Raw genomic sequence first — 57,671 nt, forward strand, 5'->3', positions numbered from 1 at the left:
GGTCAGACTCCCCGCCGTAAAACCGCCCACGCTCATGACTCCCGAAACGCTGATGCTGTTCACAGGAAACAGCATCAGTATGCGCCTTGCCGTCTGGCTTCCCGGATTTAAAAACATGGGGGCCAGATAGGTGACGGCCGCCAGGATAATGGATACAAAGGAGGTCGGACAAAGGACTGAAAACAGCAGGGTAAGCCCGGTCACCGTGATGGTGGACATCATCGCCAGAAACGCCGTCAGGAGCGCCGCCTCATAGCATTTGAGCGGCTGCGCAATCCTCGAAAATACCATAAGCTCGCTCAGCTGGATATCTGTATTCCATCCCTCCAGTCCGCGTCCGGCGGCAAACAGCAAAAATCCCACCAGCAGAATTACCGCTTCCATCGTGATGCTGAAGCAGAACGCAGATATCACCTTTGCCAGGACGCACCGTTTCTTCCCATACCGCGAGGTCAGAATCAAAGCATCCATCCCGCTGGTATACTCATCGGAAAAGACAGGGGAAACGATAATGACCACCAGAATTCCGGACATCAGAACGATATACATCATGCTGTATAAGAAGGATTCCCATCGGCTGGACATACCGATCACCGGCGGCTCATCAAATTCCGGAAATACCTCCTGCACCGTTTTGCCGTTCCACGTGCCATCCCGCTCCGCAAACAGATTCGCAACCGGATAATACGTATTGTTGGACACGTCCCCCGTCGTCATCCCATCCGTTCTCGGAAACGCGGCCAGAATCTCCTGCACCTTCTCATCGGTCAGGGGACCGGCAAAACGGTTTGCAATCTCCGTGTTGTACCGCTCCGCCTCAGTTCCGTAAATCTGCTCCCCCTCCTGCGTAACAGCCCATTCATTTCCAAAGATCCACGACCAGAGCATGGTAGCGTAAATAAGGGCAAACGCCCCCAGCGCGATGAAAACAAGCTTCTTTTTTAATAATTTAGAAAATTCGAATTTTATTAATTGTTTCATCAGCTATTCTCCTCCTCAAAATAGTACAGGTATAAATCTTCCAGAACTGGTTTCACCGGAACGGCATTTCCGGCAGGCTTACGCTCGGAAATCACCCGCAGGATAGAAAAATCGCCTTCATTTCTCAGATTTCCAATGGTATACTTCTCATTCCAGCGATCCGCTTCACTGGCCGGTACTCTGCATTCCCAGACAAATCCCGTGATCTCCTTCGTCACTTCTTCCGGTTTTCCCTGATGAACCAGTTTTCCCGCTTTCATGACGAGAATCTCATTGGCAATGTATTCAATATCGGAGACAATGTGGGTGGACAGCAGCACAATCTTATCCTTGGAAAAAGAGCTGATCAGGTTTCGAAACCGCACCCGCTCCTTCGGATCCAGCCCTGCGGTCGGCTCATCGAGAACGAGGATCTCCGGATCATTAAGCATGGCCTGTGCGATTCCCAGCCTCTGTTTCATTCCGCCGGAAAATGTCTTGATCTTCTTGTTTTTCACCTCGGACAGCCCTACCAGCTCCAGAAGTTCCAGTGTCTTTGCCGCTGCGGCGCTCTTCCCCAGACCCTTCAGCGCCGCCATATACATCATGAATTTATTCGCTGTAAATTCCGGATAATAGCCGAACTGCTGGGGCAGATAGCCGAGAACCATCCGGTAGGCGTCCCCCTGTTCCGAGATGGGCCGCCCGTCGTAGAGCACCTCCCCTGAGGTCGGTCTCAAAATATCACAGATCATACGCATCAGCGTAGTCTTCCCCGCCCCATTGGCGCCCAAAAGTCCATACACCCCCGCTTTCAGGGTGAAATCCATGCGGTCCACCGCAATTTTCGCTCCATACTGTTTCGTCAGTCTGTCTATCCGAAGTTCCATATGACTGTCTCCTCTCTATCCATCTGTTTTATTACCCCGTACCCGCTCACAAGCAGGAGTACGAAGCCCGCTATTCCGATACCTGCCGCCATTCCCGCCGAAACCGTAACGGGCAGCTCCGGAAGATACTGCCTGAGCATCAGGATTCCTCCCGCCATAAAAATCCCCGCCGTGGTGAGTACATACCCGCTGCAGTGGCGTTTCAGCACTTGAAACAGCCCCAGATATACCGCGTTCGACACCTGAAACGGCAGAAGCAGGGCGAGGACAGCCTCCGTAAATCCGGTTCCCCGGCTTCCCACGGCCGCCATCAGAAAAATCAGGAACACGCCGTCCACCGTACCCAGGACCGCCATTTTGGCAGCCATCAGCTTTCTTAAATTGAAACAGCAGCTCTGTTCCAGTTCCCACATTCCAAGGCTGAAGCTCTTTGTAAGCTCCGGCACACAGATCACGCCCAGAAACGGAATCATGGCCGACAAATTCCAGAGATACCATTCCTCCGTCTGCCTGCCCGAAACCCATATGGCCAGAAGCAGAAATACTGCCTGTAAAATCCAGACCGACGGCGATATAAACCGGGCCAGCCGCCACATATGCCTCCACATGCCCGGAGCCGGTGTCAGGCGCTTCTTATCCAGCTCCTCACTTAAAAGAACCCGTAATTTCTGCTCCTGAAGGGCTGTCATATCCGGCGCCTCATGCTGCCTCAGCACGCTTCTCATCGCTTTCTCCTCATCGGAGACTCCAAACACCCGTTTCATATCTGTAAATCACCGTCCTTTCCTAAGAACTGCTTCATCTTGTCCATTCCCTGTTTCAATCTGGATTTCACGGTGGGGATTCCCGCCCCCACGACCGCGGCAATTTCCTTCAGCTTCATATCATAATAGAATCTCAGAATAATCACATCTTTCTGCATCTCCGGAAGCCTGTTTAATGCCGCCTGTACGCTGTCCCGCATTTCCGCCCGGCGGTATCCCTCCTCTTCCTCCTGTACGCCTTCCAGCGCCTCCTCTTCCATGGTTACGAATTTCCTGCTGCGGAAGAAATCGCTGCACACGTTCCGCGCAATTCCAAAAATCCAGGCCCGGAAATGATTCCGCTCCGTATACCCATCCAGAAACCGGATCACATGGAGGAACGTCTCCTGGGTGCAGTCATAAGCGCTCTCCGCATCTCCCGTCTTATAGAAACAGAAATGGTAGATTTCCTGATAGTATTCTTTTACCAGGGTCTCAAACAGCGCCTTTTCGCCCTGTTTAATCCTCCTGATTATCTCTTTCTCATTCACTCCCCGTCACCGCCCTTTTTCTGATTTCTGCCCGGTTTTGTCTGGCTTCCTTTGTGTTACATATAATATAACGCGGAAAACTTAAGAAAGGATTTAAATAAAATGGAAAATTTAACAGATGGAAAATTTCTCAGAAAAACAGAAAAGGCGAAAGCATCTTCTGCTTTCGCCCTACCGACTGTTTATAAGCGGAGCCGGCCGCTTTCTCATTGCTGTCACATGATGATCCGGCGGCAGACAACTGCGAACCGCTCAGAACAATCATCTGCATTTTTCAGCAGTGAGTATATAAGACAACGGAAATCCCTTTCCGTCATACACTTCAGTTAAGCCGATATCATAATCAAACTCCTTCAGCCTGACGATCCTCATCTGTGAATCGCTGACCGCGTTGATTATGGCCGACATGGTATGGGAGAAACTGGTGAATGTCTTTGACTCATACGGTTCAGACATATATCCCATCCCCTCATTTTCAATCCATGGTTCCTTTCTGAAATAAGAATAGGCAACTCTGTTTAAATGCTCCCCATCAAATTCAGGCTCGCCCGGCATGGGCAGCATGTTCATGACTGGATGAAAATCATGGATCAATAAGATACCGCCTGGCTTTAAGCAGTCCGATACCTTCTGAAACAGCGGCTTCAAATCCTCAAACCATGTAATCGCTCCGATTGTAAACAGAATAAAATCAAAGCTGTTGTGATACTTCTCATCAATATCCAGAATATTGCACGAGACAAACCGGCAGTTCGAAATGCCTGCCTTTTCAGCGGTTTCAGACGCCTGTGCGATGATATTTTCCGCAATATCAAATCCGTTTCCGCTCTCCGCGCCAAGCTGCATGAGAGACAGCAGCTCCCGCCCGTTATTACAGCAGAACTGTGCGGCGCTCTTTCCTTTAAAATCCATGGACCGCAGCTCCGCCGCCATGTCCTTACAAAAAAACGGGAGATCCTCGTTCAGTAAACGCTTATCGTTCTCTTCTCCCCAACCCTCCTGTTTATGGTCAAATGCCTCTTCCCAGGCTGCTTTATTATTTCCTATATAATCCATCTTCTGCTCCTTTGGGAGAGCTACCCTAACAAAGCCCTCCGCTTAATTAAATTTTTCAGTTCCATACCGTTACCTCCTTTCACATTTATTATTACAATACCAGCATGGTATTCTAACCTGGTTACTGCTAAAAAACAGCCGCGGTCATCAAGCGCCGCGGCTGTTTCCAGACAATTTTCATTTTATCATATCTTTTAGGGGATTTCTATATATTTATGAAACTCATTACACGTTCTCCGGCTCTGCCTTATTCACCTTTTTACTGCCGGCCGCACTGCTGACCGCATGATACACGAGACAGATGCCAATTGTAACCGCCATATCCGGCAGTGTATTTCCCACCGGAGTGTCCACATGCATCAGAATTCGGTAGAGGACAAACCCGCATGCCCAGATCACCAGGTTGGGGACGTGGAACCGTACAGTTCGAAAATCATTTTTCAGAATAAACGTATCGGCGATCTGGATCGCAATCATCGGTGCGAACACGGAACCAATGAGATACAGGAAATTGGTAATATTGTCCATGGGGTACACGATGGCTGCGATCGTACCGATCACCGTAACCGCGATGGCCGCCCATTTCTCCTTAACTGCCCTGGATATTACCGTGCTGGATACACCGGCGGAAAAAGCGTCCAGAAACGTGGTGGTAACCGTGGAGAGAACGATAATGAACAGCCCGGCAGCACCCAGCCCTGCTTTGACCATAATCACTGCGATATCGTATGTACCGGTAAAAAGTGCCGCTCCCATTCCGATGATATACATAAAGCAGCTGACCACACCGTAGACCAGTGTGCTCGTAAGCGTTGCCTGAAACGGCTTTTTCGCCTCTCTCGTATAATCGCTGATTAACGGAAGCCAGGACAGCGGCATGGCCACAGACAGTTCCACCGCTGCACCGAAGCTCATACCCTCTTCCGATACGAGGCCGCTTCCGCCGTAGCCGGAAAATATCACCTTTCCAAGAATCAGCGTTAAAATAAACAGAAGCGCCATGGCCACCGTGTTGAGTTTCCCCAGATTTTTAAGTCCGATCAGGATCCAGACAATGATCAGGCCCCCGATCACGAGACACCAGATCCAGGCGCCGGTGCCGTAAATGCTGTTAGCCGCCAGCGCACCGTCATAGATCATGATCGCGGTCCAACCCACCAGCTGCAGAACATTTAACACGGCAAACAGGAGGCAGCCCTTACCGCCGAAGCTGAGCTTCACCGTCTCCATGGCGCTGAGCCGTTTCATGCCTCCGATAAGGCCGGCGAAAAACAGCATGGTGCAGCCGATTAAATGTCCCAGCAAAATGGCTGCCAGCCCTTTTTCAAATCCCAGAGGCGCCAGATACGTTCCGGTCAGAATCTCCGCGATGGAGACACCGGCTCCAAACCAGATCAGGCCGTTGTTTAAAGTGCTCGTCCCTTTATTTTCCATCGCAGTTTCCTCCGCTGCAGTTTCCTCCGCTGCAGTTTCCGCTGCTGTTTCCTCCATCGCCTGCGCCACCGGACATACCGGCGTCATCGCCATACTCTCCCGCGATGGCAAATGCATGGTTCATGGGGCCGCTTCCCTTTCCCAAATCCAGCATATCTCCGAGTGCACCGGATAAATACGCCTTCGCCCTGCGCACAGATTCCGCAAGTCCGCGGCCCTTTGCCAGGTTAGAAGCGATGGCGCTGGACAGCGTGCATCCGGTACCGTGAGTATTGGAAGTGGCAATCCGTTTTCCATAGAACCAGAGATTCTCCCCATCCGCATACAGGAGATCATTGGCATCGTTAAGCTGATGGCCGCCTTTGCAGAGAACGGCACAGTGGCAGGTATCCCCTGCGAACTTCGCAGCAGCCCGTTCCATATCGCGGTCTGACCGAATTGTCATACCGGACAACACTTCCATCTCCGGAATATTGGGTGTGATCACATCCGCCAGCGGAATCAGCACTTCCTTCAGCGTGGATATGGCTTCGTCGCTGATCAGCTTCGATCCCGCCGTCGCTACCATGACAGGGTCGAGGACGATATTCTTCGCGTGGTACTGTTTCAGTTTTTCTGCAATCACTCTGATCAGAGCGCTGGACGAAACCATACCGATCTTCACCGCATCCGGGAAAATATCCGTAAATACATCGTCAAGCTGCTCTGCCAAAAATTCCGGAGTTACCTCCATGATACCTGTTACGCCGGTAGTATTCTGGGCTACGACGGCCGTGATGGCGCTCATACCGTAGACCCTGTGGGCGGTCATTGTCTTCAAATCTGCCTGAATTCCGGCGCCTCCGCTGGGATCTGTCCCGGCGATTGTTAATGCTGTTCTCATTTTTCTTTCTCCTCTTCGCATTAATTTTGTGTAATGATTCAGCCGCACAGCTGAATCGTTACATTTTGTTAAGCGACAGAAGGTGGTGCCCCCAATCTGCCGCTGGTCTGCGGGGCGGTGCTGCCATGGTGGATTTACAGCAGTTCACCGCCTCAATCTATTTCATTTTCATTCACCTGCCCCGGAAGCAATCCGGTAAAAAGCGGGGAAATCATTGAAATCCTTTAAATAGTAATCAGAAATCTTCTTTAACGCTTCCTGATCCATTCCGCTGGCCTCATCATATACTCCTGCAACCGCAAATCCTGCATGTTTCGCGGTTACTGCCGCATGGAGGGCGTCCTCAAACACCCATGTCCGCGTTTTTTCTGTTCCCAGGCAGGAGAGAGCCTCGTAATAGATATCCGGCCGGTCCTTTCCAGCCCCGACCTCCGTGCAGGTAAATATCTGCCGGAAGAACGCCTTAAGGCCGCATCGGGAAAGCGCCGCCTCCACTTCCTTCCGGCTGCTGGAGGTCGCCGCAGCCATCACAAAACCGTGTTTTCCAAGCTGGGTAAGAAACTCCGGAACCCCTGCTTTCGGAAGAACTTCCTCCCTGTAATACCGGCTTACGGTTTCTTCCACGCCGCTTACAATTTCCGCTTCGGTCTGTGCCAGGCAGTACTGCTCCCTCATATATCCGGCCGCCTGCTCCATACTCATGGGAAGCAGACGTCTTCCAAGCCCCGGTTCGGACTTGATGCCGAGGCGGTCTAAATACCACTCTCCGGCATGATCCCACATGGACATGGAATCCAGAAGTGTTCCGTCGATATCAAATATGGCTCCCTTCATCGGTCGTTCCTTTCTCTGACTATGTGATGCCGGTTTTTATTCCTTTTCTGTTACAGCCGCGGCCACGCATTTCAACCTCCTGGCGGCCTCCTCGATATCGTCCTCAGCGAAGATGGCGCTCACGACAGCTACGCCGCAGATACCGCTTCCTGCCAAATGCTTCATATTTTCCGCTGTAATTCCGCCGATCGCCACGACCGGGATATGTACCGCCGCGCAGATGTCCTTTAACGTCTGACCACTCACATCGCTGGCATCTTTTTTCGTACCCGTGTGGAATACGGCTCCTACTCCCAGGTAATCGGCTCCGTGCTTCTCCGCCAGAAGCGCCTGTTCCACGGTCTGCGCCGATACGCCGATGATCTTTCCTTCTCCAAGTCTCCGGCGGACATCTCCGGCCTCCATATCACTCTGCCCTACATGAACGCCATCTGCGTCCACGGCTGCTGCGATCTCTACGCTGTCGTTGATTAAAAACGGCACCCCGTAACGCCCGCACAGCTCCTTGATGGACCTGGCTTCATCCAGAAATGCCTCTTCCGACAGATCCTTTTCTCTCAACTGAATCATTGTGGCGCCGCCCTTCAGCGCCTTTTCCACCTGACTGTACAGAGTCTCCTCTCCCAGCCAGCTTCTGTCTGTTACTGCATACAGCAGAAGGCTGCTGCTGTTAAGCAGGCTGTCACTGTCTAATTTCATACCTGGCTCCTTTCTCCAGTGTATCGCCATCCATCCGGTAAATCGCGTCAATAATCCGGTTCCGGTATGTGGCATTTCCCTCATAGCTTTCCAGATGGCTCCATCCGATCTCACCCGCAAGTCCCATGGCGCAGACAGCTGCTGCTGCCGCTTCCAGACGATTGTCCGGGTTTGCTGTCAGATATGCGGTCATAAGCCCGGAAAGCTGACAACCGGTTCCGGTAATCTGACCCATTTCCGGCCGGCCGTTGCGGATCACGTAAGTGCTGTTTCCGTCAGATACCAGATCGATCGCACCGGTAACCGCGATGATGCAGCCAAGGCCAGCCGCCATTTCCTTCACAAATGTGACAGCCCCGGAAAGATTGTCCTCCGTTACAGCGTCTGCCGCATCCGCATCGACGCCTTTCGTGCGTCCGAAGCCTCTGGCCAGTGTCTTGATCTCGGAAATATTTCCGCGGATCACATCGAAGCGCACTTCCCTCATCAGATTTAAAGCCGTCTCGGTCCGAAATGTACCCGCTCCCGCTCCAACCGGATCCAGCAGGACCTGATGGCCCAGCTCATTGGCTTTTTTTCCGGCCAGCAGCATGGACGGAACCGTATTTTGATTCAGCGTGCCGATATTAATGTTTAAACCGCAGCAGATTGTGGTGATGTCCTCCACATCGTTCCTGTCATCCGCCATAATCGGACTCGCTCCGCAGGCCAGCAGGATGTTGGCTACGTCGTTTACCGTGACGTAATTTGTGATGTTATGTACCAGCGGCGACTTCTTTCTGACATTTTCCAGACATTCTTTTAACATGATATTCTCCTTTTCTTCTTTGGTAAGGACTAAAAAAAAGCTGCAATAACACCCACAGGTATCATTGCAGCATAAAATACATGCTTTTTTATGTTCCCTACGTTGGCATTATCCAAATCAGGTTAATGGGTCAAGGCAAAACAGCCTACTCTCAGCCCGCTTTCAGCGAGCACCCCGTTTTTGATTACAGGTACATTATACTACGATTATAGATTAATTCAAGTATTTTGTCTTCTATATTTTGCTTCACTCTTTAATATATTCAGGGCAGACGTATCGTTCCAGCCCCCTGCTGTGTTCTCCGTACTCGATCGCCTTACTGGGACAGCGGCAGATACAGGCCATACAGTGGGTACAGTTCTTTCCCCAGACAGGCTTCCCATTTTCAAGACGGATATTGTTCAGCGGACAGACCCTGACGCATTTTCCACAGGAAATGCAGGTATCGGCGGCACAGAACTTTTCTGCATGTACAAACAGTATGTAAAACAGGTCGTTTGCAATGCCGCTGCTCATCTTATCCGTAAATGTCACGGTTGGCTCCGGTAATGGTTCGCCGCTCCTGATTGCCAGAGCCGCCTTGCCGATCACAGGCTCTGACTGCCGGATAATTTCCAACGCCTCCTCCCTGGTCGGTGTGGTCAGCATCGCTATGTAGTTTTTCGGCATCGTAATTGCGGTATATCCCATGTAACTGAGGCTCTTTGCGGTACATAATTTTTTTAGATATTTTCCCGGATTTCCTGCACTTCCACCGCAGGTTATGACAAAATAAATCTTCTTGTTTCCAATCAGCCTGGTGTTCATCAGCCATTCCTGTACGATCCGCGGTATTCTCCGCGCATAGTTGGGAACGACCACCACCCATGGATTGTCTGAACTCATTTCCGAAAAATCATGACTGCGGATTTTCTCAAACAAACTGACTGCTTCGTCATGAATCTCCTTGCCGATTCGCTTTGCAGCGTATTCGCTGTTTCCTGTCCCTGAAAAATATAAGATCATAGTGATTGTCTCCTATTATGTTTCGGTGCTTATGAATGGATTCTTATTGTTAATACTCTTGTTCATCTAACTTTAAATTCAAATGATGGAGTTGTCAAGTTATCCTGTTGTTTCGGATTGTTATGGATTGGTTTTTGTGCCAGGCCCTGGTTCTATATAGATATGAAGCAGACAACCGCGTCATCCCTCCGCCTGGCAATTTGGAAGATATTATACTTAAAGAAGGCCAATTTGTTAATTATATTCTGTGCGACACCATGGATTATCGAAAAAAGCACCGCAGCAAGGCCGTTAAGAAGACGCTGACGATTCCCGAATGGCTGAATGAAGCGGCATCGAATGCCGGTCTTAATTTCTCACAGATTCTTCAGGAGGCTTTATTAAAAAGGCTTCAGGCAAAGTGAAATTTGCCTGAAGCCATGACAAAACATTTATTTTTTTAGTATATATCTGGTAGCTCTTGCATTGCCAATTACCTCAATTTTATTCTGATTGAGCAGGGATTTAAGGACCTTTCTCGCAGGAAATCCAGAACAATTCAGTAGTTCTTCCACATCCTTTCGGTTTATTTCTTTTTTCTCACGCAGCAGCCTCAACACTTTATCTTCCGCCCCCATATCACTTATGGTTTGTACACTGTAATTTTGATTCGGAAGGATTGTTACAAAAGAAGACGCCTCCGTCAAAAAACTGGGGGAAGAATTCCCGCTATAGCTTTGCATAATTCTCTGTATCCCAGTACCATAGCTCTCAACCAGTTTCAGCCGGTAAAAAATATTTGCCAGCACCATATTTCTCGATTGGGATACGCCGTGCAGAATATCCGCCAGTGTAATTCCCTTTACCAGGCCTCCAATTGATACAAATTCAATCCTGTCATCAAAAATATTAATAATAATACTGCCAGAATAATCATAGTCCCGGTGCACAATCGCATTCAGCAGCGCTTCGCGAATGGCATATTCAGGATAATCAAAGTGCTCCACCCGTTCCAATCCGATAAAATCAGCATGGACATTATTAATTAAACTAATATATTCATAAACATTTTCCAGTTGTTTAAATACAGAGCCGTAAAATTCTCTTCGTGTTTTAAATCGGGTTTTATCCGTCCCTTCAAATACCGCGCATTTTATACTGTGTTCACACTGATCCGATAACAGCAACGCCGTGTTGGTATAATATCCGTCAGAGTCTGTCAGACCCAAAGTACGTTTATTCTCCTCTGTAAAAGATACTTTTTTTTCTTTAAAATAATATTCTGCAAATTGAAAGGTTAAATCCTGATTCATGGAACGCACGCGGTCATATGTAAGCCCATCACTCTGACGTATCATATCGCGTATCATTTCTTCACTCGCCGGTACAGAGACTACGCCATGCCTGACATAAACGCCACTGGGCTTCAAACCTTTGTCGGTAAGGTGATACGGAGGTCTTCCACCTCGTGAAACAGTAACATGGATCAATTGTTTCGCGTCAATTTTTATCGTTTCTATCGTTGTAAACGGAATAAGATCCGGATGAATGCCATCATGGATCATGCTGCTGATTCGTTCCATATCTCTCTCACTGTTTTCTACTCCAACGACAGTTCCATCTTTCGCCACTCCTACATATATTTCTCCTCCATCCGTATTAGCAAAAGCGATGATCTCTTTTTTGAAATCATTATTTATTATTTCCTTCAATTCCAATCGACTGCTTTCTGAAAAATCCATCATACACCTTCCATGTTTTTTTCTTATTATATCACGATGAAATCGCGATTTCAATCGCGATAAATCGCGATAATTATCATAATTCGTCTACTTTTCGTATTTAATCATAATATAATCGTTTCTTCATCATGTGCTATTTAAAAAGGCCTCAGGCAAAGTGAAACTCTGCCTGAAGCCCTAACTGCTCCACTCTATTTGTTCTTCTCTCTTAACTCCGCCTCATAAGTGACATATTTCTTATCTCTCTCGATCCAGTCCTCCATTTCGAACGGCGTAAAGATATGGCCCATATCATAGAACTCGTCGTTTTCCGTATAAACTGTATTTTTATTTTTAAAGTTCTCACTGAAGTATTCCATCATCCCCTTTGTCGCACCCTTCATGGCAGCATGATTAGATACAAGCTGGAATCCCCATTCCTCCATCTGTTCCAGCGTTGCGTCCGGAACTCCGTCTGTAGCGTGTACATCCGGATAGAAATGGTAGCCCGGAACTTCTCTGGCGATTCTCCTGCACTCTTCTTCACAGCCAGCATGGCAGATATTCTGGATCATGGTAATTTCTGCTCCTGCTTCCACCCCCATCTTCGCACGAAGAATCGCTTCTTCCAGTCCCAGGCAGAATGGATTGTCAGCGATCGCCCCCGTCTGTGCGGCACCACCGCCCTTGCAGTCCGTACGGGCAATAATCATGCAGTCGGTTCCTTTAACCGCATCTACCGCGGCATGAACATTAGCGGCCCAAAGCTCTCTATCCATATACCCACGGCCATGTCCATAAAAATAGTCAACCGCTACCGCACCGGAAAGTGTATCCTCAATCGAGATTGCCATGGCTCCGGCCTCCGCCAGGCGCTTGCAGTTGCGATAGACCGCCAGTGGTGTTCCACCGCCGTTTTCTCCATCCACGATGACCGGAAGTGTCGTAGAACCGGCAATACGCTCCGTAGCCCAGATATACTCTTCCCAATTGTACAGCCCGGCAGGAATACCATTCATGGCAAATTCTAACTCACAGCTGCTGATCAGGCACGCATTGTAGCCGCACTTCTCCACCACACGGGCAGAAACGCAGTCATAAATACACGGTGCCCAGATAAATTCCTTTGCTTCCAACAGCTGTCTGATTGATTTTTTAGCTGACATAATCCTTCTCCTTTTTCTTCTGTTAATTTATAGTTTTCGAATTCAGTTTTTATCCACATGATAACATGCCACATAGTGACCGTTCCCCAGGTCCTTGAGTTCAGGAGGTGCTGTCCTGCACTTTTCAGAGGCATAAGGGCATCTCGGATGGAACGGGCAGCCGGAAGGTGCGTGAATCGGACTCGGTACCTCTCCCTTCAGCAGAATACGTTCCCTCTTCTGTTCCTCATAGTAATCCACGATTGGAATCGCGGACAAAAGCGCCTGCGAATATGGATGCATTGGATTTTTATAGAGTTCAACAGCTTCCATCATTTCCATAATCCGCCCCAGATACATAACCGCAATCACGTCAGCGATATGGCGGACCACAGCCAGATCGTGGGCAACGAAAATATACGTCAATCCCATTTCCCGCTGTAATTCCTTAAACAGGTTGATAATCTGCGCCTGAATGGAGACGTCCAAAGCCGAAACCGGCTCATCGCAGATAATAATTTTAGGATCACAGGCCAATGCCCTCGCTATACCCAAACGCTGTCTCTGCCCGCCGCTCATCTCGTGAGGATACCGCTCCCCCATCTCCTCTGACAGTCCAACCTTTACCAGAAGTTCATTCACCTTATTTTTGACTTCATCGGCTCCGTGATAGTCATCCTCTTCCACCAGCACCTCTCGTATAATGGAAAATGCCTTCTGCCGTGGATCCAGCGAGCCAAACGGATCCTGAAATATCATTTGAATATCTCTTCTGCAATCCTTTAGACGACTCCTGTCCATAGTGATTAAATCCTGTCCCTCATAAAGAATTTTTCCCTCTGTGGGCTTGTTAATCTGTAAAATGCATTTGCCGGTAGTCGTCTTTCCACATCCCGACTCTCCCACAATTCCCAGGGTTTTTCCCTTTTCCACAGAAAAGGAGATATCATCAACGGCTTTTACCACGCCGCCTGTTTTTTTCATAAAACCTTTCGTAAGCGGGAAATACATCTTCAAATGTTCTACTTTAAGGATCGGCTCTTTTTTCATCTCTTTACTCACTCCCCGCCCTCCTTTATATCCAGATGGCATGCTGCAAAATGTCCCCGCTCCCCCACTTCCTTAAATTCCGGATAGCTTGAATTTTTGCATTTATCACATGCATAGGGGCATCGCGGCATAAAATAGCAGCCATCCGGCAGCTTTGCAAGGTTGGGCGGCGCACCGTGAATCGGTATCAGATCCTGCTCCTTGTCATCGTCCAGCCTTGGAACTGCCTGCAGAAGCCCCATGGTATACGGATGCTTCGGCCTGGTTAGCAAGTCCTCCGTTGTTCCGCATTCCACAACCCGTCCCGCGTACATAACGTAAATTCGCTTCGCATAGCGGGACACCAGTCCCAGATTATGGGTAACAACAATCAAAGACGTCTTATACTGCTTTACAACATTAAGCAGCAGTTCCATTACCTGAGCCTGTGTCGTCACATCCAGAGCAGTCGTCGGTTCATCCGCGATGATCAGCTTGGACCGGCATGCCACTGCAATCGCAATCAGCACTCGCTGGCGCATTCCTCCGCTCATCTCAAACGGATAGTTTTTCATTCGTTCTTCAGGGTCCGGGATTCCTACGGCTTCCAGAGACTGTATCCCGATCTTCCATGCTTCTTTTTTACTGACCTTCATATGAGTACGGATCACCTCTGAAAGCTGGTTTCCAACTGTAAAAACAGGGTTCAGCGCGGTCATTGGTTCCTGAAAGATCATGGATATCTGTGCCCCACGGACCGATCGCATATCTTTTGATTTTGATTTGTACTTCAGCAGATTCTTGCCTTCAAACCATACCTCTCCTCCCAGGATTTTTCCCGGCGGATCAGGAATCATCTGCATTACGGACATCTGCGTAACGGATTTTCCGCATCCGGACTCTCCTACGATAGCAATGACCTCTTCTCTGTCCACATGGTACGATACGCCCCCGACCGCTTTGACCTCACCGGAAGGAGTAAAAAAAGATACTTTTAAATCTTTTACATCCAATAATCTGTTCTCTTCCATCACAGTTTCCCCCTTAATCTAGGATCCAGCGCATCTCTTAAGCCGTCACCAATAATGTTAAAGGCCACCACGATCAGCGTGATACAGACACCGGGAAGCAGTGCCAGCATAGGGTTGGTGAACAGGTAAGAGTATCCATCCGACACCATGTTTCCCCAGGAAGCCGTCGGCATCTGAATGCCGATACCCAGAAAGCTCAGCGTAGATTCCAGCATGATGGCAGAGCCTAAATTTGTGGCAAACATAACAATCATGGAAGGAAAACTGTTTGGCAGCAAATGCTTTAATATAATCTTGTAACTCTTTATATCGGCCAGCCGAAGCGCTACGATGTAATCACTTTCCTTAATAGAAAGCACGATTCCATACATAAGCCTTGTAAATCCCGGAATCAGACCAAAACTGATAGCAAATATCAGGCCCCCCAATCCATGGCCGGCGACCAGGCCGATGACAATAGTAAACAGAAGTGGTGGAATAGAAAGCTGAATATCCACATACCTCATAATAATAAGCGCCGCCGCCTTTTCATAATAACCTGCCAACAGGCCAAGCAGCATTCCGATGATGGCCGCAGCAAGACAGGAAAACACGCTGGCCAGCAGGGAAATTCTGGCGCCATACAGAAGTCTTGTAAAAACATCTCGCCCGTAGGCGTCAGTACCAAAAATATGACCGTTCCCTGATGCTTTAAGCGCATTGTTCAACTCGATAGCATTCGGATCGTAGCGGCCGATCACAGGAGCAAACACTGCGCCGGCAATGAATACAAATGCAATCACTACGGAAATCTTGATGATGATTCCCCGGCTGAAAAAGGTTCTTAAGAATGATTTTATTTTCGTATTCTTCAAGCGTCATCTCCCCTTTCCACCGGTTAACCGGATTCTCGGATCTACCAGGCCATAAGAAATATCCAATATCAGATTGCAGACCACTACAAAAAGTGAAATCACAAAAACTGTTGCCTGTACGACGAGGTAATCCTTATTCATAACTGATACCATGATCAGACGTCCCATGCCCGCAATAGAAAATACCTGTTCACCCAGAAGAGAACCGCCTACCAGCGACCGAACCTGAAGCGCAATCAACGTAATAACCGGAATAAGTGAATTCTTCAGGGCATGTTTATATTTGACTGAACTTTCAGACAGCCCGTTGGCCCGGGCCGTCCGGATGTAATCCTGGTTAATGACCTCCAGCATATTCGTCCGGACCTGCCTCGCAATGGAAGACAGCGGCCCAAAAGCCATGATGGTGACAGGCATGACCGCCTTTGCCACGTATTGTCCAAAATCCTCAAAGGGGCTTGTATATCCCATTAACGGAAGCCATCCCAGTTTTACTCCGAAAAAGTACATCATCATGATACCAATCCAGAACACCGGAATTCCATTCATCGTCGTCATTAAAACCGTCATGATCTGGTCCAGGGCAGAGCCGCGATGCACCGCACACAGCACACCGATCAGAATTCCCAGAACCAGTGAAATAATTAATGCTGGAATCGTCAGTGACAGTGTGACCGGGATGCGGGTTGCCAGAATCTCTCCAATATCCTGATTCAGCACAAGCGAAGTCCCAAAATCACCGCGAAGTGCATTTCTCAGCCAGAGTGTATACTGTACGACAAGAGGCTTGTCTAAATTGAGTTCCGTTCGTGTTGCCTCTACAATCTCTTCATCAGCCTCTGCGCCCAGCATGGCACGAACCGGATCGCCGGGCGTCATCTGCATGATTAGAAAAGCAAATATGGAAATGGCAAATACGGTAACAATCGACAACAAAACCTTCTTGACAATAAACGTAATGTAAGAGTTCATTGTCTGTCTCCTTTATTTAAAGTAAATACCCGTAAAATCCGGGAAGTTATCATTATTGGCGAAGCAGTTGGCATCTACCAGATCCTTGTTCATCATGGTCACATACGCCTCACTCATAACCACCGGATAGCCCAGACAGTAGTCGTCGATAATCATTTCCTGAGCCTGGAACTCATATTTTAACATCTCCGCCGTATCAGATGCCTGCAAAGCACTCATGATCGCATTGTCTAAATCATCCGGATGCAGCTTGCATTCCTTCAGCATTCCTACGCCTTCCCTGGCACGTTTGGAGAAATTGGAAACCTGCTGGTTTACTAAGTTTGCGCCAAATCCATGGCCTGCGAGAATCATACCCTCGTCAATATCGTAAATTCCCTTGGAGGTCCAGATTGCCGTTTCCTGCTCTTCAATATCAAGCGTAATTCCGACTTCCTTTAAATATCCCTGGATTGCCACAAGATAGCTGGTCAGCGCCTGATCCACTCCCGCGTAAACTGTTGTTGTGAATCCATTTTCATAACCTGCTTCCTTAAGAAGTTCCTTTGCCTTCGCTGCATCATAGCCATATCCCTTGACTGCGTCATTATAGAAAGGAGTTCCCTCTACCGCATATTCTTTTGACACAAAGGTAATACCAAAATCAACGTTTTCTGCAATACTCTGAGAATCAATAGCATAGCTGATTGCCTGTCTCACTTTTACGTCTGCTAACGGAGAACCTTCCACATCACTGGCAAAGATCAGGAAATAAATACGGTAATTCATCTTATTTGCCGCTCTTTCAAATCCGGCCTTCATCATGGTGTTCTGGAAAGAAGTACTTCCACCGAAATATGCGTTGATATCCCCATTTAACAGTGCGGCCTGGGCACTCATCTCATCGGCAATAACCTTCGTTTCTACACTGTCTAAATATACAGTCGCCTCTTTATTCCAATAGTTCTCGTTTTTCTTAAAGGTCTTGGAATCGTCGTTTACCCACTTATCAAGCACATAAGGACCGGTTCCTACCGGATTCTGCATACACCATTCTTCACCGTTCTCGTCAAACGCCTTCTTGGAATACATAAGCCCTGGTACACTGTTTAGAGAATACGGTATCTGGCTGTTCCACTCATTCAAATGAATGACTACCGTATAATCCCCTGTTTTTTCGAATGAATCCACGCTTCCGAAATGAGTGCTGGAAGTCTGGGATTTCTCCTTGAAATTCTCGAAGTTCCATAATAGAACATCTGCATCTAAGTGAGAGCCATCTGAAAAATACACATCATCACGAAGTGTTACGGTATAAGTAAGATTCTCCTTATCCCCTTCCAGAGATTTAGCTAAATAACCAACCGGATTTCCTGCATCATCCAGTTTAATCAGCGGTTCATAAACCAATCCCCAGGTCACCGTCTCCTGATTGCTTCTTATACGCCATGCGGCGGCCGTCATACACTCTACGCTCATCCCCATTTTTAGTGTGCCGCCTTCTTTCGGCTGTCCGGCCGCCTCTGTCTGTGCCTCAGCCTGTGCGGTCGTATCCGTCTCCGGCTTTGCCTGTTCTTCCTTTGTTGTCTGACCTTCGGTACCTGCGGTTGTCGTACTGCCGCTGTTTCCCCCACATGCGGTCAAAGAAAATGCCATTGCTGCTGCCAGTAATACTGCTGTAAATTTTTTCATATGTGTGTACTTCCTTCCCCTTTTCCTTAATTGGAATATTTTGTTCACATGTTTTTACTGGAACAGAATCAGTGCAATCACTTCCAGCGGTTCTTCCCCCACCGCATCCAGACCGTGTCCTTCTCCTGCTCCGGTAAAAGTCACATCACCCGGCTTCACAATCTTAATTGTTCCATTGTCATTAAACCGGCCCGTTCCCTTTAGAATGTAATAGGTCTCAGATTCCTTTTCGTGGATGTGATAACCAATCCCTGATCCCGGCATTACCGTGGTATGACCGAAGAAACGACCCTTATCATACATTTCCTCCGGCACCTTCAACAGCTCTTTGCAGGAAATTGTCCCTGGGCCATTAAATGGGCTGGGCTTTTGTTCTGTAACCAACTCTTCCGCTCTCTTGACCATCTCTCAGCTGCTTCCCCCTTTCTCTTCTCTGATCTCAACGAGTTACATTTCCATGGATTTATAACCTGCGCATTAATGCATACTTGATATGTATCTGTAGTATACAACAAGATTATTTTGTTTTCAATGCTCAAATAGTAGATATACAAGCAATATTTTTGTGCACTTTTTACATATTATGTTTTTTTATTCTTTGATATATTATCATTTAAAACAATATCATACGTTCATTATAAAAGATAAATCACTATAAAACTCCTGTAAAATAATGGTAATTCTTAAAAACATTCCTTTAAATAATGCTTGTTGTTTTCCCGGAACCGTTGTATAATATACTTATTGTATACTTTGCATCAGAAGAATAGGAGTGTAAAACCATGGCAGCAAACAATCGGGATTTAAAAAATAAAGCTTATGAAACGATAAAGGAGCGGTTACTGGACTGCACCTACGAGCCAGGGACGCTGCTCAACGAGGCTCGCCTTGCCGAGGATCTGGGATTCAGCCGCACTCCTGTCCGGGAAGCCATCAGCAGGCTGGAATCGGATGGTTTTGTGAAGATCATGCCAAAGAAGGGGATTTACGTATCAGATATTTTACTGAGCGATGTGCTTCAGATTTTTCAGACCAGAATTGAGATAGAACCCGTGGCGCTTCGCATGGCCGCTCCCTATCTGCCGGAAAGCGAACTGATCCAGTTTCGCGGCAAATTTCTGGAAGACTTCGAGGATATCCCCAACAGCTTCCGTCTGGACACTGCCATGCATTTATTTATCATTGAATACTGCGGAAATCGTTACATTATCGATATGATGCACAGAGTCTTTGATGACAATACGAGGGTTATTATTGCCAGCAAGCAAAACCGTGTGCAGATTCATGATGCGAGGGAAGAGCACATGGGAATTCTCGATGCGCTGCTGGAAAAGGACGTCGATAAGGCGCAGTCTCTGATGAAAACACATGTGGAGTCCTGCCGGCGGGCCGCTCTCGATTACTTCTATTCGCTTCAGGCTTATAATACGACACCGCCCGAGACTTATAAGAAGCAGCTAAAAGACTGGAGCAGTTAAAAGCCTTTCGCAGTTAAAAACTTAAGATTGATGGGATTTGAGAAAGAGACGCAGACTCGGTATACAAAAAATCATACAAAAAAAGGAAGGGCGGGCTGCATATTGCCGCCCGTTCTTCCTATCTGCGACGAATTATATCAAATATGTTATTTATTTCCCGATCCCTCCCCCTTATTTCTCTTCCAGATTATTTCTCTTCCAGGCATTCTCCTGCCGCCTCCGCATCTGCCTTCACCGGCATAATATAATCAATCACGACTTTTTCTCCCCTCGCAAACGGTTCCGAATAACGCTCATGGGTATAAATCTCACACCAGTAAAAGTTGTCGAAGTCAATGGTTCCACCTGTTTTCTCAATCGCTTCCGTAATCAGCAAGTAAGCAGAATCAAGGATTTCTGCCACATTGCTGCCCTCAATCTGAACATAAGCCGCCCTGCCTTTGGGTATGTGTTTTACGAACAGTCCCTCCGGTATTTCCGTCTGCATCCGGACAAAGTCACCTATCACTATCTTAAAATTCATTCTGTCGCTAAAGTCGTACATGAAACCAATTCCGTCATTTTCGTCAATGTCATCACAGCATTTGACGTCCGCCAGCCTGTCCAGTTTTTCAATGGTATCTCCCTGAAAGAATTCCTGCCATACAAAGCCGGCGTCGGAAAAGCTGGTTTCCCGAGGCAGCCCCACCATGAGCCGTTCGGGTGTTTCCTTATACATGATGCGTTTCATTTCAGCCATAATACGCTTTCCTCCTACAAATCTCATATCTGAGAAATTAATCGGAAGATAATCATTTAGCCGGGCATTTTTCATTCTGGCCTGTGAAGGCGTAATCCCATGGTGCTCCTTAAAGGCACGTGAAAAAGAGGAATGAGACTGAAAACCGTATTTCACCGCCGCATCAAGAACAGAAATATCCGTATTTTTAAGATCGTATCCGGCCAATGTCAGTCTTCGTTTTCTTACATAATCAGAAATGCTGATCCCCGAGATAAAATTGAAAATACGCTGAAACAACGCGGCCGGACTCATGGCTATTCTGGATATTTCATGATAATCGATTTCACAGCCATCGGGAATTATTTTTTCCAAATATAGGATTACGTCATTGAATGTTTTGCTGCTGTTCATAATTACCTCCGTCACTCCATATATTATCAAATTTACCGGCCGCTTTCTTTTCATTTCACGTACATATTATGTCACTTTATGACTATCCCCAGCCGCTTCGCCAGTTCCGCCGCCTGATATAAATCCATGACCGCCCCCCGCACCTCTGAACACTCATCGGAAAGCACCAGCCCCTTGATATCGCAGGTGGTAAAGTCCATTCCCTTAAGCGGAGTCTTAAAAAAGCTGGCATTCTGAAGCCTGACCTGGCTGAACGTAACGCCTTTGCACTTGCACTGCGCGAAATTACCATTTTCTAAATCGGTATCTTCTACCCGGAAAGACTCCAGCTTCGAGTCGTCTAAATTCAAATACTGCATACTGCAGTCCGTGATCGTCACATCCTTTAAGCTGCTCTCTGTCATCCTGGCACCAGTCCCCTTCGACCGCTGAAATGACACCCGTCTGAGAAAGCTGTCGCGGAACAGACAGTTGGAAAAGTTACAGGAGATAAACAACACATCGCTGAATTCCGCTTTTTCAAAATTACACCCCTCGAAACTGCAATTTTCAAACTTTACTCTGGAAAAACACAGGCCGGAAAAATCTTCCTCCTGTGCCGTCATATTCTTTAAATATGCATTCTGGATCCGCTCGTCCTCTTCCCTGCTCTGATGAAGAAGCTCTGTCTCCTCCGACACAAGTTCATATACTTCAGGCAGCCACGGCTCCGCCAGTTTCATTCCCGCCATACGCTTATTCCTTCCTTTCTGACACGTTCTGAATTGCACGATGCTCCCATTGTATCATAAACACAGCATTCGTAAAAGACCTGACTGCTTGCGTATACGGAATTCTTAACGCGCATAATTTTTCGTTCAGGGAAAATTCCCGCAGGAAATGTCAAGATTAAATTTCTTATTTACGTTAAGATCATCTCATCAATCATCCAACACAGGAGGTATTCACATATGAAATCAATCACAACACGGACGCTGGAACTGAAAGGAAGCAGTTATGAGATCGGACAGGCGCTGGGACGCATAGCGGCCTCCATTCCTCCGATGAAGAATTACTATACATCCGGATATGAAAACTTCGGTGAAGCCGAAGCCCGGCAGGCGAAAACGCTGTTTGACCGGTGGTGCCCGGGACTGAATGAGGAGCTTTCCGGTTTCGCCGGCGAACTGAACGTCCCTCTGGAATCTGTCATCTACTATGCCATGACCTATTTAAAGCCTAACTGCAGCCACTTAGCTCTGCTGCCCTCCAAATCCTCGAACGGACACCCGCTTATTGCGCGCAACTATGAATTCAACGACGAGCTGGAGGATTTCCAGCTGATTAAAACCAGTGTGGAAGGGAAATATACGCATATGGGTACCAGTGTCTTAAGCTTTGGTCGGGAGGATGGCTTCAATGACCAGGGGCTCGCCGTCACCATGAGCTCCTGCGGATTTCCGGTCGGCGCCGACAAATGTATGCGCCGGCCTGCACTGGAGGGCCTGCAGTACTGGGCGGTTATCCGCTCGCTTCTGGAAAACTGCCGCGATACCAGGGAGGCGCTCCTCTTTTTAAAGGGCATGCCCATCGCCTACAATCTCAATCTGATCCTGCTGGACCGTTCCGGTAATGGCGCCCTGGTAGAAACACTGGATGGCAGAATGGCGGTCCGTCTGCTGGATGAAACCTCCCCGCTTCCCTACCTCCACGCCGCCAACCATGCCGTAATCCAGGAACTGGCATCCTTAGAACCGGAGGCCATGGTCCATTCCCTGAAACGGTATGACTATATTAAGAGCATTGCAGACAGCGCGGAAACGCTCACGGTCAGCCAGTTAAAATCCATGCTTCTGACCCCCTATCCAAACGGGCTGTGCTGCCGTTTCTATCAGGATTTCTTTGGCACAACAAAAAGCATGATCATCGATCCGATGGATGGTATAATAGAATTATGCTGGGGCGGACGGGCAGAAAACGGCTGGCATACGTACCGGCTGAGCGATCCGCTCCCCGCTTCGGAAGAAGTGATCTCCATCTCCTGTGAACCCGCGGCTCCGGATATGTTCCGTTTCGCCCCGAATCCATTCGCATAACCTTAAGATTCAACCAGATTGTACCAAAACACGCTGCCCACTGTGACGCACAGCTGACGGAAAGCAATTTTCAAACACGCTCTGGCCGAAAGGAGCCTGACCATGGACTATTTAAAAGCGCTGGAACGCGCCATTCTCTACATCGAAAATCATCTGGGCGAAGACATCAAAGTCGAAGACGCGGCTGCCGCGGCCGGATACTCCTACTACCACTTTACCCGGCAGTTCAATGCCCTGCTGGGTGAAAGTGTGGGCAGCTACATCCGGAAACGGCGGATCGCCAAAGCCGCCAAGGAGCTGCTCTATACGGACAGGCGGATCCTCGATATCGCTTTAGACTGCGGATTCGAGTCTGCGGAAAGCTTCAGCCGCGCCTTCAAGTCGCTTTACCTCACCAGCCCGGTCTCCTACCGGAAGAACCGGCTCGATCTGTTCATCGGATCCAAGCCGCAGCTGGAGGGGGAACGCCTCACCCATATCACGAAGAACCTGACAGTCCATCCCGTCATTGTGGAACTGCCCGATATCATGGCCGCCGGTCTGCGCGGCAGCACCACGCTGAACGATAATGTGCTGCCCGGCCTCTGGGCCGCCTTTATGGAAATGTCTCATCAGATTCCCCACCAGATCCCCGGCGGGAGAGGCTTCGGCATCTGCGAGGCCTGCGGCCAGGGCAACACGCTCTACAGCATGAATGGGGATGTTCTCTTCTCAGAGGTCGCAGCAGTCGAGGTCAGCAGCTTTGACGGCCTCCCTGCGCCATTTGTTCCAAAGATCATAAAAGGAGGGCGCTACGCGGTATTCACACACACCGGCAGCCTCTCCCTCCTTCAGGACAGCTATTCTTATATCTGGGGCACCTGGTTTCTCGGAACGAATGAGAAACTGGATGGTCGGGAAGATTTTGAAGTATACGATCAGCGATTTTCAGGATATAACAACCCGGAATCCCAGATTGATCTCTATATCCCAATTCAATAGTGCTGCCCGGGTTAAATACGCCGGGCGGCACTGGTACTGCATTGCGCAGCGCAGTACCAGTACCGCATTACGCAGCGCAGTACCAGTACCTCGCCGCGCTCATCTCCAGCGCAGCTCACACAGACCGCACGCGGGCATGGACAGCCTTACGAGGCTCTCTCCCCCGTTCCACTCCATGGTCTCCATCACTTCACCACGGCAGTTTTTCACGGTAACCGACACCGCCCTTTCCGGATCCAGAATAAGTATTTGCTCCTGGGCGTGCAGGGCGTTGACAAAGTAAGAGATTACCTTCTTCGCAGCCGGACGGATCACTCTTCCCGCAGAATAGTGAACCAGGATCTCCTCCGTTTCATTTTCCACGCTCACCTCCGGATAGAGGTTTTCCGGCTCCTTCGCATGGATCACAGTCGTCTGCAGCAGTGTTCTGTGCTGTCTCATGAAATCCAGCCAGAACCGGAGCATCTCCGCAATCCCATCTTCCAGATCCGCCAGGCGGACCGAGATCTGCGGAACGCCGAAGAGACAGCTCAAGACCTGTATGGCTGCAGCCTCCGGGCTCTCCCCGCGGTTCCACATCAGCATATCCGAATGGACGGCGCTGTGTCCGCACAGGAGCCGCAGATCCGCACAGCCGACCCGGTTGGTCACCGGAGAACAGGGACAGTCTGCGACGCGGAACATATTTCCATACCTGCGCATGTTGGGTCCGATATAGCGCTGCCGGAATTCAATCAGCAGATTCTCCTTTTCCTTCCGCAGAGTCTCCCGCACGCTGGTCATAAACACGTCCAGCGCCTCCTGGATATCTCTGTAATCCATTCCCTCCTTCCACACAGGAGTGCCCTCTCTTATATAAAACTCATCGATAAAATCCAGCTTCAGCCCATCTAAATCCCATTCCCGGACAGCTTTTAAATAGACTGCCAGCAAATACTCCCGTACCTCCGGATAACGCAGATCCAGAACTCCGGCTTGCTGCCGCTCATCGTAGCAGAGCAGTTTATCGGAGAAACGGTCCCAGCAGCCTGTGTTCTTTCCCACAAACGGTACGGAAAACCACAGCATATACTTAATCCCCATGGCGTGAACCCGCCGTATATGCTCGGGAAAATCCGGAAATTTCCCAGGCTCGGGGGCCCAGTCCCCGCAAAACGCGTATCCACGGTTATTATCCCCGGTCTGCCAGCCGTCGTCCACGATTATCGTATCAAATCCCATTTTCGCAGCGCGCTCCGCCTCTTCCTCAACAATAGAGGCATTAATATCCTGATGCCAGGAGTACCAGAAAGAGTACACCGGCTCTCTGGCCGCGTCCGGCACCTCCATGACAGGCGGCATTGCCTCCTCCCACCACTGCCTCACCTGATCCAGCGTATCCCAGTACGGGACATCTTCCTGCGACTCCCACAGCCGGAAGGAATATCCCGCGTTCAGCTTCTGCGGACTCAGAAAAAACCGGATCTTAACGGCCATCCGCCCGTCTTCCTCATGCACTCCGGCATTCATATCCACTTCCTGGCACAGCTCCGAAGCAGCGATCGTATGCCTGTTTCTGCTTTCGGAATTGAAGAAACAGACGACAGGAGCCGAGACGGCTGTCATGGACGCCACCGGCAGCTCCCAATCCGCCTTCAGCGCCCGGTCGGCACGACAGTTCGGATGCCACCGTCCGCAGATATCGAGAATGGGAAAGGAATAACGGATTTCAACGGCAGCTCCCATATCCGAAATACGGTCTGACTGAAGCTGAAACTCCGTAACCATCCTCCCCGCCCCTTTTTCTGTCACCGAAGCGGTGCAGGATACAGCCGCCTCCGAAATCACCTCAAATTCACCAACCTTCAAAATACTTTCCATCTCTCTTCTCCTTTCAGTCTGCCTGCTGTGTGTCTGTATCAAACGCTTACAGCCCGGCGTCCCTGTCAAGGGGCCGCCGGGCATAATGCCTGATGTCTATGCGCGGGGAAACGCATTTTAATTTCCATCGCTGAACAGTATTTCCGCCAGCGCCCCCACCAGTACCGTATTTTCCTCTATGCTCTGTATAGTCAGAAGCGCATCGCCTCTCTGTTTCTTTACCGCCTCTAATATCGCTTCCTTCTTATCATAAGAAATCTGCGCCCTGTTTAAAATCTCGAATGCCTGATCTGCCCGGTCCATAGAGGCCATCTCCATACCGGTTCCAAATCGCACCTCCACGGTTTTTACGGAGGGGATTCCCGAAAGCTCCAGTGTCAGATTTTTTCTCACCTCATCGTAGGAGACAACCGCGTCCACACGCTCTCCTTCGACGGTCACTTCCGGAACCACATATTCCACATTCCGGAAATTCAGCTTCCACGACCGCATTTCCGGAACCGCACTCCGATTTCCTTCAACACCTCCAATTACGAAACGGGTAAGCGGGCTCCACTCCAGGGAAAGCCGCGTTACAGACCACCTGTCATCATTTTCTCCATCTGCTTCTGTTCTCCCGTCGTCTTCCCATACGCTGAAACAGCCGTCCGCGCCAGGGAAAATATCGGCCGCCATGCAGTTCGGATTCCCCGTGCCTCCCATCCTGTCAAGGCTTCTGGGAATGATCGCTCCCGCCTTTGCAAGCACCGGCATCTGCTCTAAGGTGCGGTAAAGCATCATCTGTTTTCCGCCCTGATATATCCGCGAATTCTGATAATCAAACCAGATTCCATCCGGAATCCAGGCTTTCACGCCCGCCAGATCCGCCTCCAGATCCATCCGCTCCGTTATGGGCGCGGCCAGCAGTTCCGAGCCGAAATAATATTCATTCGGAAACTCATAGGCCTCCTTCTGTTCCGGCTCCTCCCAGTACAGCGGCCGAACCAGAGGACATCCCTCGAAGCTGGCCCGGCGGTTCGCAGTATAGAGATAGGGGATCAGTTCATGACGGAGCCGCAAAAAGTCTCCCATAATCATCTCGGCCCGCTTATTGAAATTCCAGGGTTCCTTGCCGCTGAACGGATTGGAGGTGCTGTGAAGCCGGTTGATCGGTGAAAACACGCCGAGCTGCACCCAGCGCGCCGCCAGTTCATCGTCCCTGGCCCCCATCATGTGTCCTCCGATGTCATGGCTCCACCATCCATATCCCACGTTGCTTGCCGAAGCCGTAAAATACGGCTGAAACTGAAGACTCTCCCAGCTTATGATGGTGTCCCCGGAAAATCCGACGGGATACCGATGGCTGCCAATTCCCGCATACCGGGAAAATGTAAGGCCCGCGCCTCCCGCCCGCGTGCTGTCCAAATAGTGGTAATGGTTCAGCATCCAGAGCGGATCCAGGCCGGGAATCCTGGTTTTCTTCCCCTGCTGCCAGTCCACCCACCAGAAATCGACGCCGTCCTCTTCCATCGGGTGGTGCAGCACATCGAAGTACGCCTCCAGAAACGCCCGGTCCGTCACGTCGAACTCTACCGCTGTCCCGCCTGCCGGATCGATTCCCAGCGCCTCCGCCATTCGCGGATACGCCTCCTCATGGGCGCGCACCCCGTCCGCCGGATGGACATTCAGGGTAACCTTCATCCCCTGTTCATGGAGCCACGCCAGAAACTCCGGCGGATCAGGGAACAGCTCCCGGTTCCAGGTATATCCGGTCCACCCGGTCCCATATTTCGGCGGAATATCGACCAGATGCCAGTCCATATCGATGACTGCCACGGAAAATGGGATCTGCTCTCTTTGAAAGCGCACCATCAGCCTCTTATACTCCTCTTCCGTATATCTATGGTACCGGCTCCACCAGTTTCCAAGCGCCCACCGCGGAAGCAGAGGCGTATTCCCGCACAGCCTGTAAAAATCGCGGATACATTCCTGATAGCGGCGGCCATAACCGAAGAAGTAGAAGTCCAGCCCATCTCCTCCGCGCAGCGCAACCCAGCCGTCCTCTCCAATGACCATGGACCCGCTGTCATCAATCACAGTAAAGCCGTCTCTGGAAATCATCCCGTGCTCCAGGGGAATCGCACCATCCACCTCATCCAGCGTGCGCGCAGTTCCTCCCAGATCCTTACTCTCGTCTCCCCAGCGCCATAAGCGGCTTTCTCCCGTCTTCGGATCAACGATCGTTCGTATGCTTAATCCGTCTTCAGCAAACGCCCCGCCCCGGTAACGCAGCTGCAAAAACTCCGTAGTAATCGTCAGAAAACCGCCGTTCCATGCGGCTTCATATTTCGGAACCGTAAATTCCCGGTTCATTACGATCTGCGTGGCCCGGTCCTCAAAGCTACCGTTTTCGCTGTATTCCATACGAATCAGTGAGGACGTCAATACGGTGAAACGGCAGTTCGGACCCTGTACAATGGCACGTTCCCTGCAGGCCGGATTTCCATATCTTTTTATATCTCTTACCATGTAATCTCCTCATTCCAGAAAAGCCGTACAGGTATCTGTACAGCTTTCCCTTTTTATTAAAAAATGCTCTGGTTTTCCATTAATTCACGCCGCGCGTATAGGACCAGGTCTCGTTTTCTCCCAGCTTCACCAGCCGTTCCTCATTTTTCCATTTTACCAGCAGTGACCGCTCTTGAGCAAGCAGATTTTTCACGAAAATGGTATTTCCCGCCACCGTATATTCAATGCCGTACTGCGGATTTTCCAGCCTCACTCTTCCGTCTCCGGCGAGCATCGGCTCTATCTCTAAATCAGCCTGAAGCGCAAACCGCACACCCGCGTACCCGGCGATCAGATTCCAGATAAATACACAGGGATACTCGTAATAATGGGCCGCTCCGTGCCAGTTTTTCTCACTGAGATAGTAAACGTAATTCATGTCATACCGTTCCCCCATCCGGTATTTGTCCATCCTGGCCTGACGGCAGACCGCCAACAGCTGTTGTTCCAGAATATCAGTTCTTCCCTTTTCTCTCCAGTAGGCAAAATCCCAGCACCAGTATCTGCCGGCCGCACAGAGGTCATACGGGCCTCCCGAACCGATCTCCGACTCCGTATAATCTGAAATTCTGGCGGAAACGAAGCTGGGGAAACGCTGAAACTCCTCAAAACACGCCTCCATCAGACGGATCACGCTCTGCTCCTGATCCGGATTTGTATAATGAAACAGCGCCGGAAGCTCATTTGCCAGAAGGTGGATATGGTCATGGGACACCGAATTTCTGTCCACCCAGTCGATAAACCGCTTCTTCGACGCATCCCAGAAGCCGGTGGGAAGCGCCTGCACCAGGGCGTCCTTCAGCAGGCCCGATACGGCCCGGTAATGCGCCTCCTGTTTATCCCGTTTTAAGACCGCTTCCAGCCCGGCCATGATTTCAAATGACCTGGCCGCAAGCGCCTGGGCCATACATTCCCGGCCGTCCTTGATCACCTGATCCTCGTAATAAACGTCGGACCACAGCCGGCCCTGTCGGTCGATACAGCTCTCCACAAGGGACAGGGAGTTTTCCAGCCCCTCGATATGGCCGCGAAGCCAGTCATCGTCTTTAACGGCTGCGTAATAAAAGCATGCAGATTCAATGATTTCGATATTCCCGGTCACGAGAAACATCTCCGCATTCTCCGAGTTATCCAGGCTGTTCCGCCTGACATGGTACTCTCTGGCTCCGTTCGGCTGAATGGCACACGGATCACGGAACGCCTGCTCCGGGTCCTCCGCCATCAGCTTAAGCTGCAGTTCCATCATGCGCCTTACCACAGCCAGATCCAGTTCATCCGCCATGGCCAGGCGTCCCTTGATCTGGAATTCATGGTCCACATCCGGGTATGTTCCCGCATAGGCGCCCTTCTGAAGCGTACTCACCACGTAACCATCGCTGTTGGAATACGATTTCGCCCTCGTCCGTTCCACCACAGAGGGCAGAAGCGTTTCCCAGTAAAAATGGTAATACGTATCCCGGAAGATATCCCCATTTTCGAAGTCCAGCTCCATGGAATTCCCCATCACATCACAGTGCGGCGGGCCGTCAAATTCTTTCCATGCCAGCGGGGATATAGCATCCCCTATATCTGCTGAAACGGTCACCTCCATTTCATCTGCACTTATGTGAACCTGAAATGGCTCTTTCGATGTCACCTCATAGGAGCGGTACTCCCCCTGCCCATGGAAGGGCAGGATAAAGCACCGGGTAACGGGCGGGAACTCCACCGCGCCGTCGTAATTATGGATCAGATACGGATCTCCCTCTTCCCTGCTGATGCAGTAAATGAGTGGTCTGATTCCGCTGCAGGTAATCTTTTTCTCAGTCATAATCCCTCTTATTTTGTCTTATTCTTATACTCTTCCGTCCAATAAGCTTCCACCTTATTCATCCCCAGCTCATCAATCTTCTGAATGAATTCCTGGTACACGGACTCAAAGTCCTCGGTAAAGATCATTTTTACGGAATACTGCTGCAGGAGGCTGAACGCTTTCTGTCTGATAATTCCCTCTTCAGATTCCGGTGACGGGTCCTGAATATCCAGTTCCGGACGGAATTCCACATACTTTCCGAACTGTTCATTGAATTTGTTCATTCTCTCATCCTGGTCGTTCCACCACGGCAGGTTCCACAACAGCTCGTTGCAGGCGATCCAATACTCGCCCAGTCCATTTCTGGAGGCAACGCCGCCCCAGTCCGCGTTCTTATCCTTCACATACTCTTCCAGCAGAACCGGTTTTCCATCTATCATATGCCACTGGGCGCCTGCTACCGCGTCCTGATACGTATCGCCTTCAATGCCCCATGATACGTCGCTGTGTCCCTCTACAGATGCCAGATATTCCAGGAAACGGATCGCTCTCTCAGGGTCCTTGCAGGTCTTCGGAATCACGGTCGCCAGCCAGCCGGCTCCCGTTCTGATCTGTCCGTATGTCTCAAACGGAGGCAGAATCTCGTAGGTAGTATCCGGGTTGTCTCCGGGCACCTTCTCGCCGTCGGAGATCGTCCAGCAGTAGGAAATCACATCGCCCTGCTCAATCTTAGCCTTTCCTACATCCTTTGTGTCAATGAACGGATCTTTTGTTAAAATTCCTTCCAGATACATCTCATTTAAATACTTCATCGGTTCTTTGAACTTGTCGTCACGGACCACCCACTGGATTCCCCCGTCCTTCTCAGAAAAGTCGGTGCTCAGCCCCATCTGGATGCCATAGTGGGAAAGCTTCGCGCTCTTTCCGAACTCATCGGCGGACATGCTTCCATCGGCGGGATAAAAACCGATTTTATCCGGATGGTTTTCCTTCATCTGCTTAACGGCGGCGATGAATTCGGTCATATTCCTGATCTCCGGACGGCCAATCTCATCGTAGTAATCTTTTCTCACCGTAATAATTGGCTGGTTCGTTCCCACGATCTGATCGTACTCTCTCGCAGCCTTCTGCCATGCTTCACCCTGAATCCATGTGGTAAACTGATACGTCTTCCCATCCGCCATCTGATAGTTGCTTAAGATTTCCTTTGGAAGAATTTCACGCATCTTCGGCGCATACTGGTCGATCAGCTCGTCGAGCGGCCACAGCATCCCCGCCTCGGCCATCTTCTTTAAGGCCGCGTCATTTTTGTCCAGAGTCAGAATATCGGGCAGCTGATTGCCGGCGATCATCATGTTCAGCTTCTGGCCGTCGTCAACTACGGGTTTCATAAAGTTTAAATCAACGCCTGTCTTCGCGGTCACACGCTCTGCCGTGGCATCGTTCCAGTCCAGCGAAAACCAGGAAAAGTTGGCGTAATACCCTAATTCTATGGGCGAGGTGTCTTCCTTCCATTCCAGACCTTCCGGATCCGCCTGCCAGCCGATTCTTTCCCAATCCATCTCAGACTGGAAGTTCGATGCAGCCGCCTCCGGCGCCTGTGTCTGCGGTTCTGCTTCCGTTGTATCTGCTGCCGCAGTCCCCGCTGTGGTCTCCTTAACCGTACTCTGGCCGCCCCCGCAGCCTCCCAGCATACCTGCTACCATAGCAGAGCACACCATGCATGATAATACACGTTTCAACTTTCTCATATTCCCTATCTCCTTTATGTATGGTTATTGATTTACTTTTTATTGGCAGATTTTCAGCCGTGCATCTTCCTGTTTTTGAAATATACGAAAATAAGAAGCCCGGGCGTTCCGCCCTATGACAGTTTGTATGGGTACACTTATTCTTTCACCGCTCCCAGCATCATTCCCTTTAAGAAGAACTTCTGGACGAAGGGATAAATAATCGTTACCGGAAGAATCGACACGATTAACATCGCATACCGGACCGACTCCATGGTGGTACTGCTCTGCGACGGCACGGCGATCATCTTCTGCAGCGTCTGCTGCGCCTCGGCCAGAGACATGGCCCGCATCAGGACGGCCGGCAGTGTCATCAGGCTCTCGTTCTGGATAAAAAACGCCGGGTGGAACCAGTCATTCCAGTGCCAGACCCCTACAAACAGCGATACCGTGGCAATCACCGGCGTTGACAGCGGTATGATGATCTTAAACAGGATCGTAAAGTACCCCGCTCCGTCCATCTGCGCCGATTCCTCCAGCGCCGCAGGCAGTTCCCTGAAAAATGATATAAACAGAATGATATAGTAAAACTGAAAAATGTTAGGCAGGATATAGACCCAGAAGGAATCCAAAAGCCGCATCTCCCGGTAAAGGAGATAGGACTGCACTACTCCGGCTGAAAAATACAGCGTTATGACGCCCATAATCATATAAACCTTCCGCCCCTTTAAGTTATCCTTGGACAGCGCATACGCCGCCATGGCCATACAGAAAACGGCCAGTACCGTTCCCACAATACTCCTGAGCATCGTCATTATGAAGGCCGGATAGATTGCCTTGTTCTGGAAAACGATCTTGTAATTCTCCAGGGAGAACTTTCTCGGCCAGAAGTAAAGTGCCTGTTTCGCCGCATCCTTGCCGTCATTAAACGAATAGATCAGGCAGTAATAAACCGGATATACGGTCACGATCAGAACCAGAATACACAATACAGCAGTAACGATATTAATGATCCTGTCCTCTCTCGATCTTCCTAATTTCATTCGAAGCATATCGTCACCCTCCCGTTAAAAGACGCTCTTTCCAAATACTTTTTTTGATATTTTATTGGCGGTCAGAAGAAGCGTCACCGAAAGTACGGACAGAATCAGATTCCCCGCCGCCGCAAAGGAAAACCTCAGCTGGTTTAAGCCTTCATCGACAATGAATTTCTGGATTACATAGGATTTCGAATAGTTAAAGGCATTTCCCAGCAAATACGACTGGTTGAAGTTGGAAGCCACCGGTCCGCCGCTCAGTAAGTTTCCGCAGTTCATAACGAAAAGGACTCCGGCCGTCCATGCGATAGACGGAAGCGTGATCTGTGTGATCCGTTTTAGACGCCCGGCGCCGTCCACGGCCGCCGCTTCGTAGATATCCTGGTTGATGCCCGCGATGGCCGCCAGATAAATAATCGCATTCCAGCCACTCTCCTGCCAGCAGTCAATCCACACGCCGATCCACCAGAAATACTTGGAATCCGCCAGGAATTCGATAGGCATATCCGTGATATGCAGTCTCATCAGAATATCATTGATCAGTCCCTTGCTGTCCAGAAACACGATCCAGAGCGTCGCTACAATGACGTAGGACAGGAAATGCGGTAAGTAGCTTCCCGTCTGGGTTGCCTTCTTCAGCCACTTAAACGGCACCTCATTGATAATGAGCGCCAGCAGAAGCGGCGACGTAAACGTAAAGAAGAACTTCAAAAAACTCATTCCAAGCGTATTTTTCATGGCGAGATAGAAGCTCTCGCTGGAGAACAGCTCCTTAAAATACTTCATTCCTGCAAATGCGTGGCCGAAGAATCCATCGGTCAGCGAGTAATCCAGAAAAGCATTTGCCAGTCCCATGACCGGGATATAGGAAAAAATAAAAAAGAAAACCATGGCAGGAATCACCATTAACTGCAGTTGAAACTGCCTCTTTCCCACCCTCTTTTTTTTCGGTAACTTTTTCATAAACACATACAAAGCCTCCTCCTTCTGACGTTTTTTCCCGTTGCAAAACTAAAAAAACGCTTTATAATTGAATATTGGGAACATTCCCGTTTGCCATACTGCATACCTTACCAGGTGCTCATAGTATATCACACGGTTTTTGTAAAAGAAGTACACGTTTTTTGGAAATAGTACAATAAATATAGTTGTTTTCACGCAACAGCCATACTTCGGAGGTCCTGCAAATGGGATTAATCAAAAAAATGCATTATAAATCGAAGCTGATTCTCTGTTATCTTGTCCTTGTCTCATTCCCGCTCATACTCTGCCTTGTCCTGCTGTATCAGTCCATCGTAAAGCCGGTCCGGGAAAACGCCGTGAGCGCCATCGATCAGAGACTGGATCAGGAACTGAACACCATCAATTCCAAAATAGAAAAGATAAGAAATGTCTCCTATTTAGTCTCCACCAACACGGTCATCAATAAGTTCTTCGTCCCCAAATTTTACGGCGATCTCGAATTAATTGAGATTCTGAACAACGATATCTCACCTCTGCTCTCCTGGCTGGAAGCCTCCAGTCCGGAGATATCCTACTACCACTTTTTCACAAATAACCCCTCGATTCCGGAAACCCAGTACCTTCATCAGTACGATGACTACCGCTCAGAGCCATGGATGCAGGAGATGGAGAATTCCATTTTTGACAAAGGCTATTATCTGGAGCCATGCCACATAAACCGCAGCTACAGCTACGGCTACGGCGGAGAAGACCAGATGGTCTATTCCCTGTTCTATCCTCTTCTGACCTCCAATAATTTCCTGGAGGTCTGCATCAAACCATCCGTATTTTTCGAGGACATGAAGACCATACCGGCCATGGAATCCGGTTTTGTGGCGGCAGTAAACAGCGACGGAAAGATCATCTCCGACCTCCCGGCAAAGGTTACCGCAGATTTCCGCCATTCCCTGGAGCAGAGACTTATGGAGGGAGACTGTCTCTCTGACAGCGATGAAGGCCCGTTCCTCGTCTCCCTGGCACAGACAGAGTATCTGATTTCCATCAAGCAGATCGGTTCGCTGGACAGCTGGATCCTGTGCGCGGTTCCGGGTGCCGAGATCGTCGGCCCGGTTCTAAAGGCTCAGCAGTCGTTCACCCTGGTGATTTTAGCGGCAGCCATCGGCATCGTGCTGCTCTCCTACCTTCTGTCCACACTGCTGATCCGAAAGATCAACACGATTATCGATGCCGTACATAAGATTCAGGAAGGCGATTTCCACGTCGCTATCCCGGTAAACGGGGAGGATGAGATCGATCAGCTGGCCACCGACATCAACTATATGTCATTCAAGATCAATGAGCTGATCAACCGGGTGTACAAAGCCAGGATGCTGCAGAAGGAGACGGAGCTTTCCGCCCTCCAGGCCCAGATCAATCCTCATTTTCTCTTCAATATCCTGGATACCTTTAAAATGATCGCCATCATCCACGACCTGGATGATTTCTCCGACAGCATCGCCGCCCTGGGGAATCTGATGCGCTACAACATCTCCCCGGCCAGCTACCACTGCACGCTGGAGCACGAGCTGCAGATCATCCGGGACTATATCAATATCCAGAATTTACTGCTAAACAACCGGGTCACCCTGCTCCTGTCGGTGCCGGACAATCTGCTCCGCTTTGAGATTCCCAATTTTATTCTTCAGCCCATTATTGAAAATTCCTTCGTCCATGGATTCGAGAATAAGCTGAGTGAGCTGATCATAAAGGTGACCATTTACAGGGGAGATTCCAGCATTATCATTAAGATTGAGGACAACGGGACAGGAATCAGCGGGGAACAGCAGCAGACGCTTACAGCTGCCATGAAGAAATCCACGGAAACACTGGAGGTCGAACCCATATCCCTTGAACCGCAGGAGAGGGAATCCTCCCGATCCGGTAAAAGCATCGGCATTCTCAACGTAAACCTGCGGCTCTTCCTCCTTTACGGAAGGCACTATTCCTTTACGTTTTCCTCCTCGGACTTAGGCGGCGCCTGCAACACGATCTCCCTGCCCGTCTCCATACCAACAAAGGAACAGGAAGAAAATTTTCTTAATGAACGGAGTAAGTTATGACACTTTTGATTGTTGAAGATGAAGATATCATAAGAAAAGGACTAATCGTCACCCTGCGGAAGCTGGAGATGGACTTTGAACACATCTACGAGGCCGGTGACGGAGAAGAGGGGCTGCGTCTCTGCCGGGAGCATGCTCCCGACATCATCATGACCGATATTAAAATGCCGCTCATGGATGGCCTGACATTTATCCGGGAGAGCCAGAAACTTCTGCCGGAAGGCCAGTTTATCATCCTGAGCGGCTACAGCGATTTTGAGTATGCCCGCACGGCCCTTCAATATGGAGTAAAAGACTATCTGTTAAAGCCCAGCACCAAGAATGAGATAAAAGAAGTGCTCACCCGGGTGATTGGACAGCTGAAGGAACAGCAGTCACTCCGCCTGGAGCTGACTGAACGGATCCACACCTATGAGAAAAAGCTGGACCGTTTCCAGGAGCTGCTGCTGGGCAATATCCTGTCCGGCCGTTATCCGGCCGGGGAGATCGGACATTTCCTCTCCCACTACTCCATTGCATTTCCGGAGGAGTACATGGCGGTTGTCTGCATCAAGATCACGCCTGCTGTTTCTTCAGACGGGTCCTCGATCGACTATAAAAACCATTTTCTGTGGATCGTCTCCCGTTTTGAGCCCTATGCCGCCGTTTACCAGGCGGATATCCTGTCCGTCTATAAATGCCTCCTTTTTAACTTTTCACGCCTCGATTCCGGTTACAGCCAGAAGATATGGCAGAATCTAGAGGAAGAGATCCGGGTATACGGCCAGAAACACGGGCTGCGGATCTGCCTCTCCATCAGCCGTGTGGAAAGTTCCAGGGAATCGCTTCCCGCCATGTATCAGGAAGCGTGCATGCTGCTGCATTACCGGCTCTTCCATCCGGAGGCCGTGGCATTTTACCCAAAACGGCAGCGGAACACGGAGACACGAACTCCCGTGATTCCCTTAACCATGATCGAAACGCTGTACCACTACTTCATTGGAAACAGCCAGTTTGATCTGCGCCAGAACTTCTACAGCTTCATCCATCACATCCTCAGCGTAGAGAATTCTTCCCCCGGCTACGTCTGTGACTGTCTCGACAGGCTGAAAGATACCTTTGCCCTTCAGGCCGCCAAAGACGGTCTCGAACCGGAGAGCGCCTACCGGATCGAATTATCCGTTTCCGAAGCCATGACGGCGTGCGATTCCCCTGATGCCCTGACGGATATACTCTATGCCCGGTTGATGGATTACTGGAAGCGGAAAAAAGACGGAGCCGCCCCTGCCTCCCACATGGCCTCCTCTCCGGTAGACCAGGCCATCGCCTACATGGAACAAAACTATTACCTGGATCTGGATTTGAGTATGATCTCCGACCTCATCTCCATGAACAGCAGCTACTTCAGCTCCCTGTTCAAAAAGAAGACCGGCCTGAATCTGATTAACTACCTTCAGAATGTGCGGATTGAAAAATCGAAACAGCTGCTCTTGAACACCAATCAGAAGCTGTACGAAATATCAGAGGCTGTCGGGATTCCCAACGTCAAATATTTCTGCAAGCTTTTTAAAGACTACACGGGCGTCACCCCCTCTGAGTTCCGAAAGAAGGAGCATTCTTCCTAAAAAGAATAAAGGAATCAGAACGCCTCCTGTCAATGAGGTGTGTCTGATTCCTTTTATCCTGCAGTTCTTCGCAAATACACGTATCTGATCTCACGTCTGCGGGAAACCTCCTGTCTTCCAACTAAAATCACGCCAGGAAGGAAAACTCTCCAAAATCGATGGACAAATCTCCATAAATTCCCACTGGAACGGTATCGTGCAGACCATATATCCCTATATCCGGATTGTCGCCGTCAAAACAGTACGTCAGGATTCGTCCCTTTAACGGATCAACGATCCAGTATTCACGGACGCCTGCCGACCAGTATTTATTCAGTTTCGTCGAATAGTCTTTCTTCCCTGTGCTCTCGGATATGATCTCCAGGACAAAATCAGGGGCACCGGTTACGCCTTTCGCTTCCACGCGCGTCTGATCGCAGATGATCATCAGGTCAGGCTGTACCACCGTTCTGTCATCCGAGTCCAGAAACACATCAAATGGAGCAAGAAATACATCACAGGGTCCCCCCTTTCTCCTGATGTACTCTTTGATCTGAAAGTACAGTTCTCCGACAAGCTTCTGGTGAATGGGGCCGGGAGATGACATATAGTAAAATTGGCCGTCAATTAACTCGGCCCTGAGATGATCCGGGAGCGCATAGTAATCCTTCAGGGTATACGATCCCTGAACCGTATAATGAAAAGCTTCTTCCCGCATACTGCTGACATACGGTCCGTCTTCGTCGCGGTAAAACGTCATCCCCAGAACCGTCTCCAGTGCGAGTATCGTATCGTACTGCGGCGACTTCGTGGCTCCGCTGAATATCTTATTAACGGTCCCCAGCGGCACGCCGGACCGTTCAGACAGCTCCTGGTTCGTCATTCCCAACTCTTTCTTTCGTTTTTTCAACTTCTCCAGATTCATCATAGCCAATCTCCTTCCGCAGTTTTATTTACTTTATTATACCATTTTTACCTTTTACGGTCAAGTGTTCCGATATAATATGGTAATATTTGTGCGGCAGTTCAGATCATCCTTCAGGCTTTCAATTTCACAGACGTCAAACCGGGAGGACAGACCTGCGGCATCGTGCCTGTCTCAGGAACCGGCAGGACAGGCCGGATTCCGATCACCAGACCGTTCCTGACCTTTTCCCGGCAGAGCTTCTCCTCCGATTTCCACGCGTTCTCCTCTCTGTCCAGTTTCACCACAACTCCCTGGCCGCACCAGCGCTTCACCATGCTTCTCGATACTCCCAGCCGGTCGGCCAGCAGGCTGTCCAGTCTCAATACCATGGGAAACGGAACCTCCAGCTCAATACGCCGGAAGCTGCTTTCAGCCGGGAGGACGTTTTCCTCGGCTCCTGCCTCAGCACCTTCCTCTGCGCCTGTTTCAGATTCCGCTTCTGCCTCTATCCAGTACCCGCCTTCCGGCGTCACTGCTTCCGCTCTGTTTTTTACAAATAAATCCATTCGTCTTCCGTAGGATTCTGCCAGCAGGCGGTCGTTTGCCTGGAAGCCGGCGTACTCCTCTTCCGGTATCGCACTCACCGGGCTCCGCTCAAAAATGCTCATATTCCAGGTGGTACTGCATTTCTCGCAGCGGTAGATCAGCCATACATCCACGTTTTTCCCATTAGCATTTACGCGGAATTTCATGCTATTTATAAATTCACGTTTTTCTTTACATTTCGAGCAATTCCGTCTCACCGTGGGTACGGCCTCCGGCACAAGCTTCCAGCGTTCTCTTCTTATTTTTTGAATATTGTTCTTCATAACAGTCCCTCCGGAAACCACTCTAACACGGCTCCGGACGAAGGCATACCTCGTCGTCGGTTCTGTCTGAAAGACGCGGCACATTACACGGTGGGAGATTGGGAGGTATATACAAAAACGATGTGCCGGGGTTCTTTCTCGGCTTTGGATGTGGACCGCGCAGGGAGAGTTCATATCCCAGTGTGCCGCCGTCTGGATACTCACCATAAAAATGGCCGGGAATGGCGAACACATGCATTTGGTGTCCGACAATCCCGGCTATTTTTATGGTGAGTAGGAAGCGGGGCGGACACGGGATATGAACTCTCCCTGCGCGGCCCCGCTTCCAAAGCCGAGAAAGAACCTCGGCACATCGTTTTTCCATACTATTGTTTTTCTTTATTTTTTTCTGATAAAATGATTCTCTGAATGCTCTTTTCCGAAAGGAAGTACTCCTCCGCCAGCGTCTTCACACCGAATCCATCCAGATATCTACGATAAATCTCTTCGTTGCGGGTCTTAAGCTCTCCCCGAAAGGAGGTTTCTTCTCCCCACTTCTTCTTATTCTCTTCTTTTCTGGGGATGTAGACGTATCCCCCATCCATATATTTCTGGATTGCTTCCACCAGTTCTTCCGGCAGAACCTCCGTTGCTTTCCGATAGCGCATCGCTGCCTCCTAAACATATTTTACTGTCAGGAATAGCAAAGGCTATACAATTACTCATATTATCTTTCACTGCATAGGCCTGTTGCTATGCAGTCTTAACCTCTTTCATCATAAAGAAACGGCCCCCTCTCTATCTATTTGCATACAGGATCGTTGTGTTTTCCTGTCTCCATACCACTTCCACCTCAGTAAAACCAGCCTGTCTTAACAGACGCTTCTGATTATCCATGGTACACGGCATGTCAAAATGGTAATATTCCCCCTTAACAAGCTTCAGTTCTTCCTCCAGGCGCTTTTTCTCCGCGACGAAATAGTCCTCCTGCTCCTGCGTTTCCGCCATGTAGTCACATTCGATATAGCAGCCGCCGGCCTTTAAGGCACGCCATAATTTTTCATACAGCCCCAGCTTCTCCTCATGGGTAAAATGATGCAGTGTCTGAAAGGAAACCGCAGCATCATACCGTTCCGTCCCCAGCTCGCAGGCCATGTAGTCCGCCTCGATCAGAGTTACATCCCGGTCGGAATACTTTTTCTTCAGCCGTTCCAGCATCGCGGGCGTCAGATCGATTCCTGTGACGGCAATCCCCGGGTTCCTGGTCCATATTGCCTCCAGCTCCAGTCCGGTTCCGCATCCCAGATCCAGAAGTGTCTTCGTCTTTTCCGGCACGAGCTCCGCCATCTTTAAATAGCCTTCCCGGCACCCTTCAACCTCATGAATCATATGATCATCATAGATATCAACCCTGGCTGTAAAGAAATCCGTCATTTTTTCCATACTGTCCACCTCCCGGCCGCAATTTTAAAACCGGTGCGGTGAATATTCCGGCACGCCCCAGCTTCTTTTCCAGTATACTCTGAAGACTTCGGGAAAAAAACCTCAAGTTTCCGGCAGAAACAACTTTAAGCCGGCTTTCGCACACAGACGCTGTGTCGAGTATACAGAAGTTTGCTCCGCCTGTCAACACGTGGTCTCTCTCCAAAATTTTCCTATTTCCTCTGCCGACAGTTCTTCCACAAATTCCTTCTTTATCTCCAGGAACTGTTCCAGCTCCAGCAGAATCTGAAACAGCACCGCACGATTTTCAAATTCTTCCCGAAGCTCCGGAAGGGGCTGCTCCCGCATAGCCTCCTTTACCGCATCCAGGGCCTCAAGCAGGCCTACGGCGTTGTTATACTCATGAAAGCCCCCGCTGATCCGCTCCATCAGCTCTGCAATCGGCTGCGCCTGGGAAGGCAGTTCCCCCAGATGCTTTAACTCCCCCTCGATCCGTCCCAGGACAAATGCCTGTGTCCGCCTCATGTTCATATACCGGAGGTAGTATCTCGTCTCAGTGAGAAGCTTATTCTCCATGTCCTCATACGCGCTCTTCTCCCCCTGTTTCAGCTCTGCGTCAAGCTCTTTTAAAAGGGAGGAAAGCGGCGGTTCACCGTCTGCCAGCCCGGCATCTCCGCCCTTTCCAGTGGTCAGCTGTCCCGCCATCTTTCGCAGGATCTCCTTCATATGGCTCTCGATCCGGCGCTGGCTCGTTCGGATTAAATGTACCTTTCCGGGAATATAGAGATTGAGAATCACACCGATTCCCGCGCCTATGGCCAGAAGCCCCAGTTCATTGGCGATATTGGCTCCCGTCATGGAACGCTCTGCCAGGAAATGAGTCATCAGCACCGTATTCACAGAGATCCCCTCCTGCATTCCAAACGCCATACAGGCCGCAGAAAAGAACAGCAGAAAGACGCATACTGCCAGGGGGCCGTACCCAAAGGCAGAAAAACCTGCCGCGGAGATGGCCAGTGCCATGACAAATGACAGCAGCCGGCGTGCCACTACCCGGATCGTCTCCTTCTTTGTATCCTGAATGCTTAAAAGTGTGATCACCCCGGCGGATGCGCTGTAACGTAACCCCATACGCTCCGCCAGGACGATAGCTAAGCCCGCGCCCACGGCGATTTTGATGACTTTTACATAATCCGGCTTCTTCACGATTTCACTTCCTCCTGACGATTCTTAAAATACATTTTCTTCACTTCCATTTCTTATCATTATTACCTGTCCCTGATTAAAATACAAGTTCTCTTCTGCTGATTTTTTCTGATAAATATTTCAATCCGAAATATTTCAATCCGAAGTTTCAGGTCCGGAATTGCAGTTTCTAAATTTCATACCCACGATTTCGTGGTACAAAATTTTCAGTCTGTTTTACGTATTGACCATAGTTTTTTTCTGTGATACGATTTTACGGGCAGCACAATACAGTCAGAAAGGAAGCACCTATCCATGAACTTTGCAGCACTCATGCAGTTAAAAGAAGAATGGACCTCATTTAAGGTACGCCATCCGAAATTCCCCTCCTTCATGAAAGCGGTCCGCGGACGCGCTCTGGCTGAAGGAACGGTCATCGATATCCGGGTGACGGCTCCGGATGGAACCGTACTGAATTCCAATTTGAAACTGAAAAAAGAGGACCTGGATCTGATCCGCCGGATACATGAGCTGATCTGATGCATAATGGTCCTCACAGTCTTATACTTCTATGGTCTTCGCCGTCTTATTCAGAAAACGGTCGTAGACGACGATCTGCACCTCATGTGTTCCGGCAGACAGTCCGGGGATATTCAGCTGAATTTCCCCATCAGCGACCGTCCCGCCGGAATACTGAAATATCCCATCCACGAAGATCTCCGCCTTACAGGCATTTTCTCCAGTCTTATACTGTATCTCCAACTGCTCCCCATTCCTTCCTGCCTCCGCCTCCAGTGACGGCCCATTTCCGGCTTCCAGCTGTATACCGCCCAACTCCGGTTTCCTGATTGTAAATTTCTTCCTCAGTTCATCGACGTACGCTCCCTTTACCCGGATCGCCTCCAGTTTCCCCGCTTCCGTATTTTCCCGCAGCAGATTTAAATAACCGATGCTCTCAGGGTCCCATCCGGTTACCAGGGAACAGATGGTATCGACCGCCACTGCATCCGTTCCTCCCATGATGACGCCCATATTCATTTTATCGGTCTCTTTCCGCTCGTGCGACATGGGAACCGGTCCGCTCTGAAAGCCCTGAAGGCCATCCACGATCACGTAATTCACCGGTCTGGCCATATAATAGTCGTAAATCCACCGGTCCAGCTCCCCGTCCGTAATCTTGTGGGATACCATGGCCGTCTTGCTGGGGTTATCGGGGGCCACTCCGTATAGATTCCCCGGCGGCGTGCCGATGCTCACATTTTTGATTCCGCCCGTGACCACCACACCGGAAGAGGTCTTGAGGGTGGGAATGCTGATTACCACGTCGGCCTCATAGAGAATCCGGCTGAAATAATACGTTTTATGGAGCAGACCGTCCGGCAGCTCCACCTTTACCACCTCCGGCGCGTCAAAATCCTGCCACGCCCCGCAGTCTTCCTCCAGACAGAGGAACCCATCCACTCCCTCCATATAATCCGGAGTGTAATGGAAATAATTCATCACCTCTCTGGTCGGCCCCGTCGCAGATCCCTCCATGATATAGACCTTTCCATCCGGATTTAACTCCCTTACCATTTTTAACACGGCCTTTGTGACACGCCAGTCCACCGTTATCCCGTTGACCTCCTGATCCAGCAGCTCCCCCGTGGAATCCACAATCATCTGGACCAGATTGGGCTTCAGTACCACAGTCTGCCCATTTTTCACGACAGTTTTCAAATCGGAGGCCGCCATCCTTACCATCGCTTCGATTTCCTCCTCCGTGATATCGGCGGCCCTTGCTTTCTGCGATTTGGCAATCGTGACGGTTGAGCCGTGAAACGCGGCTTCTTTTATGGTTTCCGCGGCCATCCCCTGCTGATTTTGCGGCACTTTCTGCTCCACTGGTATCGTTTGTTCCTGGCCGGTCTCCCTTTCCGCCACGGTATTCACCGTGGGCGCCGCCTGTGCCGGGCGGATCTGGCATCCATTTAAAAGCGTCATGGGCACCGCCATATAGATCCATAATTTCTTCATTTCCGTACCCCTTTTCCTCTATGCTGTACATCCGTTTTTTGTCGAATTGTGTCAGTATTGATTCTACAGGGGGCATGCATCAAAGTTGCATCATCCAATCTGTTTTTTTCAAACTGATGCATTTATGGAATGACTTCTGAAACTGATTCGTGTATAATGTAGGAAACAGCAGCTACAGCAACTGGATTCCATTGCAGCCTCCGGCCTGAGGAGTTACCATGAGTCTTCGTAAAATAATATCCCGGTTTCAAAATTCAATCTTTGCACGGTCCATACGCCATGGATTGACACTCGCTATCCCATTTCTGATCATGGGATCTTTTTCTCTGCTTCTCAATAATTTTCCCATTGACAGCTATCAGATCTTTCTCGCCTCCTGGCTTGACGGAGCTGCTGCGGAGCTTTTAAACACCATTTACATGATCAGTCTGGGTTCCCTTGCCCTGGTTCTTACCATCACCATCAGCATCTCCTACGGACAGCTGGCTGAGACAGACCAGCTGCTGCTCTATCCCGTGGTCTCTGTCTGCTCCTATCTGGCCTTCTGCGGAGGAATTGAGGATCAGACGGACTATATCTTCAACGCGGAGTGGGTCTTTACCGCCATGTGCATTACCCTGCTGTCCTGTATCCTGTTCCAGCGGCTCTTAAAGCTTGGACGCCGGTTCGAGAGACTGCACACCACGGGAGCAGACTATCTGTTTAACACTTCGATCCAGAGTCTGATTCCCGTCATTGCCATCACCCTGCTTTTCACAATTACGGGGTATTTCGTCCGCATCACATGGAGTGACAGCAATATCACGAATTTCGGTTCCTACCTGTTTCTGAAACTCTTTGACGGAATCAGCGGGAATTTGTTTGGAATCCTTCTGTATGTGATTATCACACACGTCCTCTGGCTCATGGGAATCCACGGCACCAATACGCTGGAGGCTGTCTCCAGACAGCTGTTTGAGCAGAACGTGGAGATCAATCAGGCCCTGATGACGGCTGGAAATCTCCCTACGGAAATCTATTCCAAGACGTTTCTCGACACCTTCGTATTCCTGGGCGGCTGCGGAACCGCCTTAAGCTTCGTCCTTGCGCTCTGCATCGCCTCGAAGCAGAGCCATAACAGGAAGATCGCCCATGTGGCGCTTCCCTCCGTACTGTTTAATATCAGTGAAATCGCCGTTTTCGGTTTCCCGATCATCTTTAACCTGACGATGGCGGCTCCATTTATCATCACCCCGGTCGTCCTGACAGTCACCAGCGCACTGGCCATCCGTCTCGGCCTGGTACCCGCTGTGACCCAATCCGTGGAATGGACCGTTCCCGTTCTGCTCAGCGGATTTAAAGCCACCGGATCCATCGCAGGCAGTTTGATGCAGCTGTTCAACCTTGTGATCGGAACGCTGATCTATATCCCGTTTATCAAACGCAGTGAAAAGCTGGAGACCGGCAAATTTACACAGGCGATCCGACAGATGGAGGCAGACATGGCCGCTGGTGAGAAGCACGGGAATCCACCCAGCTTCTTAAGCCACGATTACCCTTGTTATTACTACGCCAAAAATCTCGCCATGGATTTACAGAACGCCGTAAAACGGGGGCAGGTTCAGTTATACTATCAGGCGCAGATATCCCGCGACGGGACGCTTCATGGAATGGAGGCTCTTCTGCGCTGGAAGCATCCGGTCACCGGATTTATCGCTCCGCCCGTGCTGGTGGGGTTGGCCTATGAAAATGGATTTTTAGATGAACTCGGCTACTATCTGATTAAACGCGCCTGTCTGGACGCCCAGACCATGGCGAAGCTTTTAAAGAAAGACGTCTGTCTGTCCGTCAATATTTCCTCCAAGCAGATCAAGAGCAATGGATTTTTCGACACGGTTCTCACTCTGATCCGGCAGTATCCCGCCGATCACATCCGCCCCGTTTTCGAGATCACGGAACGGGCGGCAATGGAAATATCGGATGATTTGAAAAACGAGATGGAGCACTTGCGGAGCCAGGGCGTGGAATTCAGTCTGGACGACTTCGGAATGGGCCATAATTCCCTTATTCAGCTGCAGGAAGGCTCCTTCGATGAGGTGAAATTAGACGGCAATCTGGTATCCCAGCTTATGACCAATAAGCGCTCCCGTGAAATTGTCTCCGGAATCATCACAATGGCCCGGAATTTAAACTGCCGTACCGTCGCCGAATTTGTGGAAACCGCGGAACTGCGCGATGTCTTATCGGAGCTTGGATGCTCCATCTACCAGGGCTACTATTACAGCCGCCCGCTGCCGCTGGAGGACTTTATGGATTATATCACCCGGCTGCCCGAAGAAGGAGACGCTTCTGATCCTCAATAATTCACAGAAGAAAAGGAATGGCCGGCATGCGAATCATCATGCCGGCCATTCCTTATTTCAAGTCAACCACCAGATACTGATCGGAAACGTCAAACTCCCCCTTCTCCATCTGCCTGACGCAGTACTGAGCCACGTATTTCACGACCGCGTACATGACCGGCTCAAACAGATAGATTTTCTTCTTTCCTTCCGGAGTTTCCACGGTCACACTCTTTACGACATCCTGCAGATAAAACAGCAGTTCGTCCTTCTTTGCATACAGAATCCGGTCATTTTTCAAAAAGCACATCACATATGCAGCTTCTGCCAGAAATTCCTCTTCCCCTGGAGTGAAGGATATCGAACTGCCGCCATTCTCACTGCCGGTTACATCAGCGAAGCCATCGGTCAGCATTACCATTCCATGGGCCATCTCCACGCCCTTTTCAGAGAGCTTCGGGCTGTATTTTCTGCACTCCAGATCCAGTCTGCGGCATTCCTCGCTGCAAAACAGGGGAATTTCCTCCTGGTCTATGATACCTGAGGAGATCAGTCTCCAGAGATTCTCATCTAACTTCTCATAACCGGTGATACGGATTCCATTTCTCCTGCATTCCTTTATAAAGGAGACGCCATGATTTCTGTAACCCGCGGTTTTGGCCCTCTCTGTGATTCTGCAAATCAGGATACCGTCCCGTCCCAAGATGGTAATTACCAGCGTCCCCGAGCGGGAAGTCATATCCAGACGCACTTCTCCTATTTCCTGCACGGAATACTCCTGCCGTTTTTTCACGATTCCTCTGATCTGTATCCTGCGATTCTCCAGAATCACTCTTCCCTGCCATCTGCAGGCCGCCGCCAGAAAGCTCAGGGCGGAAATACAGCCCAATGCGGTTATGAGGCTCCGGCTCTCCAGCCATTCCACGGTAAGCATCAGCAGAAGTCCAAAGACCATACCGACTGCATTCAGTACGGAAACACGCTTCTCATAGATTCGCAGCACGATCCGCCTTTCTGTACTGTCAGGTATCCGGTATACACCGATGGGCGGAATCACCTCCACGCCTCTCTGGATCAGCCGCCACAAGAGCCTCTCACACTCTGCCGGCATCTCGTATACAGTAAACAATTTCCCCTCTGCGCCGTAAAAGACACAGCCGGATATTCTCCACTTCACTCTCGTCACAGCCTTAAGTGATACGATTCGATCCGTTCCAAACAGCCGCCGGATCACCACCGTCTCGGGATGGACGGTAAGAGACCAGGAGCCGTAGGCGATCAGGTAGATTCCGGGCACAGAAAACAGGATCAGAAATAGAAGCATAATCCCAATGGAGGCCGTCGGATTCCCGTGCATTCTCGAATACAGGCAGAAAGCGGCCATCGCGATTCCAAAAACGATACTTGCCGCACCTATGTATATACAGCCTCGCGGACCGTGTATGGTGTATTGCTCTTCCTGCTTTATTTGCCTATTTCTGTCTTTCATCTGCATCCGTCCCATAATTTTCTTCCAGATACGCTGCCCATGAGCGGTAAAACTCCTCTTCCGTCATTTGAAATGTCTCTTCAAGCTTTTCCGGCCGTCTGACCAATTCCATCAATTTTCCGTATCCATATCTTGCAGTCACATACTCCACCACTGTGTACGAATACTGATACCCGTCCCGCCGAAAAAACTCCTGGAAGTCAGCCCCGGTGTCCAGATCGGCCAGTGCCGGCACGCGGTTGTTCTTTAGCCCCTCCGAGACCGTATTTCGAATCCATGCTTCATGATTGTCTTTCCCCTCGTAGGAGGCAATTCCCTCGTCGAGCTATCTGGGGATGTGTGGGTTTATCTCTTTTATCAGAACGTGTGTAAACTCGTGAACGACAGTGTTTATCACCTGTTCGTAATTCGATCCCGGCGGCGGATTCAGCGGCGACGCTATGACTGTTTTCCCCGCCGCAATTCCCCCTCTTATCCATTCAGGAGCGTCCTCGATTCCAAGGGCCAGATTCAATTCCGCCCGATCCGAGCATATCTTAACTGTCGTTTTCTGTTTCAGCTCTCTGCCTGTCTTTTCTGTTATATCGGAGTATCGTTCTTCCAGTAAATTCAGCACCTCTTCTACACAGGTCCTCTCGCTCTCATGATACTCTGCAATAAAATGACTGCTCTCACATACAAAGTCCATTTACCTGATCCCCTTTTCTTTTTTTCTGCTCCCCACATCCCCATCTCTCTGCGAATCCCAGACAGGCAGCTGCAGCACAAACGTACTTCCGCCCCCATCCGTGTCCTTCACCGTCAGTTTTCCGTGATGCAGCTTAACCAGCTCTACGGCGATGCTCAGCCCCAGCCCATAATGCGATTTGTCATTTCTGGACTTATCCGCGCGGTAGAACCGGTCAAAGACTCTTTTTTTATCTTCCTCCGAAATGCCGCAGCCATGATCCTCCACCTCGATGAACACGTGCTTTGCGTCCGACCGGACAATGACGGCGATCGTACTGCCCTCCGGTGAGTAGCTGGAGGCGTTATCCGTAAGAATCGTCATAAGCTGCATCAATCGCTGGCGGTCCCCGCAGACCTCCGGCAGTTCTTCCTCCTGCAGCCTTAATTCAAACGGCTGATTCTTTTTCCTGCACAGCTCTGCCAGGGCATCGTAGTTTGATATCAGAAATGTATCCGTCATCAGAGGTTCCGCGCGCATGGTCCAGGTTCCCGCGTCCGCCGAAGCCAGCTGCAGCAGATCATCGATCAGGACCGTCATCCGTTCCCCTTCCTTCTCGATTCCGGGCAGAAACTGCTTCGCCTTCCCCTCATCCATGGAAACCGCATGAATCCCCGCACGTATTACGGTAAGCGGCGCCCGCAGTTCGTGAGAGGCCGCCGCGATAAATTCACTCTGCCTTTTAAGGCCAGTCTCCAATGGCTTCAGACTGTGGTTCACAAAGGTACGGCAGATAAAAAACAGAATCACCAGCCCCATCAGATTTACCGAGAAATACAGCAGTACGGAATTCCGGTAAACCTCCTTTTCATCTGTCAGTGCTTTCAGGATCAGTATCTTCTGTTCCGTTCCATACGCTTTTTTCAGATAGATACTGCCGTAATAGTGTTCCCTCTGGTCCCCATATATGGAATAAACCGGACTTCTCACTTCTCCCGGCTTACTTCCCGGTATTTCTTCGAAAAATCCGTCCTGCTCTGCAAAATGATTCAGCTTTTCAAACAGCCTGTCCCTATCGGTCAGAGGCTTCCAGGCGCCTTTAAATGACAGCGGAACAGAATTACTGGACACAGAGATCATCATATTCTCACTGATTTCACTTTGAGCCAGCCACATATGGGAGATTTTATTACTGTCCCTGATCGTATCCACCACATTGCCAAATACAGTCTGATACCGGCTGATATTATTCGTCTCGTACTGATTTAAAGACAAAAGAAGCAGACCGGTCACAATAAGACTCAGCAAAAGACCGGTAGCCAGCACATAAGCGCCGACCAGTTTTCTCCTTAACTGCTTTACCATGGCCGCTCCCTTCTTCCCTACTGCTCCGGCTGCTCTTCCAGAGAATAGCCCACAGACCTGACTGTTTTAATAGTCACACTGCTCCCCACCTGTTTCAGCCTTCTTCTGAGAAAATAAATATAATTGTCCAGATTCCCCTCTTCCACCGCGCTGTCAAGTCCCCATACCCGGTTCAGCAGCAATTCTCTCGTAAGGATCTGTCCCTTGTTCCTGATTAAAAATTCCAGCAGATCCATCTCCTTTTTCGAAAGCTCCACCTTTTTATCCTCTTTCCATAACACCCGGCTGGACAGATTCATGGTCACATCCCCACATACCACCTGCCGTTCAAACTCCATCCGTACCGGCCGCCGTTCCAGTGCCCGGATTCTGGCAAACAGCTCTTCCGGTGCGAACGGCTTAACCAGATAATCATCTGCCCCCGCATCCAGACCGCCGATTCTGTCTTCTATGGTGCCGAGAGCCGTCACCATAATAACCGGTGTCGCCATCCCCTTCTGTCTCATGCGCTGCAAAATCTGTATTCCATCCATTCCAGGCAGCATCCGGTCCAGAATCACCACATTGTATGCCTGCATACCCAGATAATAAAATGCTTCCTGACTGTCCTGGCAGATATCCGCCAGGTAGCCCTTCTCCTCCAGCCAGAACCCCATCAGCCGGCATAATTCCATATCATCTTCCACCGGCAGTATCCTCACAGCGCGTTCTCCTTTCTGCATTTTATTCCTGAAGGTATAAGGTTATCTTCGTCATCAGTTTCTTTGCTGCGTCCTCCAGGGAGGCGGTTCCGTCAAAGTAGTCTTTTGAGTATTCCAACAGGATCTGTTTCTCTTTCCAGTTCCTGCCGGCGGAATGCTTCACGGTTTTGCAGAACTCTGTCATCCTGCGGCGAAGCGGCTCGGAGGGCCAGCCAATTTTCATATCGTATGTTCTTCCATCCGCACCGGGGATAGTTCCTCCGTATGCATCCGCTGACGTTCTCTCCACCGTACATAAAAACTCCAGCGCATTCTGATTTACTGCAAATCCATCGTAAAAGTCGGAACACTGTACGTCTTCCGACAGAACTGTCTGCAGAAATCCAATTGCCAGATCCTGATTCTTACTGGCTTTCGTGATTCCTATGGTGCCATACGGCACATACGTCTCATTGATCAGGATAACGTCCGCTTCCAGTTTTCCCTGGGCCTGCTCGACAATGGAAGCTCCCTGCCCGGATTCAAAAAAACCGTTGATCACATTTGAATACAGATGTGTGCCCTTTTCCAGGAGCCCCCATATGCTGGAAGGCCGTTTTTCCCTCGTGCCGTCTGAGACCTCGCTTCCATCTATGATCCGCTTCATATCGGTAAGAAATTCCGTTAATTCCGTTTCCTCGACCACATCGCCTTCCTTTACGATATCATTTAAAAATGCATCTGCGTAAAAAGAAAGTAACGCCTCCCTGTCAACCGTCCCGAATACCTGCCCGGTCTCATGGGCCTGAACATAATCAGCAAGGGAAGATAACTGCCCCGCTTCCTTAAGCGCCTCTTTCCTGCCGAATGTCATCGGAAGCCCGATTCTGACCGGCACAGAGTAAATCCGTCCATCCACCCGGCACTCCTCTGCAATATTGGCCAGAAAATCACCGGACGCAGTCAAACGCTCTATTTCATCTGTAATATCAGCCAAAACGCCTTTTTCGATGTAAGATTCCTCTGACAATCCGTCTAAGATCAGAATATCCGGTCCTTCTCCAGCAAGCAGTTCGGCATTTAAGGTTCGGATATAATCGTCAGCGACTGCGGCTGACCCTTCCTCCAGGAGAGGCTGAAAATCAACTTTCACGTTGGGATTCTCAATCTGATACTCACTGACCGCCTGACGTATGGTATTGTTGTCGCTCAGTGAGAATATGGTAAGCTCTTTTTCCGGCTCTACCGGCATATCCGGGTAATAAACGTAATGGGAGAGCTTATTGGTTTCATCCATGGAATTGTAATAGACAAAGTAATCCTCCTGACTGCCCGCCGCGAATCCTGAGGCATAATATTTCGGGGAACCCATGGTATTGCTCTTTCCCTCTATAATCTGCTCCCAGATTCCGGAACCATTTTTCAAGACCTGAATTCCCTCCACTGACAACAGACTTATATCACCATTCTCTCCGACAATGCCCGGGACTCCAAAGTATTGATTTAAGTTCAGCGGATATCTGGTCTTTTCTTTGCCGTCTTCTCCGTCATATAATATCAGACTTTCGGAAGCCTCGTCAATGGCATAAAACTGGCTGCCCCTGGCAAAGTAACAGCTGTCGCTGCCTGGCAGCTCTGCGAGCTTCTGTTGTCCGGCCGCGTCATAAAGGTAAATGTTATTTCCGGATGAGAATAACAGGTTCCCATTTTCCAATACGGTAATGGACCGCGGGTAATACTTATACCCATACTCGCCAGTCTCAAGCAGAACAGGGAGATTGAGTTCCTGTCCATGTTCCCAATCCCCGGCCGCTACAACATGGTGTCTGCTGATAACCTCCTGGTCATCCCCTTCCGAATAGACCGCATACATGTTGTGGTCTTCTCCAAAGGTAATACCAATGCTGCTGTTCTCATACTTAAGACCAAGCTGATTTAACCATCCACACTCCTTTTCCTCCCAGGTCAGATCCTCGGACAGCAGGTATGCGGTAAATTCTGCCGTTCCATTCTTTTCTTTCCTGGCAAACAGGACCGGTCTCCCATCCGGTCCTTCTAAAAAACCGAGTCCGGAATCATATGTGACTCCCTCCGGCAAAGGGACTTCGCTCTCCGCATACCTTCCCAAAGCCTGATTCTTCTGCGTTCCTGCCGCGGCTCCTTCCGGATCAGATATGACCTTCCCGTCTCTGCTGCACCCATACAGACTGGCTGCTGCCGCTAAAATAAGGGTCATCTGCAGCAGCACCCTTTTTATTCTGTTCTTTCTCATTAAATACCCCTTTCCGCCGGACACAGGGAAGAAATGTTCTCCCTGCCGGTACTCATCAATGCATTTCTCACGAAAGTCATTGTATCATTCCTTTCTCTAAATCATCTCAAATATGGAAAAGTACGGCAGAGTTAGAAAAATGGCATAAAAACGTAAGAAAACTTTATTTGAATGAAATCATTATTTGTAGTAGATTAGAAACATATGAAATATAAACTGGATACACTGCATAAATGTACAGGAAGAGGGGAGACGAACGAATATGAAGCGAATAGTTTGTGCCGTATTAAGCGGTATACTGGTTATGGGAAGTGTCGGATATGGGGGAATGGTCAGCTACGGAGCGCCCTCCTATTCAGAAGCCAATGCGGTAGGCCCTGGGATCAAGGCAGCCGTAGGCCTCAATGATTTTCTGGATCAGGAGGTATCAGATCCCATTGTAAAGCCGGCCGATAAGTACTCTTACGATCAGATGGAAGCCGATATCCAGTCCCTTAAAAACAAGTACGGAGATAAAATCACCGTAAATATCATCGGTACTTCACTGGATGGAAGGAATATCTATGATATTATCCTGGGCAATCCCGAGGCAAAGTCCCAGATTCTTATGCAGGGCGCGATTCATGCCAGAGAGTATATGACGCCTCTGGTGATGATGAGCCAGTTGGAATATGCCCTGGCCTTTTACGATACGGGACACTATAATTATAAATCGATTGCCGATATGCTTAAGAAAGTGGCCATTCATTTTGTACCCATGACGAATCCCGACGGCGTATCCTTAAGCCAGTTTGGAATCGATGCCATACGCTCCGATGCGCTGAAACAGGTCATAAGGGACTGCTATACACGGGATGTGAATCTGAAAAGAACCGCGGATTCGTTCGAAACGTACTTAACGAAGTGGAAAGCAAACGCCGGCGGCGTAGACTTAAATTACAATTTTCCATACGGCTGGGATGAACTGGCCACAAAGCTGACGGAGCCTTCCTCTGCGAGCTACAAGGGCCCGGCTCCTTTCTCCGAACCGGAGAGCCAGGCACTGGCAAAACTGGCAGACCAGTATCCGTGGGCCATCACAGTCAGCTACCACTCCCAGGGCCAGGTCATCTACTGGACCACAAGCAGTAATGGAGCGGAGATGGCCTCCAATACGCTGGCCGAGGCCGTCTCGGTCATGACCGGTTACCGCATGGATTCCAGCGACGGCAAAGGAGGCTTCAAAGACTGGATGCAGTCGAGAAGCGGCGCAGTCCCCGGCGTAACACTGGAAGTCGGAAAAACACCGTGCCCCGTTCCGTTTTCAGAGTTTCCTCAGGTGTGGAAACAGAATAAGGGCGTCTGGGTGCAGGTTCTCGATTACGTTGTCCGGCGTATCTGATCCGCCATACAGAATCCCAGGCCATTTCAATAAAGAGGCCTGGGATTCCCCATAAACTACCGTCCTATACCTCTGATAATTTTGTTTTTCAGAAGCCCAATACAGATAATACCTCCGCCAGCGGCTTACGTTCCTTCACCGCCCCGATAGACGATTCAGCAGATCCCGGTAAGTTGGAACTTTTCTGATACAGCAGGTGATATCCCTGCAGCTTGAGTTAAGTGCGGATTCTGAATCATTCTTACATACAGTCATTATATGCTATCTTCATTGATTTTTAAATGCAGAATGCAATATTTGTAATTTATGGCAAAAAAAGAAGACATCCCCCATTGGGAACATCTTCTTACAAGCAATCATCCCTCTCCCCGTCACTTATGATACGGTTCTCCGTTCATAATCCGGTAACCTCTGTATATCTGTTCCAGGAGAATCACCCGCATCAGCTGGTGCGGAAATGTCATCCGGGAAAAACTCAGCAGATAATCAGCCCGGTCGAGAACCCGCTTTGAGAGCCCCAGGGAGCCGCCGATGACGAACACGATCTGGCTGGTTCCCGATACGCCCAGCGAGGCGATTTTCTCTGACAGTTCCACGGAATCCAGCATCTTTCCCTCGATCGCCAGAGCGATAACACAGGCGCCATCCCTGATACTGGCCAGAATCCTGTCCCCCTCTTTCTCCTTGATCTGAGTTTCCAGCGCCTCCCCGGCATTGTCCGGGGTCTTCTCATCCGCCACCTGGATAATCTCCAGTTTACAGTACCGGCTCAGCCGCTTGCTGTACTCCTCGATCGCGGCGGTGTAATATTTTTCTTTTATCTTTCCAACTGTGACCAGCGTTATCTTCATGTATCTTCCTCTTACTGTTTGACTGCCCTGCTATCCGGCAGGTTTTTCTTCATCGCCTCCAGAACTCTGCCCGCCACCTGCGCCGCGGATTTCTTCCGCTGGGTTTTCACCCGTTTTACCACTTTTCCGTCCGGCTTCCGGCTGATTCCGTAGGTGATCCTTAAGAATTCCTCCACCTCGTTCCAGGCCTCCCGGCTCTCCGGAATTAAGTCCATCCCCATCTGGAATACATGGAACATTCCCTCATAGACGGATAAACGGCGGCGTACGCCCGCCTGCTTCAGCTTATCCGCAACTCCCAGCGTATCACTTAAAAGGACCTCATAGCTTCCCACCTGCATGAGCACCGGCGGAAAACCCTGAAAATCTCCGAACAACGGCGACAGATACGGATTCTTCGGATCGGCATCTCCGATATAGGAAGAATGAAACAGCATATTGTCGGTGGAATTACCAAAGAGCGGATCCGTCTCGTAATTATCCGTGTAGCTGGCGCCGCTGTTGGTCATATCGGCCCAGGGGGACATGGTGATAATTCCTCCCGGCAGAGGAAGCCTGTTATCCCTCAGATACATGGCCAGGGCCAAAGCGAGTCCGCCGCCCGCGGAATCTCCCGCTACGATGATATGATCCGGTTCGTAATCCTTTTCCTGGATCAGCCATTTGTAGGCGTAAACCGCATCCTCTAAGGCAGCCGGATATGGATACTCCGGAGCCACCCGGTAATCGATCGTGAGCACATCGCCGCCGAAGCTCAGCTTGGAGTACCGCACCGCAAATTTCCGGTATATATTCTTCATGGGACCGATATAGCCGCCGCCGTGCAGCTGCAGAATCACACGCCCCGTAAAGATCCCTTCCGGCCGTAAATACTCCATCGGGAACTGTTCCGTCTCCACAATTTCATACTCATAACCGGCAGGACAGATCCATGCCGGCTCCACCGGATTCTTTCTCAGTTCTCCGCTCTGAATCGGCTGCTTTAAGGATGTCTCCATCACGTTCTGCATCATGTCACGCACAAGATTTCCCCGAACACTCACTCGTTTATCTCTCATCTGTTTTATCCTTTCTTTTCAGCCGTCTATCCGCTATGGCTCCGCCATTTACTCCATTTACCCCTGACCCGGTTCACCCCATCCTACAGATGAAATCTCCTTTTCAACTCCGTCTTCACGCTTCTGTCCCCCCACTTGATGGTGACAAACAGAATCGCGACGGTGACCACCACGGTTATGAGCGCCATCAGGGGACGTGTCACCAGTCCGGCCGCCCATAAAATGACGGGAATAAAGCTGAAAATGGTGATCGCAATCTGGTACATAAAGTAACTCTGCCAGTTCAACCGGTTTACTATAATCAAAAATACTACCGCAAGGTCCGCAAACAGCAGTGTGCTCGGAATGCCATAGTTCACCGACCAGCCCGCGTATCCCGTAGAATGGTCGATCATCACCAGAAGCACCTCCGCCGCAATGGTCTGCAGCACAATTTTAGAAGCCAGATTCGCGTGGCGCATAATCGAATACCTCAGAGTCAGCGCCACATAGACGATGCAGCCGATGGCGATCACTGACCACATGGACCCTGAGTACGTGGCGTAATTGACGATACCCAGTATGGCCGCCACCGCGAACAGAATAATGTAAAAAGAGTTGACCACTTCCTTCCACTTCTTCGGATCGTACTGAATCCGCGGATACATCGCCTTATCATCCCGGGAATCCGGCACACCGTTGCTCTCCGTCTCCACAGAGACTCCCAGCTCCCTCAGAAAGCCGAAAAAGCGGTCCTGAAGCCTCGTATCCTGAAAGACCGAGGTAAATGTCACCACCACATGTTCGCCGTACGCACACACGGCGCACTTCATGGGCTGACGCTTCGAGACACCGATCATAAGATGAAAATGCTCGATCTCCTCCTCATACCCTTTTTCCACTTTGATCGGGCCGATATTGGAGAGTGTCATGGTATAAGCCCTGTCGTTTCTGCGGAAAATCACATTCAGCGCACCCCATTTCATGAAAAGCGGGGCAATTCTCAAATACCATTTCTTTTCATTGGAAACATTGTAGGAGATCGTCTCTTCCAGCTTCTCCTTCGTAATATTTTCATCCATCTGGCGGCTTACCGCCTCCACCACCTCGGAAAACTCATGCTTTTTCCCGTCTGCCAGAAACTCCAGCAGCGTGACCGCGAAGAAATTGGCCATGGTCTCGGAATCGAAAAACGCACGCAAATTGATGGGCAGGCTGATCCCGATGGACCGGTCTCCGATTCCCGCATCCTCATACTCCAGATAAATCGCCCAGATCAGGGCAGCGGCAAGAAATTTCGTGATGCTTACGCCGTAAGACTTGCCGGCCTTTTTCAGTTCCGCAAGATTTACATAACCATGCAGTACACTCTCCTCATCGAGAGGCAGCAGGTCTCCATTTATATGGAATGCCTTTCGGGTGCTGTATTTTCTGCGGGCAACCTCTTTGTAGTTGCGCACATAGCTGTCCTCCACATTCATGGAGACATCGGACGATATCTTCTGGGGAGCCGGATGGCCGGTCCTGCCGTCGCGGGTCAGATCCAAGTACCGGTAAACCAGCGCCTTCAGGAAATTGACTGCTCCCAGCCCATCCGTTACCGCGTGAAACACCTCCAGATTGATCCGTTTCTCATAGTAGCTGACCCGGAACAGATAGTAAGGGCT

The 57,671-nt window shown here is 49.9% G+C and carries 52 protein-coding genes and 1 riboswitch (2 of these 53 cut by a window edge); of the genes, 10 read left to right on the plus strand and 42 right to left on the minus strand.

Features of this window, described 5'->3' with window-relative positions; genetic code table 11:
- The 11 genes from H8S80_RS18795 to H8S80_RS18845 form a co-directional block, all read right to left on the minus strand.
- On the minus strand, positions 1 to 981 hold the 5' portion of the coding sequence (locus H8S80_RS18795; RefSeq protein ID WP_117621396.1) for an ABC-2 transporter permease. The gene continues 99 nt to the left of window position 1, outside the view; 981 of the gene's 1,080 nt are visible here — the first part of the coding sequence; it begins with the start codon at positions 979 to 981; the stop codon falls past the left edge of the window.
- Positions 981 to 1,850, minus strand: a complete 870-nt coding sequence (locus H8S80_RS18800) for an ABC transporter ATP-binding protein (protein ID WP_002601091.1) — start codon at positions 1,848 to 1,850, stop codon at positions 981 to 983. The genes H8S80_RS18795 and H8S80_RS18800 overlap by 1 nt, the downstream gene beginning before the upstream one ends.
- The gene (locus H8S80_RS18805) at positions 1,835 to 2,614 is read right to left on the minus strand and encodes a hypothetical protein (RefSeq protein ID WP_117621397.1); all 780 of its coding nucleotides are present in this window, start codon (positions 2,612 to 2,614) and stop codon (positions 1,835 to 1,837) included. The genes H8S80_RS18800 and H8S80_RS18805 overlap by 16 nt, the downstream gene beginning before the upstream one ends.
- Positions 2,611 to 3,144, minus strand: coding sequence for an RNA polymerase sigma factor (locus H8S80_RS18810; protein WP_025529534.1), 534 nt, complete (start codon positions 3,142 to 3,144; stop codon positions 2,611 to 2,613). Before H8S80_RS18810 ends, H8S80_RS18805 begins: the two co-directional genes overlap by 4 nt.
- A 261-nt stretch (positions 3,145 to 3,405) precedes the next feature.
- On the minus strand, positions 3,406 to 4,200 hold the full coding sequence (locus H8S80_RS18815; RefSeq protein ID WP_117621398.1) for a class I SAM-dependent methyltransferase: 795 nt from the start codon (positions 4,198 to 4,200) through the stop codon (positions 3,406 to 3,408).
- A gap of 225 nt (positions 4,201 to 4,425) precedes the next feature.
- Positions 4,426 to 5,634 carry a putative hydroxymethylpyrimidine transporter CytX gene (gene cytX / locus H8S80_RS18820; RefSeq protein WP_117621399.1) on the minus strand — a complete coding sequence of 403 codons (1,209 nt, stop codon included), beginning with the start codon at positions 5,632 to 5,634 and terminating at the stop codon, positions 4,426 to 4,428.
- Positions 5,624 to 6,517 carry a bifunctional hydroxymethylpyrimidine kinase/phosphomethylpyrimidine kinase gene (gene thiD / locus H8S80_RS18825; RefSeq protein WP_117621400.1) on the minus strand — a complete coding sequence of 298 codons (894 nt, stop codon included), beginning with the start codon at positions 6,515 to 6,517 and terminating at the stop codon, positions 5,624 to 5,626. Before thiD ends, cytX begins: the two co-directional genes overlap by 11 nt.
- 168 nt (positions 6,518 to 6,685) lie before the next feature.
- A complete protein-coding gene (locus H8S80_RS18830) occupies positions 6,686 to 7,351 on the minus strand; it encodes an HAD family hydrolase (RefSeq protein ID WP_117621401.1) in 666 nt (221 codons plus the stop codon).
- Positions 7,352 to 7,387: 36 nt separating this feature from the next.
- Entirely contained in the window at positions 7,388 to 8,050 is a 663-nt protein-coding gene (gene thiE / locus H8S80_RS18835; protein ID WP_117621402.1) for a thiamine phosphate synthase, read from the minus strand.
- A complete protein-coding gene (gene thiM / locus H8S80_RS18840) occupies positions 8,034 to 8,858 on the minus strand; it encodes a hydroxyethylthiazole kinase (RefSeq protein WP_117621545.1) in 825 nt (274 codons plus the stop codon). The genes thiE and thiM overlap by 17 nt, the downstream gene beginning before the upstream one ends.
- A 77-nt stretch (positions 8,859 to 8,935) precedes the next feature.
- Positions 8,936 to 9,045: riboswitch (TPP riboswitch) on the minus strand.
- Positions 9,046 to 9,104: 59 nt separating this feature from the next.
- Entirely contained in the window at positions 9,105 to 9,863 is a 759-nt protein-coding gene (locus tag H8S80_RS18845; RefSeq protein ID WP_117621403.1) for an EFR1 family ferrodoxin, read from the minus strand.
- Positions 9,864 to 10,120: 257 nt separating this feature from the next.
- Between H8S80_RS18845 and H8S80_RS18850 the strand changes: the two genes are divergently transcribed.
- The gene (locus tag H8S80_RS18850) at positions 10,121 to 10,267 is read left to right on the plus strand and encodes a toxin-antitoxin system, antitoxin component, HicB domain protein (protein WP_181987897.1); all 147 of its coding nucleotides are present in this window, start codon (positions 10,121 to 10,123) and stop codon (positions 10,265 to 10,267) included.
- 27 nt (positions 10,268 to 10,294) lie between these two features.
- On the opposite strand, the gene H8S80_RS18855 is transcribed toward H8S80_RS18850, so the two are convergent.
- From H8S80_RS18855 to H8S80_RS18890, 8 genes are all read right to left on the minus strand, one after another.
- Positions 10,295 to 11,587 carry an RNA-binding domain-containing protein gene (locus H8S80_RS18855; protein WP_243007865.1) on the minus strand — a complete coding sequence of 431 codons (1,293 nt, stop codon included), beginning with the start codon at positions 11,585 to 11,587 and terminating at the stop codon, positions 10,295 to 10,297.
- Between the two features lie 188 nt (positions 11,588 to 11,775).
- The gene (locus H8S80_RS18860; protein WP_117621405.1) at positions 11,776 to 12,729 is read right to left on the minus strand and encodes an isocitrate lyase/PEP mutase family protein; all 954 of its coding nucleotides are present in this window, start codon (positions 12,727 to 12,729) and stop codon (positions 11,776 to 11,778) included.
- A gap of 42 nt (positions 12,730 to 12,771) precedes the next feature.
- Positions 12,772 to 13,770 carry an ABC transporter ATP-binding protein gene (locus tag H8S80_RS18865; protein ID WP_320959205.1) on the minus strand — a complete coding sequence of 333 codons (999 nt, stop codon included), beginning with the start codon at positions 13,768 to 13,770 and terminating at the stop codon, positions 12,772 to 12,774.
- Positions 13,767 to 14,768: an ABC transporter ATP-binding protein gene (locus H8S80_RS18870; protein ID WP_117621406.1), complete on the minus strand. Its 1,002-nt coding sequence runs from the start codon at positions 14,766 to 14,768 to the stop codon at positions 13,767 to 13,769. Before H8S80_RS18870 ends, H8S80_RS18865 begins: the two co-directional genes overlap by 4 nt.
- On the minus strand, positions 14,768 to 15,622 hold the full coding sequence (locus H8S80_RS18875; protein WP_207729859.1) for an ABC transporter permease: 855 nt from the start codon (positions 15,620 to 15,622) through the stop codon (positions 14,768 to 14,770). The genes H8S80_RS18870 and H8S80_RS18875 overlap by 1 nt, the downstream gene beginning before the upstream one ends.
- Before the next feature lie 3 nt (positions 15,623 to 15,625).
- A complete protein-coding gene (locus H8S80_RS18880) occupies positions 15,626 to 16,594 on the minus strand; it encodes an ABC transporter permease (RefSeq protein WP_117621407.1) in 969 nt (322 codons plus the stop codon).
- A 12-nt stretch (positions 16,595 to 16,606) separates the two neighbouring features.
- Entirely contained in the window at positions 16,607 to 18,265 is a 1,659-nt protein-coding gene (locus H8S80_RS18885) for an ABC transporter substrate-binding protein (protein ID WP_117621408.1), read from the minus strand.
- A gap of 54 nt (positions 18,266 to 18,319) precedes the next feature.
- On the minus strand, positions 18,320 to 18,670 hold the full coding sequence (locus H8S80_RS18890) for a cupin domain-containing protein (protein WP_117621409.1): 351 nt from the start codon (positions 18,668 to 18,670) through the stop codon (positions 18,320 to 18,322).
- Between the two features lie 377 nt (positions 18,671 to 19,047).
- Here H8S80_RS18890 and H8S80_RS18895 point away from each other — a divergent pair, with 377 nt between their 5' ends.
- Complete coding sequence (locus tag H8S80_RS18895) at positions 19,048 to 19,743, plus strand: GntR family transcriptional regulator (protein ID WP_002601112.1); 696 nt, start codon at positions 19,048 to 19,050, stop codon at positions 19,741 to 19,743.
- A 187-nt stretch (positions 19,744 to 19,930) separates the two neighbouring features.
- Here the strand turns inward: H8S80_RS18895 and H8S80_RS18900 are convergent, their stop codons facing one another.
- Both H8S80_RS18900 and H8S80_RS18905 read right to left on the minus strand, forming a co-directional pair.
- A complete protein-coding gene (locus H8S80_RS18900) occupies positions 19,931 to 20,875 on the minus strand; it encodes a helix-turn-helix domain-containing protein (protein WP_243007866.1) in 945 nt (314 codons plus the stop codon).
- Positions 20,876 to 20,946: 71 nt separating this feature from the next.
- The gene (locus tag H8S80_RS18905) at positions 20,947 to 21,606 is read right to left on the minus strand and encodes a pentapeptide repeat-containing protein (protein ID WP_002601114.1); all 660 of its coding nucleotides are present in this window, start codon (positions 21,604 to 21,606) and stop codon (positions 20,947 to 20,949) included.
- 219 nt (positions 21,607 to 21,825) lie between these two features.
- Between H8S80_RS18905 and H8S80_RS18910 the strand changes: the two genes are divergently transcribed.
- The 3 genes from H8S80_RS18910 to H8S80_RS18915 are packed head-to-tail and all read left to right on the plus strand — an operon-like array spanning position 21,826 to position 23,931.
- Positions 21,826 to 22,950, plus strand: coding sequence for a C45 family autoproteolytic acyltransferase/hydrolase (locus tag H8S80_RS18910; protein WP_117621411.1), 1,125 nt, complete (start codon positions 21,826 to 21,828; stop codon positions 22,948 to 22,950).
- A 17-nt stretch (positions 22,951 to 22,967) separates the two neighbouring features.
- The gene (locus H8S80_RS35125) at positions 22,968 to 23,195 is read left to right on the plus strand and encodes a DUF6783 domain-containing protein (protein WP_412300012.1); all 228 of its coding nucleotides are present in this window, start codon (positions 22,968 to 22,970) and stop codon (positions 23,193 to 23,195) included.
- On the plus strand, positions 23,104 to 23,931 hold the full coding sequence (locus tag H8S80_RS18915; RefSeq protein ID WP_412300014.1) for an AraC family transcriptional regulator: 828 nt from the start codon (positions 23,104 to 23,106) through the stop codon (positions 23,929 to 23,931). The genes H8S80_RS35125 and H8S80_RS18915 overlap by 92 nt, the downstream gene beginning before the upstream one ends.
- Positions 23,932 to 24,030: 99 nt before the next feature.
- Here the strand turns inward: H8S80_RS18915 and H8S80_RS18920 are convergent, their stop codons facing one another.
- The 6 genes from H8S80_RS18920 to H8S80_RS18945 form a co-directional block, all read right to left on the minus strand.
- Positions 24,031 to 25,791, minus strand: a complete 1,761-nt coding sequence (locus H8S80_RS18920; protein ID WP_117621413.1) for a glycoside hydrolase family 36 protein — start codon at positions 25,789 to 25,791, stop codon at positions 24,031 to 24,033.
- 117 nt (positions 25,792 to 25,908) lie between these two features.
- The gene (locus H8S80_RS18925; protein WP_117621414.1) at positions 25,909 to 28,299 is read right to left on the minus strand and encodes a glycoside hydrolase family 31 protein; all 2,391 of its coding nucleotides are present in this window, start codon (positions 28,297 to 28,299) and stop codon (positions 25,909 to 25,911) included.
- Between the two features lie 79 nt (positions 28,300 to 28,378).
- Complete coding sequence (locus tag H8S80_RS18930; RefSeq protein WP_117621415.1) at positions 28,379 to 30,148, minus strand: glucosidase family protein; 1,770 nt, start codon at positions 30,146 to 30,148, stop codon at positions 28,379 to 28,381.
- An 8-nt stretch (positions 30,149 to 30,156) separates the two neighbouring features.
- The gene (locus H8S80_RS18935; RefSeq protein WP_117621416.1) at positions 30,157 to 31,881 is read right to left on the minus strand and encodes an extracellular solute-binding protein; all 1,725 of its coding nucleotides are present in this window, start codon (positions 31,879 to 31,881) and stop codon (positions 30,157 to 30,159) included.
- A 137-nt stretch (positions 31,882 to 32,018) separates the two neighbouring features.
- Positions 32,019 to 32,912: a carbohydrate ABC transporter permease gene (locus H8S80_RS18940; RefSeq protein ID WP_034535342.1), complete on the minus strand. Its 894-nt coding sequence runs from the start codon at positions 32,910 to 32,912 to the stop codon at positions 32,019 to 32,021.
- A gap of 15 nt (positions 32,913 to 32,927) precedes the next feature.
- Positions 32,928 to 33,860, minus strand: coding sequence for an ABC transporter permease subunit (locus H8S80_RS18945; protein WP_063828829.1), 933 nt, complete (start codon positions 33,858 to 33,860; stop codon positions 32,928 to 32,930).
- 224 nt (positions 33,861 to 34,084) lie between these two features.
- Here H8S80_RS18945 and H8S80_RS18950 point away from each other — a divergent pair, with 224 nt between their 5' ends.
- Both H8S80_RS18950 and H8S80_RS18955 read left to right on the plus strand, forming a co-directional pair.
- A complete protein-coding gene (locus H8S80_RS18950) occupies positions 34,085 to 35,959 on the plus strand; it encodes a cache domain-containing sensor histidine kinase (protein ID WP_117621417.1) in 1,875 nt (624 codons plus the stop codon).
- Complete coding sequence (locus H8S80_RS18955) at positions 35,956 to 37,563, plus strand: response regulator (protein ID WP_117621418.1); 1,608 nt, start codon at positions 35,956 to 35,958, stop codon at positions 37,561 to 37,563. The genes H8S80_RS18950 and H8S80_RS18955 overlap by 4 nt, the downstream gene beginning before the upstream one ends.
- Positions 37,564 to 37,690: 127 nt before the next feature.
- On the opposite strand, the gene H8S80_RS18960 is transcribed toward H8S80_RS18955, so the two are convergent.
- From H8S80_RS18960 to H8S80_RS18980, 5 genes are all read right to left on the minus strand, one after another.
- Positions 37,691 to 38,470 (minus strand): Uma2 family endonuclease, encoded by a 780-nt coding sequence (locus H8S80_RS18960; RefSeq protein WP_117621419.1) that lies wholly within the window; start codon positions 38,468 to 38,470, stop codon positions 37,691 to 37,693.
- Positions 38,471 to 38,580: 110 nt separating this feature from the next.
- On the minus strand, positions 38,581 to 39,318 hold the full coding sequence (locus H8S80_RS18965; RefSeq protein WP_181987898.1) for a DUF1062 domain-containing protein: 738 nt from the start codon (positions 39,316 to 39,318) through the stop codon (positions 38,581 to 38,583).
- 365 nt (positions 39,319 to 39,683) lie between these two features.
- On the minus strand, positions 39,684 to 39,965 hold the full coding sequence (locus H8S80_RS18970; protein ID WP_002601129.1) for a CD3324 family protein: 282 nt from the start codon (positions 39,963 to 39,965) through the stop codon (positions 39,684 to 39,686).
- A 130-nt stretch (positions 39,966 to 40,095) separates the two neighbouring features.
- On the minus strand, positions 40,096 to 40,740 hold the full coding sequence (locus tag H8S80_RS18975) for a class I SAM-dependent methyltransferase (protein ID WP_117621421.1): 645 nt from the start codon (positions 40,738 to 40,740) through the stop codon (positions 40,096 to 40,098).
- A gap of 183 nt (positions 40,741 to 40,923) precedes the next feature.
- On the minus strand, positions 40,924 to 41,946 hold the full coding sequence (locus tag H8S80_RS18980; protein WP_117621423.1) for an aromatic acid exporter family protein: 1,023 nt from the start codon (positions 41,944 to 41,946) through the stop codon (positions 40,924 to 40,926).
- Positions 41,947 to 42,240: 294 nt separating this feature from the next.
- On the opposite strand from H8S80_RS18980, the gene H8S80_RS18985 reads away from it, so the two are divergent.
- Positions 42,241 to 42,465, plus strand: a complete 225-nt coding sequence (locus H8S80_RS18985; protein ID WP_002601132.1) for a hypothetical protein — start codon at positions 42,241 to 42,243, stop codon at positions 42,463 to 42,465.
- 21 nt (positions 42,466 to 42,486) lie between these two features.
- On the opposite strand, the gene H8S80_RS18990 is transcribed toward H8S80_RS18985, so the two are convergent.
- Positions 42,487 to 43,941, minus strand: a complete 1,455-nt coding sequence (locus H8S80_RS18990; protein WP_117621424.1) for a DUF362 domain-containing protein — start codon at positions 43,939 to 43,941, stop codon at positions 42,487 to 42,489.
- Positions 43,942 to 44,159: 218 nt separating this feature from the next.
- On the opposite strand from H8S80_RS18990, the gene H8S80_RS18995 reads away from it, so the two are divergent.
- Positions 44,160 to 46,283 carry a PTS sugar transporter subunit IIC/EAL domain-containing protein gene (locus H8S80_RS18995; RefSeq protein WP_181987899.1) on the plus strand — a complete coding sequence of 708 codons (2,124 nt, stop codon included), beginning with the start codon at positions 44,160 to 44,162 and terminating at the stop codon, positions 46,281 to 46,283.
- 52 nt (positions 46,284 to 46,335) lie between these two features.
- On the opposite strand, the gene H8S80_RS19000 is transcribed toward H8S80_RS18995, so the two are convergent.
- The 6 genes from H8S80_RS19000 to H8S80_RS19020 all read right to left on the minus strand — a co-directional run bounded on the left by H8S80_RS19000 (position 46,336) and on the right by H8S80_RS19020 (position 52,735).
- Entirely contained in the window at positions 46,336 to 47,751 is a 1,416-nt protein-coding gene (locus H8S80_RS19000; protein WP_147338534.1) for a hypothetical protein, read from the minus strand.
- Positions 47,735 to 47,986, minus strand: coding sequence for a hypothetical protein (locus tag H8S80_RS34325; RefSeq protein ID WP_243007867.1), 252 nt, complete (start codon positions 47,984 to 47,986; stop codon positions 47,735 to 47,737). The genes H8S80_RS19000 and H8S80_RS34325 overlap by 17 nt, the downstream gene beginning before the upstream one ends.
- A 90-nt stretch (positions 47,987 to 48,076) precedes the next feature.
- Positions 48,077 to 48,439: a hypothetical protein gene (locus tag H8S80_RS34330; RefSeq protein ID WP_243007868.1), complete on the minus strand. Its 363-nt coding sequence runs from the start codon at positions 48,437 to 48,439 to the stop codon at positions 48,077 to 48,079.
- On the minus strand, positions 48,440 to 49,783 hold the full coding sequence (locus tag H8S80_RS19010; RefSeq protein WP_117621426.1) for a sensor histidine kinase: 1,344 nt from the start codon (positions 49,781 to 49,783) through the stop codon (positions 48,440 to 48,442).
- Positions 49,784 to 49,800: 17 nt separating this feature from the next.
- Positions 49,801 to 50,484 carry a response regulator transcription factor gene (locus H8S80_RS19015; protein WP_181987900.1) on the minus strand — a complete coding sequence of 228 codons (684 nt, stop codon included), beginning with the start codon at positions 50,482 to 50,484 and terminating at the stop codon, positions 49,801 to 49,803.
- A gap of 22 nt (positions 50,485 to 50,506) precedes the next feature.
- Positions 50,507 to 52,735: an ABC transporter substrate-binding protein gene (locus H8S80_RS19020; protein WP_147338535.1), complete on the minus strand. Its 2,229-nt coding sequence runs from the start codon at positions 52,733 to 52,735 to the stop codon at positions 50,507 to 50,509.
- 262 nt (positions 52,736 to 52,997) lie between these two features.
- Here H8S80_RS19020 and H8S80_RS19025 point away from each other — a divergent pair, with 262 nt between their 5' ends.
- Positions 52,998 to 54,116 (plus strand): M14 family zinc carboxypeptidase, encoded by a 1,119-nt coding sequence (locus H8S80_RS19025; protein WP_002601140.1) that lies wholly within the window; start codon positions 52,998 to 53,000, stop codon positions 54,114 to 54,116.
- Positions 54,117 to 54,487: 371 nt separating this feature from the next.
- Here H8S80_RS19025 and rlmH read toward each other — a convergent pair whose 3' ends face one another.
- From rlmH to H8S80_RS19040, 3 genes are all read right to left on the minus strand, one after another.
- Positions 54,488 to 54,967 carry a 23S rRNA (pseudouridine(1915)-N(3))-methyltransferase RlmH gene (gene rlmH / locus H8S80_RS19030; protein WP_002601141.1) on the minus strand — a complete coding sequence of 160 codons (480 nt, stop codon included), beginning with the start codon at positions 54,965 to 54,967 and terminating at the stop codon, positions 54,488 to 54,490.
- Positions 54,968 to 54,978: 11 nt separating this feature from the next.
- Entirely contained in the window at positions 54,979 to 56,025 is a 1,047-nt protein-coding gene (locus tag H8S80_RS19035) for an alpha/beta hydrolase (protein WP_117621429.1), read from the minus strand.
- An 83-nt stretch (positions 56,026 to 56,108) separates the two neighbouring features.
- Positions 56,109 to 57,671, minus strand: partial view of a DUF6320 domain-containing protein gene (locus H8S80_RS19040; protein WP_117621430.1) — the 3' portion only. It continues 294 nt past the right edge of the window; only the last 1,563 of its 1,857 coding nucleotides appear in the window; its start codon lies beyond the right edge, outside the window; its stop codon occupies positions 56,109 to 56,111.

It is taken from the genome of Hungatella sp. L36 (genome assembly GCF_014288035.1).

Bases quoted from the DNA above. Each gene is read 5' to 3' on its own strand.
- H8S80_RS18845 (WP_117621403.1), bottom strand. From the start codon at position 9,863: ATGATCTTATATTTTTCAGGGACAGGAAACAGCGAATACGCTGCAAAG.
- H8S80_RS18900 (WP_243007866.1), bottom strand. From the start codon at position 20,875: ATGAACAGCAGCAAAACATTCAATGACGTAATCCTATATTTGGAAAAA.
- H8S80_RS18855 (WP_243007865.1), bottom strand. From the start codon at position 11,587: ATGATGGATTTTTCAGAAAGCAGTCGATTGGAATTGAAGGAAATAATA.
- H8S80_RS18830 (WP_117621401.1), bottom strand. From the start codon at position 7,351: ATGAAGGGAGCCATATTTGATATCGACGGAACACTTCTGGATTCCATG.
- H8S80_RS18910 (WP_117621411.1), top strand. From the start codon at position 21,826: ATGAAATCAATCACAACACGGACGCTGGAACTGAAAGGAAGCAGTTAT.
- thiE (WP_117621402.1), bottom strand. From the start codon at position 8,050: ATGAAATTAGACAGTGACAGCCTGCTTAACAGCAGCAGCCTTCTGCTG.
- H8S80_RS18935 (WP_117621416.1), bottom strand. From the start codon at position 31,881: ATGAGAAAGTTGAAACGTGTATTATCATGCATGGTGTGCTCTGCTATG.
- H8S80_RS18945 (WP_063828829.1), bottom strand. From the start codon at position 33,860: ATGAAAAAGTTACCGAAAAAAAAGAGGGTGGGAAAGAGGCAGTTTCAA.
- H8S80_RS18920 (WP_117621413.1), bottom strand. From the start codon at position 25,791: ATGGAAAGTATTTTGAAGGTTGGTGAATTTGAGGTGATTTCGGAGGCG.
- H8S80_RS19025 (WP_002601140.1), top strand. From the start codon at position 52,998: ATGAAGCGAATAGTTTGTGCCGTATTAAGCGGTATACTGGTTATGGGA.
- H8S80_RS18895 (WP_002601112.1), top strand. From the start codon at position 19,048: ATGGCAGCAAACAATCGGGATTTAAAAAATAAAGCTTATGAAACGATA.
- H8S80_RS18925 (WP_117621414.1), bottom strand. From the start codon at position 28,299: ATGGTAAGAGATATAAAAAGATATGGAAATCCGGCCTGCAGGGAACGT.
- H8S80_RS18995 (WP_181987899.1), top strand. From the start codon at position 44,160: ATGAGTCTTCGTAAAATAATATCCCGGTTTCAAAATTCAATCTTTGCA.
- H8S80_RS18990 (WP_117621424.1), bottom strand. From the start codon at position 43,941: ATGAAGAAATTATGGATCTATATGGCGGTGCCCATGACGCTTTTAAAT.
- thiD (WP_117621400.1), bottom strand. From the start codon at position 6,517: ATGAGAACAGCATTAACAATCGCCGGGACAGATCCCAGCGGAGGCGCC.
- H8S80_RS18950 (WP_117621417.1), top strand. From the start codon at position 34,085: ATGGGATTAATCAAAAAAATGCATTATAAATCGAAGCTGATTCTCTGT.
- H8S80_RS18870 (WP_117621406.1), bottom strand. From the start codon at position 14,768: ATGGAAGAGAACAGATTATTGGATGTAAAAGATTTAAAAGTATCTTTT.
- H8S80_RS18930 (WP_117621415.1), bottom strand. From the start codon at position 30,148: ATGACTGAGAAAAAGATTACCTGCAGCGGAATCAGACCACTCATTTAC.
- H8S80_RS18805 (WP_117621397.1), bottom strand. From the start codon at position 2,614: ATGAAACGGGTGTTTGGAGTCTCCGATGAGGAGAAAGCGATGAGAAGC.
- H8S80_RS18905 (WP_002601114.1), bottom strand. From the start codon at position 21,606: ATGGCGGGAATGAAACTGGCGGAGCCGTGGCTGCCTGAAGTATATGAA.
- H8S80_RS18955 (WP_117621418.1), top strand. From the start codon at position 35,956: ATGACACTTTTGATTGTTGAAGATGAAGATATCATAAGAAAAGGACTA.
- rlmH (WP_002601141.1), bottom strand. From the start codon at position 54,967: ATGAAGATAACGCTGGTCACAGTTGGAAAGATAAAAGAAAAATATTAC.
- H8S80_RS18885 (WP_117621408.1), bottom strand. From the start codon at position 18,265: ATGAAAAAATTTACAGCAGTATTACTGGCAGCAGCAATGGCATTTTCT.
- H8S80_RS18815 (WP_117621398.1), bottom strand. From the start codon at position 4,200: ATGGATTATATAGGAAATAATAAAGCAGCCTGGGAAGAGGCATTTGAC.
- H8S80_RS19000 (WP_147338534.1), bottom strand. From the start codon at position 47,751: ATGAAAGACAGAAATAGGCAAATAAAGCAGGAAGAGCAATACACCATA.
- H8S80_RS18860 (WP_117621405.1), bottom strand. From the start codon at position 12,729: ATGTCAGCTAAAAAATCAATCAGACAGCTGTTGGAAGCAAAGGAATTT.
- H8S80_RS18890 (WP_117621409.1), bottom strand. From the start codon at position 18,670: ATGGTCAAGAGAGCGGAAGAGTTGGTTACAGAACAAAAGCCCAGCCCA.
- H8S80_RS18975 (WP_117621421.1), bottom strand. From the start codon at position 40,740: ATGGAAAAAATGACGGATTTCTTTACAGCCAGGGTTGATATCTATGAT.
- H8S80_RS18970 (WP_002601129.1), bottom strand. From the start codon at position 39,965: ATGCGCTATCGGAAAGCAACGGAGGTTCTGCCGGAAGAACTGGTGGAA.
- H8S80_RS18960 (WP_117621419.1), bottom strand. From the start codon at position 38,470: ATGATGAATCTGGAGAAGTTGAAAAAACGAAAGAAAGAGTTGGGAATG.
- cytX (WP_117621399.1), bottom strand. From the start codon at position 5,634: ATGGAAAATAAAGGGACGAGCACTTTAAACAACGGCCTGATCTGGTTT.
- H8S80_RS18880 (WP_117621407.1), bottom strand. From the start codon at position 16,594: ATGAACTCTTACATTACGTTTATTGTCAAGAAGGTTTTGTTGTCGATT.
- H8S80_RS18940 (WP_034535342.1), bottom strand. From the start codon at position 32,912: ATGCTTCGAATGAAATTAGGAAGATCGAGAGAGGACAGGATCATTAAT.
- H8S80_RS19035 (WP_117621429.1), bottom strand. From the start codon at position 56,025: ATGAGAGATAAACGAGTGAGTGTTCGGGGAAATCTTGTGCGTGACATG.
- H8S80_RS19010 (WP_117621426.1), bottom strand. From the start codon at position 49,783: ATGGTAAAGCAGTTAAGGAGAAAACTGGTCGGCGCTTATGTGCTGGCT.
- H8S80_RS18965 (WP_181987898.1), bottom strand. From the start codon at position 39,318: ATGAAGAACAATATTCAAAAAATAAGAAGAGAACGCTGGAAGCTTGTG.
- H8S80_RS18985 (WP_002601132.1), top strand. From the start codon at position 42,241: ATGAACTTTGCAGCACTCATGCAGTTAAAAGAAGAATGGACCTCATTT.
- H8S80_RS34330 (WP_243007868.1), bottom strand. From the start codon at position 48,439: ATGGACTTTGTATGTGAGAGCAGTCATTTTATTGCAGAGTATCATGAG.
- H8S80_RS18800 (WP_002601091.1), bottom strand. From the start codon at position 1,850: ATGGAACTTCGGATAGACAGACTGACGAAACAGTATGGAGCGAAAATT.
- H8S80_RS18850 (WP_181987897.1), top strand. From the start codon at position 10,121: ATGGATTATCGAAAAAAGCACCGCAGCAAGGCCGTTAAGAAGACGCTG.
- thiM (WP_117621545.1), bottom strand. From the start codon at position 8,858: ATGTTAAAAGAATGTCTGGAAAATGTCAGAAAGAAGTCGCCGCTGGTA.
- H8S80_RS19020 (WP_147338535.1), bottom strand. From the start codon at position 52,735: ATGAGAAAGAACAGAATAAAAAGGGTGCTGCTGCAGATGACCCTTATT.